58 protein-coding genes and 1 tRNA gene (2 of these 59 cut by a window edge) are annotated in these 56,607 nt (G+C 60.2%); 27 read left to right on the forward strand and 32 right to left on the reverse strand.

Annotated features, from left to right (window positions below; translation table 11 throughout):
* The 3 genes from QD357_RS13575 to QD357_RS13585 form a co-directional block, all read right to left on the reverse strand.
* Nucleotides 1-257, reverse strand: the start of a protein-coding gene (locus tag QD357_RS13575) for an SDR family oxidoreductase (RefSeq protein WP_107106873.1). 454 nt of this gene lie to the left of the window's left edge; 257 of the gene's 711 nt are visible here — the first part of the coding sequence; it begins with the start codon at nt 255-257; the stop codon falls past the left edge of the window.
* A gap of 9 nt (nt 258-266) precedes the next feature.
* The gene (locus tag QD357_RS13580) at nt 267-1,514 is read right to left on the reverse strand and encodes an NAD(P)/FAD-dependent oxidoreductase (protein ID WP_107106872.1); all 1,248 of its coding nucleotides are present in this window, start codon (nt 1,512-1,514) and stop codon (nt 267-269) included.
* A 139-nt stretch (nt 1,515-1,653) separates the two neighbouring features.
* The gene (locus tag QD357_RS13585) at nt 1,654-2,958 is read right to left on the reverse strand and encodes an alpha/beta hydrolase (RefSeq protein WP_414124466.1); all 1,305 of its coding nucleotides are present in this window, start codon (nt 2,956-2,958) and stop codon (nt 1,654-1,656) included.
* Between the two features lie 277 nt (nt 2,959-3,235).
* Here QD357_RS13585 and QD357_RS13590 point away from each other — a divergent pair, with 277 nt between their 5' ends.
* Nucleotides 3,236-3,433 carry a hypothetical protein gene (locus tag QD357_RS13590; RefSeq protein WP_181315993.1) on the forward strand — a complete coding sequence of 66 codons (198 nt, stop codon included), beginning with the start codon at nt 3,236-3,238 and terminating at the stop codon, nt 3,431-3,433.
* Nucleotides 3,434-3,623: 190 nt separating this feature from the next.
* Here the strand turns inward: QD357_RS13590 and QD357_RS13595 are convergent, their stop codons facing one another.
* A complete protein-coding gene (locus tag QD357_RS13595) occupies nt 3,624-4,505 on the reverse strand; it encodes an aldo/keto reductase (RefSeq protein ID WP_414124435.1) in 882 nt (293 codons plus the stop codon).
* Between the two features lie 28 nt (nt 4,506-4,533).
* Nucleotides 4,534-5,382, reverse strand: coding sequence for an oxidoreductase (locus tag QD357_RS13600; RefSeq protein ID WP_107106869.1), 849 nt, complete (start codon nt 5,380-5,382; stop codon nt 4,534-4,536).
* Between the two features lie 132 nt (nt 5,383-5,514).
* Here QD357_RS13600 and QD357_RS13605 point away from each other — a divergent pair, with 132 nt between their 5' ends.
* Complete coding sequence (locus QD357_RS13605) at nt 5,515-6,444, forward strand: LysR family transcriptional regulator (RefSeq protein WP_107106868.1); 930 nt, start codon at nt 5,515-5,517, stop codon at nt 6,442-6,444.
* A gap of 2 nt (nt 6,445-6,446) precedes the next feature.
* Here the strand turns inward: QD357_RS13605 and QD357_RS13610 are convergent, their stop codons facing one another.
* Together QD357_RS13610 and QD357_RS13615 are read right to left on the reverse strand one after the other, a co-directional pair.
* Nucleotides 6,447-7,100 (reverse strand): TetR family transcriptional regulator, encoded by a 654-nt coding sequence (locus QD357_RS13610; protein WP_107106867.1) that lies wholly within the window; start codon nt 7,098-7,100, stop codon nt 6,447-6,449.
* 12 nt (nt 7,101-7,112) lie between these two features.
* Complete coding sequence (locus QD357_RS13615) at nt 7,113-7,802, reverse strand: class I SAM-dependent methyltransferase (RefSeq protein ID WP_107107043.1); 690 nt, start codon at nt 7,800-7,802, stop codon at nt 7,113-7,115.
* A 221-nt stretch (nt 7,803-8,023) separates the two neighbouring features.
* Here QD357_RS13615 and QD357_RS13620 point away from each other — a divergent pair, with 221 nt between their 5' ends.
* From QD357_RS13620 to QD357_RS13655, 8 genes are all read left to right on the forward strand, one after another.
* Nucleotides 8,024-8,971, forward strand: coding sequence for an SDR family oxidoreductase (locus QD357_RS13620; RefSeq protein ID WP_107106866.1), 948 nt, complete (start codon nt 8,024-8,026; stop codon nt 8,969-8,971).
* A 145-nt stretch (nt 8,972-9,116) separates the two neighbouring features.
* Nucleotides 9,117-9,566 (forward strand): MarR family winged helix-turn-helix transcriptional regulator, encoded by a 450-nt coding sequence (locus QD357_RS13625; protein WP_107106865.1) that lies wholly within the window; start codon nt 9,117-9,119, stop codon nt 9,564-9,566.
* Nucleotides 9,563-11,119: an MDR family MFS transporter gene (locus QD357_RS13630; RefSeq protein WP_107106864.1), complete on the forward strand. Its 1,557-nt coding sequence runs from the start codon at nt 9,563-9,565 to the stop codon at nt 11,117-11,119. Before QD357_RS13625 ends, QD357_RS13630 begins: the two co-directional genes overlap by 4 nt.
* A 139-nt stretch (nt 11,120-11,258) precedes the next feature.
* Complete coding sequence (locus QD357_RS13635) at nt 11,259-11,939, forward strand: hypothetical protein (protein WP_107106863.1); 681 nt, start codon at nt 11,259-11,261, stop codon at nt 11,937-11,939.
* 452 nt (nt 11,940-12,391) lie between these two features.
* A complete protein-coding gene (locus QD357_RS13640) occupies nt 12,392-13,219 on the forward strand; it encodes a hypothetical protein (RefSeq protein ID WP_146143971.1) in 828 nt (275 codons plus the stop codon).
* A 170-nt stretch (nt 13,220-13,389) separates the two neighbouring features.
* Complete coding sequence (locus QD357_RS13645) at nt 13,390-13,659, forward strand: PsiF family protein (RefSeq protein WP_107106861.1); 270 nt, start codon at nt 13,390-13,392, stop codon at nt 13,657-13,659.
* Between the two features lie 249 nt (nt 13,660-13,908).
* Nucleotides 13,909-14,811: a GNAT family N-acetyltransferase gene (locus QD357_RS13650; RefSeq protein WP_107106860.1), complete on the forward strand. Its 903-nt coding sequence runs from the start codon at nt 13,909-13,911 to the stop codon at nt 14,809-14,811.
* A gap of 254 nt (nt 14,812-15,065) precedes the next feature.
* Entirely contained in the window at nt 15,066-16,607 is a 1,542-nt protein-coding gene (locus tag QD357_RS13655; protein WP_107106859.1) for an FAD-dependent monooxygenase, read from the forward strand.
* A gap of 38 nt (nt 16,608-16,645) precedes the next feature.
* Here QD357_RS13655 and QD357_RS13660 read toward each other — a convergent pair.
* The 3 genes from QD357_RS13660 to QD357_RS13670 all read right to left on the reverse strand — a co-directional run bounded on the left by QD357_RS13660 (nt 16,646) and on the right by QD357_RS13670 (nt 20,540).
* Nucleotides 16,646-16,722: transfer RNA gene (locus QD357_RS13660), tRNA-Arg, on the reverse strand.
* Nucleotides 16,723-16,847: 125 nt separating this feature from the next.
* Nucleotides 16,848-18,368 carry an ATP-binding protein gene (locus QD357_RS13665; RefSeq protein WP_414124436.1) on the reverse strand — a complete coding sequence of 507 codons (1,521 nt, stop codon included), beginning with the start codon at nt 18,366-18,368 and terminating at the stop codon, nt 16,848-16,850.
* Nucleotides 18,369-18,536: 168 nt separating this feature from the next.
* A complete protein-coding gene (locus tag QD357_RS13670) occupies nt 18,537-20,540 on the reverse strand; it encodes a methyl-accepting chemotaxis protein (RefSeq protein WP_414124437.1) in 2,004 nt (667 codons plus the stop codon).
* Nucleotides 20,541-20,960: 420 nt separating this feature from the next.
* Here QD357_RS13670 and rpmH point away from each other — a divergent pair, with 420 nt between their 5' ends.
* From rpmH to yidC, 3 genes are read left to right on the forward strand one after another with little or no spacing between them, the layout of a single operon-like run.
* Nucleotides 20,961-21,095: a 50S ribosomal protein L34 gene (gene rpmH / locus QD357_RS13675; RefSeq protein WP_041677194.1), complete on the forward strand. Its 135-nt coding sequence runs from the start codon at nt 20,961-20,963 to the stop codon at nt 21,093-21,095.
* Between the two features lie 21 nt (nt 21,096-21,116).
* Nucleotides 21,117-21,518 carry a ribonuclease P protein component gene (gene rnpA, locus QD357_RS13680; RefSeq protein WP_107106856.1) on the forward strand — a complete coding sequence of 134 codons (402 nt, stop codon included), beginning with the start codon at nt 21,117-21,119 and terminating at the stop codon, nt 21,516-21,518.
* On the forward strand, nt 21,518-23,326 hold the full coding sequence (gene yidC, locus QD357_RS13685; protein ID WP_107106855.1) for a membrane protein insertase YidC: 1,809 nt from the start codon (nt 21,518-21,520) through the stop codon (nt 23,324-23,326). Before rnpA ends, yidC begins: the two co-directional genes overlap by 1 nt.
* Before the next feature lie 56 nt (nt 23,327-23,382).
* Here the strand turns inward: yidC and QD357_RS13690 are convergent, their stop codons facing one another.
* A complete protein-coding gene (locus QD357_RS13690) occupies nt 23,383-24,285 on the reverse strand; it encodes a dihydrodipicolinate synthase family protein (protein WP_107106854.1) in 903 nt (300 codons plus the stop codon).
* A 99-nt stretch (nt 24,286-24,384) separates the two neighbouring features.
* Complete coding sequence (locus tag QD357_RS13695) at nt 24,385-24,993, reverse strand: LysE/ArgO family amino acid transporter (protein WP_107107042.1); 609 nt, start codon at nt 24,991-24,993, stop codon at nt 24,385-24,387.
* Between the two features lie 97 nt (nt 24,994-25,090).
* Between QD357_RS13695 and QD357_RS13700 the strand changes: the two genes are divergently transcribed.
* Nucleotides 25,091-25,996 (forward strand): LysR family transcriptional regulator ArgP, encoded by a 906-nt coding sequence (locus QD357_RS13700; RefSeq protein ID WP_107106853.1) that lies wholly within the window; start codon nt 25,091-25,093, stop codon nt 25,994-25,996.
* Between the two features lie 109 nt (nt 25,997-26,105).
* Nucleotides 26,106-26,765: a ribosome biogenesis GTP-binding protein YihA/YsxC gene (gene yihA / locus QD357_RS13705; RefSeq protein ID WP_107106852.1), complete on the forward strand. Its 660-nt coding sequence runs from the start codon at nt 26,106-26,108 to the stop codon at nt 26,763-26,765.
* A gap of 56 nt (nt 26,766-26,821) precedes the next feature.
* Here the strand turns inward: yihA and QD357_RS13710 are convergent, their stop codons facing one another.
* The 3 genes from QD357_RS13710 to QD357_RS13720 form a co-directional block, all read right to left on the reverse strand.
* Nucleotides 26,822-27,379 carry a fasciclin domain-containing protein gene (locus QD357_RS13710; RefSeq protein ID WP_107106851.1) on the reverse strand — a complete coding sequence of 186 codons (558 nt, stop codon included), beginning with the start codon at nt 27,377-27,379 and terminating at the stop codon, nt 26,822-26,824.
* Nucleotides 27,380-27,486: 107 nt separating this feature from the next.
* On the reverse strand, nt 27,487-28,197 hold the full coding sequence (locus QD357_RS13715) for an anti-sigma factor domain-containing protein (RefSeq protein ID WP_107106850.1): 711 nt from the start codon (nt 28,195-28,197) through the stop codon (nt 27,487-27,489).
* On the reverse strand, nt 28,194-28,733 hold the full coding sequence (locus QD357_RS13720) for a sigma-70 family RNA polymerase sigma factor (RefSeq protein ID WP_107106849.1): 540 nt from the start codon (nt 28,731-28,733) through the stop codon (nt 28,194-28,196). The genes QD357_RS13715 and QD357_RS13720 overlap by 4 nt, the downstream gene beginning before the upstream one ends.
* Nucleotides 28,734-28,938: 205 nt before the next feature.
* On the opposite strand from QD357_RS13720, the gene argB reads away from it, so the two are divergent.
* Nucleotides 28,939-29,826, forward strand: coding sequence for an acetylglutamate kinase (argB, locus tag QD357_RS13725; RefSeq protein WP_028751062.1), 888 nt, complete (start codon nt 28,939-28,941; stop codon nt 29,824-29,826).
* A gap of 100 nt (nt 29,827-29,926) precedes the next feature.
* Here argB and QD357_RS13730 read toward each other — a convergent pair whose 3' ends face one another.
* Nucleotides 29,927-30,697: an isocitrate lyase/PEP mutase family protein gene (locus QD357_RS13730; protein ID WP_107106848.1), complete on the reverse strand. Its 771-nt coding sequence runs from the start codon at nt 30,695-30,697 to the stop codon at nt 29,927-29,929.
* A 216-nt stretch (nt 30,698-30,913) separates the two neighbouring features.
* Here QD357_RS13730 and QD357_RS13735 point away from each other — a divergent pair, with 216 nt between their 5' ends.
* Entirely contained in the window at nt 30,914-31,618 is a 705-nt protein-coding gene (locus QD357_RS13735) for a pyrimidine 5'-nucleotidase (RefSeq protein ID WP_107106847.1), read from the forward strand.
* A gap of 113 nt (nt 31,619-31,731) precedes the next feature.
* The gene (locus QD357_RS13740) at nt 31,732-32,394 is read left to right on the forward strand and encodes a calcium-binding protein (protein WP_107106846.1); all 663 of its coding nucleotides are present in this window, start codon (nt 31,732-31,734) and stop codon (nt 32,392-32,394) included.
* 71 nt (nt 32,395-32,465) lie between these two features.
* Here QD357_RS13740 and QD357_RS13745 read toward each other — a convergent pair whose 3' ends face one another.
* Entirely contained in the window at nt 32,466-33,338 is an 873-nt protein-coding gene (locus QD357_RS13745; protein ID WP_107106845.1) for an LOG family protein, read from the reverse strand.
* Nucleotides 33,339-33,549: 211 nt separating this feature from the next.
* Between QD357_RS13745 and dapD the strand changes: the two genes are divergently transcribed.
* The 4 genes from dapD to QD357_RS13765 all read left to right on the forward strand — a co-directional run bounded on the left by dapD (nt 33,550) and on the right by QD357_RS13765 (nt 36,911).
* Nucleotides 33,550-34,407, forward strand: coding sequence for a 2,3,4,5-tetrahydropyridine-2,6-dicarboxylate N-succinyltransferase (gene dapD / locus QD357_RS13750; RefSeq protein WP_107106844.1), 858 nt, complete (start codon nt 33,550-33,552; stop codon nt 34,405-34,407).
* A 159-nt stretch (nt 34,408-34,566) separates the two neighbouring features.
* A complete protein-coding gene (dapE, locus tag QD357_RS13755) occupies nt 34,567-35,760 on the forward strand; it encodes a succinyl-diaminopimelate desuccinylase (protein WP_414124438.1) in 1,194 nt (397 codons plus the stop codon).
* Entirely contained in the window at nt 35,747-36,346 is a 600-nt protein-coding gene (locus QD357_RS13760; RefSeq protein WP_107106842.1) for a hypothetical protein, read from the forward strand. Before dapE ends, QD357_RS13760 begins: the two co-directional genes overlap by 14 nt.
* A gap of 142 nt (nt 36,347-36,488) precedes the next feature.
* A complete protein-coding gene (locus QD357_RS13765) occupies nt 36,489-36,911 on the forward strand; it encodes a GNAT family N-acetyltransferase (protein WP_107106841.1) in 423 nt (140 codons plus the stop codon).
* A gap of 658 nt (nt 36,912-37,569) precedes the next feature.
* Here the strand turns inward: QD357_RS13765 and truA are convergent.
* The 5 genes from truA to def all read right to left on the reverse strand — a co-directional run bounded on the left by truA (nt 37,570) and on the right by def (nt 40,669).
* Nucleotides 37,570-38,361, reverse strand: a complete 792-nt coding sequence (gene truA / locus QD357_RS13770; RefSeq protein WP_107106840.1) for a tRNA pseudouridine(38-40) synthase TruA — start codon at nt 38,359-38,361, stop codon at nt 37,570-37,572.
* The gene (gene fmt / locus QD357_RS13775) at nt 38,361-39,308 is read right to left on the reverse strand and encodes a methionyl-tRNA formyltransferase (protein WP_107106839.1); all 948 of its coding nucleotides are present in this window, start codon (nt 39,306-39,308) and stop codon (nt 38,361-38,363) included. The genes truA and fmt overlap by 1 nt, the downstream gene beginning before the upstream one ends.
* Before the next feature lie 78 nt (nt 39,309-39,386).
* Nucleotides 39,387-39,806 carry a type II toxin-antitoxin system VapC family toxin gene (locus QD357_RS13780; RefSeq protein ID WP_107106838.1) on the reverse strand — a complete coding sequence of 140 codons (420 nt, stop codon included), beginning with the start codon at nt 39,804-39,806 and terminating at the stop codon, nt 39,387-39,389.
* 21 nt (nt 39,807-39,827) lie between these two features.
* Nucleotides 39,828-40,088, reverse strand: coding sequence for a FitA-like ribbon-helix-helix domain-containing protein (locus QD357_RS13785; RefSeq protein WP_107106837.1), 261 nt, complete (start codon nt 40,086-40,088; stop codon nt 39,828-39,830).
* A gap of 65 nt (nt 40,089-40,153) precedes the next feature.
* The gene (gene def / locus QD357_RS13790) at nt 40,154-40,669 is read right to left on the reverse strand and encodes a peptide deformylase (protein WP_107106836.1); all 516 of its coding nucleotides are present in this window, start codon (nt 40,667-40,669) and stop codon (nt 40,154-40,156) included.
* Between the two features lie 184 nt (nt 40,670-40,853).
* Between def and QD357_RS13795 the strand changes: the two genes are divergently transcribed.
* The 3 genes from QD357_RS13795 (at nt 40,854) to QD357_RS13805 (ending at nt 45,685) form a co-directional block, all read left to right on the forward strand.
* Complete coding sequence (locus tag QD357_RS13795; protein WP_107106835.1) at nt 40,854-42,050, forward strand: DNA recombination protein RmuC; 1,197 nt, start codon at nt 40,854-40,856, stop codon at nt 42,048-42,050.
* 204 nt (nt 42,051-42,254) lie between these two features.
* On the forward strand, nt 42,255-43,154 hold the full coding sequence (locus QD357_RS13800; RefSeq protein WP_107106834.1) for a ribokinase: 900 nt from the start codon (nt 42,255-42,257) through the stop codon (nt 43,152-43,154).
* A 188-nt stretch (nt 43,155-43,342) separates the two neighbouring features.
* Entirely contained in the window at nt 43,343-45,685 is a 2,343-nt protein-coding gene (locus QD357_RS13805) for a methyl-accepting chemotaxis protein (RefSeq protein ID WP_107107041.1), read from the forward strand.
* 72 nt (nt 45,686-45,757) lie between these two features.
* On the opposite strand, the gene QD357_RS13810 is transcribed toward QD357_RS13805, so the two are convergent.
* A complete protein-coding gene (locus QD357_RS13810) occupies nt 45,758-46,702 on the reverse strand; it encodes a nucleoside hydrolase (RefSeq protein ID WP_414124439.1) in 945 nt (314 codons plus the stop codon).
* 231 nt (nt 46,703-46,933) lie between these two features.
* Here QD357_RS13810 and QD357_RS13815 point away from each other — a divergent pair, with 231 nt between their 5' ends.
* Nucleotides 46,934-47,365, forward strand: coding sequence for an Hsp20 family protein (locus QD357_RS13815; RefSeq protein ID WP_107106832.1), 432 nt, complete (start codon nt 46,934-46,936; stop codon nt 47,363-47,365).
* Between the two features lie 45 nt (nt 47,366-47,410).
* Nucleotides 47,411-47,668 carry a DUF1150 family protein gene (locus QD357_RS13820; protein WP_107106831.1) on the forward strand — a complete coding sequence of 86 codons (258 nt, stop codon included), beginning with the start codon at nt 47,411-47,413 and terminating at the stop codon, nt 47,666-47,668.
* Nucleotides 47,669-47,743: 75 nt separating this feature from the next.
* Here the strand turns inward: QD357_RS13820 and QD357_RS13825 are convergent, their stop codons facing one another.
* The 9 genes from QD357_RS13825 to miaB all read right to left on the reverse strand — a co-directional run.
* A complete protein-coding gene (locus tag QD357_RS13825; RefSeq protein ID WP_107106830.1) occupies nt 47,744-48,151 on the reverse strand; it encodes a DUF4279 domain-containing protein in 408 nt (135 codons plus the stop codon).
* A gap of 59 nt (nt 48,152-48,210) precedes the next feature.
* Nucleotides 48,211-48,912, reverse strand: coding sequence for a tRNA (guanine(46)-N(7))-methyltransferase TrmB (gene trmB / locus QD357_RS13830; RefSeq protein ID WP_107106829.1), 702 nt, complete (start codon nt 48,910-48,912; stop codon nt 48,211-48,213).
* Complete coding sequence (gene metK, locus QD357_RS13835; RefSeq protein ID WP_107106828.1) at nt 48,909-50,162, reverse strand: methionine adenosyltransferase; 1,254 nt, start codon at nt 50,160-50,162, stop codon at nt 48,909-48,911. The genes trmB and metK overlap by 4 nt, the downstream gene beginning before the upstream one ends.
* Before the next feature lie 189 nt (nt 50,163-50,351).
* The gene (locus tag QD357_RS13840) at nt 50,352-50,771 is read right to left on the reverse strand and encodes a helix-turn-helix domain-containing protein (protein WP_107106827.1); all 420 of its coding nucleotides are present in this window, start codon (nt 50,769-50,771) and stop codon (nt 50,352-50,354) included.
* A 152-nt stretch (nt 50,772-50,923) separates the two neighbouring features.
* Entirely contained in the window at nt 50,924-52,522 is a 1,599-nt protein-coding gene (gene lnt, locus QD357_RS13845) for an apolipoprotein N-acyltransferase (protein ID WP_107106826.1), read from the reverse strand.
* Between the two features lie 79 nt (nt 52,523-52,601).
* Complete coding sequence (locus tag QD357_RS13850) at nt 52,602-53,777, reverse strand: hemolysin family protein (protein ID WP_107106825.1); 1,176 nt, start codon at nt 53,775-53,777, stop codon at nt 52,602-52,604.
* 25 nt (nt 53,778-53,802) lie between these two features.
* On the reverse strand, nt 53,803-54,309 hold the full coding sequence (gene ybeY, locus QD357_RS13855) for an rRNA maturation RNase YbeY (RefSeq protein ID WP_107106824.1): 507 nt from the start codon (nt 54,307-54,309) through the stop codon (nt 53,803-53,805).
* Nucleotides 54,309-55,367 carry a PhoH family protein gene (locus tag QD357_RS13860; protein WP_107106823.1) on the reverse strand — a complete coding sequence of 353 codons (1,059 nt, stop codon included), beginning with the start codon at nt 55,365-55,367 and terminating at the stop codon, nt 54,309-54,311. The genes ybeY and QD357_RS13860 overlap by 1 nt, the downstream gene beginning before the upstream one ends.
* Before the next feature lie 29 nt (nt 55,368-55,396).
* On the reverse strand, nt 55,397-56,607 hold the 3' portion of the coding sequence (gene miaB, locus QD357_RS13865; RefSeq protein ID WP_107106822.1) for a tRNA (N6-isopentenyl adenosine(37)-C2)-methylthiotransferase MiaB. It continues 202 nt past the right edge of the window; the window shows 1,211 of its 1,413 coding nt (coding positions 203-1,413); its start codon lies off the right edge, out of view — the gene reads right to left on this strand; its stop codon occupies nt 55,397-55,399.

Genomic DNA, 56,607 nt, shown 5'->3' on the forward strand with positions numbered 1-56,607 from the left:
CCGGTATGATTGACCACGGCGTCGATGCGGCCGTAACTCTTCATCGTCAGGTCGAAGATCGCCTGGATATCCTCGGCTTTTTCCGCGACACCGCGCGAGGCAACACCGCCGAGTTCAGCGGCCAGCTTTTCGCAGCTTTCCGAAGGCGACATCAATGCCAGGCGATAGCCGCTGGCCGAGAGTTCGCGAGCGATCGCCTCGCCCATGCCGCGGCCGCCGCCGGTGATCAGTGCAACGGGCTTTTCGGTTTCGGACATGTATTCCTCCTAGTAGCGATTGATGCGGAACGGGGTCATATCGACCTCGGGCGTGACGCCGGTCATCATATCGGCCATCAACCTTGCTGTCGTCGCCGAAAAGGTCAGTCCCAGATGGCCATGGCCAGTGGCGTACCAGACGCCCGGAATGCGTGAAGAGGGCGAGATGATCGGGAGCGTGTCGGGCAGCGCCGGGCGGTGGCCCATCCAGTCCTTGGCGTCCTCCACCTGCAGGCCTGGCAGTGCCCGCTGAGCGTGACGGACGAGGATGCGCGGACGACGAAAATCCGGAGGCGCATCGAGACCCGCCAATTCGACATTGCCGCCGACGCGAATGCCGCCGGCCGTCGGGGTKACCATGAAGGCACGATGCGGCCAGATGATCGAATAGCGCATGGCAATGCCGGGCTTCATGATCTGCGTGTGATAGCCGCGCTCAGTCTCGAGCGGGATCGGCTCGCCGAGTGCAGAGGCGATGAAGCGCGTCGGGACGCCGGCGGCGAGCACGACATCATTGACCTCCAGCCGCCTTTCGTCTTCGAGAAGCACCGCCATGGCGCCATTTGCCTGACGCTCCACGGTTCGGATCGCGCCGGAGGTGAAGGTGGCGCCGAGAGCCTTTGCCGCATCCACCAGCTTGAGCACGAGCTGATAGGGGTCGCGGATCGACTTGTTGTCCGGCATCAGCACGGCCTTGGCAATTTTCGGCGAGAGCGCCGGCTCGTAATCGCGGATTTCCGCGCCGGAAAGAACCTTGTGCTCGAAACCATAGCGCCGCATCAGCTCGATGTGGCCGCGATCGCCGGTAAACTCCGACTCGGTCTCGTAGATGGCCAGGCAGCCCTCTTCCGTCATCAGATCCGGAGCGCCGATGGTGTCGAGCATCGTTCTGAAGTCACCGAGTGCGCGACGGGACAGGCCCATGCCGGCATCTTCGATCTCTTTCAACCGGGAGGGTCGACCGGCGGCGACGAAGCGCAGGAACCAGGGCAGCATTTTCGGCGCATAGGAAGGCCTGAGCCAAACCGGACCTTCCGGGTCCAGCAGCCAGCCGGGAATCTTGCGCCAGGTGGACGGGCCGGAACTGGCGGCAAAATCGAGCGCAATGCTCGCCATATTGCCGAAGGAAGCGCCCTTGCCCGGCTCATCCTTGTCCACAAACGTCACCTGCCGTCCACGCCGCTGCAATTCGAAGGCAATCGCCGCACCGACAATACCGGCGCCGACAACGATGACCGTCCGCTTATTTTCGTCCATTCCTGAAATCCATCCGCAGAGCGCGCGCCCGATTTGATGCGATTCTGTGATATATCAGATGAGGAGATGTGGCTATGCGGTTTTTGCGAGAGAGCGGAATGCCAAGCGCAAATCCTTCGTCGCGGTGGAGCGAGAATAGCTATTGACCGATCGCCGTGCCGACGCTGCTGCCGGTCGTCTCGACGCTGTCACCGACGGAGCCGACGGTATTGCTAGCGGATGCGCCAAGGCGGCGGACCTGCTCGCCGTAATTCTGGCGGGTGCGCGGATCGAAGATGGCGATCGGCGCACTGACGGCGACACTGGCAGCKCTGCCGACCGTCTGCGCGGCGCCGATGGCGACGGCACCGACCGCTTCGCCGATGCCGACATCGGAATCGGTGATGGTCTGCCCCTCGATCAGCCGGTCGCCGATCAGCTTGACCACCTCAGGGCTCTCGGCGAATTTGCCGTGGTTCAGCCGATCGCCGGTCTTGAGCTTGGTGAGATCGAGCACGGTGATGCCCTGTTTTTCKAGCGCGCTGCGGTAGGGCTCGGCGCCCGGGTCGATCTGGCCGAGGCGGTCGACATTGCCGGAGATGCGGCGCGACAGCGATAGCGCCCGGTCGTCGCGTGAGACGAACAGGGTGAAATGCGGCTTGTCCTTGCCGAGCGCTGCAAATTGCTGGCCGAAGACATCGACGTCAAGATCGGGAGACGCAAGAATGACGTTCTTGATCTTCGGCGCGACACGGCCATCGCGGATCGCCATCTGCCTCAAGGCCTCGACGGCGAGCCAGGTGCCCATGGAGTGAGCCATGACGGTGATATCGCCGACGGAAGGATTGGAGGAAGCGCGGCGCAGCAGCTCTTCCAGCGCATCGCGGGAATAGTTGGCGCTTTCCTTGTCGTAGGCATAGTCGAAAATGCTGGCGCGCGACGGCCAGGTGAAAACGACCGGCGCGACATCGGCATGGGAATCATGGACGATCTGCGCAAAGCGATAGACCGAATCCTCATAGCGATTGTTGAAGCCGTGCACGAAAATCAGCACGCGCTTGTTCTTCGGCAGATGCGTACGCAGCCACGCCTGATTGTCGGCTACACCCGTCATCGACTGGACGGAGGTGGTGACGAAATTCTTCATGGGATCGCCGGGCAGCCGGCTCGGCCACTGCACCTGACCAGCCTTGCGATTGGCCTCCGGCGGGATCGAGACGCTGACAGCATCTACCTTCAAACCGGGGCCGCGCTCTCCGGAAAACAGGATCGCCGGGTCCTTGTCCGGCAGGCGAGTGGTGGCGACCAGCAGATCGACCTTGGAGGTGCCCGGGACACTGTCGACGACCGGCTGCATGACGCCGATCGGACGGCCGCCGCAGGCGGTGAGCGACAGAGCAGCAGTAACGGCGATAGCCCGGAAGAAGGCCTTCCCGCATCGGCCAGCATCTTCCATGCGCTGCATCGCGCCAACCCTCTTCATCGCAATTCCAATGTCGCCGCCAACATACCCATGGAGGGTCACCGTGCAAGCGACGTTCGCTGTCTTCGCAACGTGATGTGGTGCTAATTCATGGGAGCGAGGCAAAGGCGCAACGGTGGGTTGGAAGAAACGACCACAATCAAGACCGACAGGAATCTTAGAGAACAGGGGGAAATAAAAAGAGCCCGACGCGGGAGGAGGATGCATCGGGCTCTTGATCCGGATTGGCAACTGGGAGGAGGAGGAGTGTTGCCAATCTATGAAGGAGCGCTGGGAGGAGGAGTGCGCTGCCTTCGAGGGATTAGATATAACCGCCGGGCAGGCATTAACAGACTGGCTTTCGCAATGCAGCAATGCACTGAGCGCAAGGCTTTTATCGCATTTACTTGAAATACCGCATATCACTGGCAATTGGAGCATTTCCATCGCCTATTTTACAGTCGCAAATGACGAATGAATGAGATTTACATAGTCGTGATCCGTCATTTTTGCCCGTGCGCCTAACGAGCCCGAGAAGCATCATCGCCGATGAAATAGCGCAGGAGACCGCTGCCATCCGCTACCGATTCGCAAATAAGGACAGGCCGCAGACGTAAAAGAGCGGCCGCTTCGCCAGCGACCGCCCTCATATTCACTCAAGACGACCATTAAGCAGCCGCAAACGCCTTCTTGCCCTCGGCATCCAGCGCCGAGAACTCGTCATCGGACAGCGTGATGTTCACTGCCGCCGTGTTCTCTTCGAGATGCTTGACTTTGCMGGTGCCGGGGATCGGCAGCATGACGGGGCTGCGTTTCAGGACCCAGGCAAGCGCGATCTGGCTCGGAGCGGCGCCATGTTTCTTGGCGATGATGTCGAGCAGCGAGCCCTCCTTGGCGAGGTCGCCGGCAGCAAGCGGATACCAAGGGATGAAGCCGATATTGTGCTTGGCGCAATAATCGAGAACGTCCTCGCTGGTACGGTCGACAAGGTTATAGCGGTTCTGGACCGTCGCCACCTTGAAATGCTTCGAGGCGGCTTCGATGTCGGCGACCGATACTTCGCTGAGGCCTGCGTGGCGGATCATCTTGGCATCGAGCAGCGATTTGACGGCACCGAACTGTTCGGCGGCAGGCACTTTGGGATCAATGCGGTGAAGCTGCCAGAGATCTATCTGCTCGACACCGAGATTGCGCAGGCTCTTATGCGCCTGCTGGATCAGATACTCCGGGCGGCCCAGAGGAATCCACTGGTCGGGACCGGTGCGGGTCAGACCTCCCTTGGTGGCGACGACAAGTTTGTCGCCATAGGGGTGCAGCGCCTCCTTGATCAGACGTTCGGAAACATCGGGGCCATAGGAATCGGCCGTGTCGATGAAATTGATACCAAGCTCCGGCAGGCGCTTGAGGGTGCGGACGGATTCGGCGTGATCCACAGGCTCGCCCCAGATGCCGGAACCGGTGATGCGCATGGCACCGAAACCGAGGCGATTGACGGTGAGGTCGCCGCCGATCTTGAATTGACCGGACTTGGCTGCGTTTAGATCTGACATGGTTTTCGTCCCTATAGTCTGGTTGACGTTATTCGAAATCCGTGGAAGCCGAGACCTGTTCCCAGGCGTCGAACTCGGTCTTGAGCAAGCCGAGCTTTTCGCGAACGAGACTGATGGCGTCGCGACCTAAGAGTAGATGGGTCGGTGGGTTTTCCGAGGCAATGAGCTGCAACATAACTTGTGCCGCCTTCTTCGGATCGCCGGGCTGTTTGCCGCTGCGTTCGAGGCGGCGCTGGCGCAACGGTTCGAAGACCTCGTCATAATCGGGGATCGAGCGCTCGGCCCGCACCATCGAGCGGCCGGCCCAATCGGTGCGGAAGCCGCCCGGCTCGATAGCGGTCACATGGATGCCGAAGCTCTTGACCTCTTTCCCGAGGCTTTCGGAAATCCCCTCCAGCGCGAATTTGCTGCCGTGATAGAAGGAAATGCCCGGCAGAGTGATGATACCGCCCATCGAGGTGATGTTGAGAATGTGGCCGGCTCGGCGCTTGCGCATATAGGGCAGCACCGCCTGGATCACGGCGACGGGGCCGAAGACATTGACCTCGAACTGGCGGCGCAGCTCTTCGATCGTCGATTCCTCGACCAATCCTTCATGCCCATAGCCGGCATTGTTGACGAGAACGTCGATCGCGCCGATCTCGTTCTCGACCTCGGCGATAACAGGCGCGATGGCGGCTGTGTCGGTGACGTCGAGCAGCTTGGCGAAGGCGAAGCCTGGCTTCAGCGCTTCGAATGCGGCGCGGCCGGCTTCCTTGCGCAGCGTGCCGACGACCTTATGACCGGCAGCAAGGGCGGCCTCGGCGAGTGCCCGGCCGAAGCCCGTGGAAACGCCGGTGATGAAAAGTACCTTGGTATCGGATTTTATCGCAGACATAGCGATGTCTCCTTGTTGGATGAAGGCAAGATAGGCCGAGGCGACATTTTCGATAATCTCATCAATCGAAGATGACCTTTTTAGAAAAACTGATTAATCTCGGACAAAATCAAAGTCGTTCGGAGAGCGCTGATGCGTCAGGACGTGTTGGACGGACTGGTGACCTTCGTCATCGTCGCGGAGGAAAAGAGCTTTTCGGCCGCGGCCGTGCGGCTCGGCGTGTCGCCCTCGGCCGTCAGCCAGTCGATCAGCAAACTGGAAGGCCGGATGCGGCTCGCGCTCTTCAACCGCACCACGCGCAGCGTCAGCTTGACCGAGGCCGGGCTACGCTATCTCGAACGTGTCGTACCCGCCGTGCATGATCTAACGGCGGCCGCCCAGGAGCTTGGCGAGTCGGTCGACAGGCCCGCCGGACTGCTACGCATCAACGTGGCGCGCGCCGGCTATATGATCGCGCTTCAACCGATCCTGCGCGATTTCCTCGACGCCTATCCGGAAATCGAGCTGGAGGTGCGCATCGAGGGCTCCTTGGTCGATATTGTCGGCCAGGGCTTCGATGCCGGCATCCGCTTTGGCGATCTGGTGCAGCGCGACATGGTGGCGGTGAAGATCGGGCCGCCGATATCAGCTCATATCATTGCCGCGCCCAGCTATCTCGGCCGGTACGGCATGCCGAAACATCCGCACGATCTGCTCAACCACAATTGCATCGGCTTTCGTCATTCCTCCAGCGGGCAGGTCGAGCGCTGGGAATTCGAGAAGAACGGCGAGAAGACCGAACTTGCCGTCAACGGCCGGCTGATCCTCAACGATTCCGCGGCGCTGACGCAGGCAGCATTGGACGGCATCGGCATTGCCTACATGATCAACGGCTATATCGACCGGTTTCTCGACGACGGGCGGCTAGTGCGCATCCTGTCCGACTGGAGCCCGGCGCTGGCCGGCCTGACGCTGTACTATGCTGACCGCCGTCGCGTGCCGGCAAAGCTTCGGGCGTTGATCGATTTCCTGCGCCATCGACGGCAGGTCGAACCACCGCAAACGGCAGGCGCCTTGACCTGAAATCAGCTCTTCGGATTGCGTTGCCGCAACAGCGTTCCGAGATCGGCGAGCGCGGTCCAGAGCTCTTCGAAGACGCGGTGGGTGAAATCCTGCAGCGACATTTCCTGCGGGCCTTCGTTCCAGCGCTTGCCACCGATACGCAGCGTGCTGACGACGATCGCCGATAGCAGGCGCAATTGGAAATGCTCCTCTTCGTCTCCGCCGGAGCGGGCGAAGAGTGCGTCCGTCAGTTTCTCTTCGAGCTTGGCATATTTCAACTGGTCGCGGGCGCAAAGCGCCGGCGTGTCGCGGATCAGGACGGCGATGGCGAGACGCTGCGGGTCCGAGGAGGCGGCGAGCAGCGCCGACCTTAGAGCACCCTCAATGACCTCGACGACCGACGCATCCTTCGGCTGCGCGGCAACGGCATCGGCGAGTTCGTCGGAAAAGCTGTCCTGCCAGGCGAAGACCACCTCTTCCTTGCTTGGAAAATAATCAAAGAAGCTGCGTTTGGAGACATCGGCGGCCTCGGTAATGTCCTCGATCGTCGTGCCGTCGAAGCCGCGTGCGAGAAAGAGCGACAGCGCCGCCGCCTCGATGCGCTCGCGCGTCTGGCGGCGCTTGCGTTCGCGCCGGCCTTCCTTCACCTCGCCGTCGATCTCTTTCGCATCCGCCATGAACTGCCCCTGCTATGCACCCGCTTCCGGCCGCCCCATATCGGCTTCGGCAGTGTAGGCTGCGATCCCGGCACCCTCTTCCCTGCTGTGATATCTGGAGCGATCGATCGAGATCTCCAGCGGTTTTCTGCGCGAGATTCGGTAGACGCCGGCCGGCGGAATGTTGCGCACCGTGCCGCCGATGCGCTCCGCTTTCAGGCCGAGACGATCGAGGATCGAACGCGACACCGGGCAGCGCGGGCCGTAAGTGAACTGGTAGAAAGAGCCGCCGGACCTCATCGTCGCAAAGGCGCCGCCGACGATCGCGGCGATCTTATCGGGAGACATGGAGAGCAAAGGCAGGCCGCTGACGACGGCGCCGAAGGGCGCATCGGCAAACAGGCCGCATTGGGTAAGCTGCGCCGCATCCATCTGCACCACGCGCGCCTCGGGAAAGCGGCCACGCAATCGAGCGGCAAACTCTTCGCCGAATTCGATCAGCGTCAAGTCGCTCTCCGGAACGCCGCGCCCCATCAGCGCGCGGGTGAAAACGCCGGTGCCGGGGCCAAGTTCGAGGATCGGGCCGTCGAGCGCCTCGATCTCCTGCGTCATCAGACGGGCCAATCGCTCACCGGACGGCGCAATCGCTGAGACACGCATGGGATTGCTGACCCAGGAGCGGAAGAACTGCACGAATTCGGCGCATGTCGTCTTTGTCGTCATCCCAGGAATCCAATCTTTAGCAGAAATATCGAATACGACGCGATCAAGGTCCGAGCAGCGTGGCAATTCGAAGGCACCACAGGCAATTGCGCGGCCAATGTTGCCGATACGCAAATCATAATTGCGATCTCTAGGCAATGCATTTTTTAAACAGTTGTATTTTTGCGTTTAGCGCAATAATTAATCGAATACAAATTTGCAAATCTTCCCAGGAGATCGTCATGCCGAATTGGACCGTGAAAGACATTCCCCCGCAGACCGGCCGCATCGCCGTCGTCACCGGCGCCACCAGCGGCATCGGCTATGAAACCGCCCAAGCCCTGGCGGGTGCCGGCGCCAAGGTCATCATAGCCTCGCGCAACGAACGCAAGGGCGCTGAGGTACTCGCTAAGATTCGCGCCAAGACGCCCGGCGCCGACGTCGCCTTCGAGCCGCTCGATCTCGCCAGCCTCGATTCCGTTGCCCGCACCGCCAAGCGCATCACCGCTTCCGTGCCGCGGATCGACCTTCTCATCAACAATGCCGGCGTCATGGCCATTCCGGACAGACATGAAACCGAGGATGGCTTCGAGATGCAGATGGGGGCGAATTATATCGGCCATTTTGCCTTGAACATGCGGCTGCTGCCGAAAGTCTTGGCCGCCGCGAACCCACGCGTCGTTACCGTCAGCAGCCTGGCGCATCGCAGCGGCAAGATCAATTTCGACGATCTGCAATCGAAGAAAAGCTACAGCTCCTGGGGCGCCTATTGCCAATCGAAGCTGGCGACCTTGATGTTCGGCCTTGAACTCGACCGGATCGCCCGCGCTGAAGGCTGGAACTTGATGAGCATGGCCGCCCATCCCGGCTACGCCGTTACCGGCCTGCAAAGCGCTGGTCCGCGCATGGGCCGCAACAGGCCGGGCTTTCTTGAACGGTTCAGCACATTGATAGCACCAGTCATGGCGCAGTCGGCAACGGCGGGCGCCTTGCCGACGCTTCTCGCCGCTACGTCTTCGGAAGCAGAAGGAGGCGTCATGTACGGTCCGAATGGCTTCTATGAATTGAAGGGACCGCCCGTCCGCGCCAAGATCGTGCCGTATGCACAGAACAAAGCCGTCTGGCGCCGGCTTTGGGAGGTGTCGGAGCAACTGACCGGCCTGAGAATGCCGCTGCCCGTTATGGCGTGACCGCGCCCTCCCCGCCCAGGCAGAGAGAGGGTTTGCACGCTAAAATCACGGCCCGAGGCCTTGCCGCAGGGATTCGCCGCTTGTGCAAGTCGGAAGCGTGGGCTATGCAGATAGATAGGAAGCCTATCTATCTTTATGGATCGCCATGCACGACACCGGAGATCTTCAGGAACTTGAAGAGGCCATGGCGCTTGCCGAAGCATTGCGCCCCGCCCTGCATCGCCTTTATCGACAGTTGCGACGTGAAAACGATGAGCCCGGCATCTCGCCGCTGCAGGCGCTTCTTCTCGTCGCCATTCTCCAGCAGCCGGGCATTGGGGTTGCGGAGCTGGCGCGGCTGGAGAACCTGCGTGGCCCGACCATATCGGGGCACATCAAGGCAATGGAACGTGAAGGCCTCGTCACCCGCTCCGCTCCCGACCCAGAAGACCGGCGACGCAGTGGTCTGATCGCCACCGACAAGGGGCGGGCTCTGATTCAAGGCATAAAGCAGAGGCGAACCGACTGGCTCGCCTTCGAACTCGCCAAATTATCGCCTGAGGCGCGCGCCGCCATCCGCGCCGCCATCGGCCCGCTCGGAGACATCGGACAATGACCTCACAAGTTCGACAGGCCGCTCCGCAGCCGGCGGCGACCGAAGACGACGCGCCCGACCGCCGCGAAATTCGCGCCGTCATCCTTGGCCTGATGATCGTGCTTGGCCTCGGCGCCATCGACCAGAGCATCGTCGCGACCGCCCTGCCGCGCATCGTCAGCGATCTCGGCGGGGTTACTCATTTGTCCTGGGTGGTCAGCGCCTATGTTCTGGCCTCGACCAGCACCATGCCACTCTATGGCAAGCTCAGCGACCAGTATGGCCGTAAGCCGATGATCTACACGGCAATCCTGATTTTCCTTCTCGGCTCCGTCTTGAGCGGCATGGCGCAAACGCTGCTGCAGCTCATCATCTTCCGCGCCATTCAGGGCCTGGGCGCTGGCGGACTGCTGCCTTTGGCGCAGATCATCATCGGCGATCTCGTGCCACCGGCCAGGCGCGGTCGCAATCAAGGCTCGATAGCCGCCGTCTTCGCCGTCTGCAGCGTTATCGGCCCGATCCTCGGCGGCGTCATCACCGATCTGCTCTCCTGGCATTGGATCTTCTACGTCAACCTGCCGATCGGCGCGGTGGCACTCGTCATGATCGGCCGCGCCTTGAAGCGGCGGCATCAGGTACGCAGCCGCCGTATCGATTATCTCGGCGCCGTGCTGCTGACCGGTTGCACCACCAGCTTCCTGCTGGCGCTCGCGCTTGGCGGCAACGAATGGGCCTGGAACTCGCCGCAAATTCTCGGTCTTGCCGCCGCGGCCCTTGTCCTCGGAATTTTCTTCGTCTTCCACATCAGGCGTGAGCCGGAACCGGTGCTGCCGCCCGATCTCTTCCGCAACCGACTGTTCATCATCGCCTGCCTCGTGCTCGCTCTGACCTTCATGGGCATGCTCGGCGCGACCTTGTTCTTCCCCTTGTTCTTCCAGATGGTGATGGGCGTTACCCCTTCGCATTCCGGTTTCCTGACGGGGCCGCTGATGATCGGCTTCGTCATCTCCTCCATGCTCAACGGCCGCGTGCTGCTGCAGCGTTCCGGCCGTTACAAGCCAGCCCAGCTTTGCGGCCTCGGCCTTGCGACGGCGGCCTTCGCCACGCTCGCCTGGGCTATTGCGACCAGCAAGGGGTTCGCCATCATCGAGCCGCCGATCTTCGCGCTCGGACTGGGGCTCGGGCTGGTGATGCCGACCATGACGGTCGCGGTGCAGAATGCCCTGCCCCTTGCGCATCGCGGCGTCGGCACGGCAACGCTTGCCTTCTTCCGTTCGCTCGGCGGCCTGATCGGCGTCACCGGCTCCGGTGCCATCCTGGCCTATCGCGTGCGGCAGGCGACAGGCTCGTCCGGCAGTCTCGACCTATCGTCGCTGACGGAAGGCGGCCTCAAACAGCTCGCCGCCGCGTCGCCGGAAGACCATGCCGCGGCAATAGCGCTTTACCGCCATGCCATCGCCATGACCTTCGCCACCGGAACCGTCATCGTCGCGTTGGCTCTGATCGCGCTGCTGTTCCTGCCGGAATTGCCGCTGAAGATGCATCACGGCGAAGGTGCGCAGCCGCCGCGCTGAAACATCGCACAAGCCCCGGGTAAGTCCATTTCCCTACAGTAGACGGCATCTCCGATGCGCCGCCCGAGCGGGCGCGCGTTGATCGACCGTCAAAGGCGGCTTCCGGCATGATGGCTGCCATATTGGGAAGGAATGACCTATGGTCTCCGCATTGACCACGACCCGATTGCTCTCATCGCAAATGGCGCTGCAGTTGCTGCAAACACCGGACGCTTCGCAGGATTCGAGCAGCGATCCCCTGCTGGACGATAGCAGCAGCAGTAGCAGCAGCAACGACGTCTCCAGCCTGCCCTCGCAATCACAGGCATCGCTCACGAGCATGCTGAACGGCCTGTCGGCAAATCAAACCGACAGCTCCGCGACATCACAATCCGATCCGGACATGACCAGCAGCTCGTTCATGAGTCTTCTGAAACAGAACCTGCAGGATGCAGTCAAAAGCGAGGGGAAGGGCGGCCAGGCTCAAGCCATGCTCGACGCGCTCGACAACGGTACGCTGACGGTCTCCGACCCCACCAAGGGCGTTTCGATCACGGCATGGGATGCCAGTGCCGACAGCGAGCAGGGTACGACCAGCAAGACCGGCGACACGATCCCCACCAGCGATTGGAATGACTTCCTGAAGGCTCATCTCGAACGCGGTTCCGATGGAACCTTTGTCAAGAATTCCGACGGCAGCTTCATCGACAAGGTCACCGGCAATGAGGCCTATTTCGGCCAGGTCGGATCGCAGTATTACTACATCACCTGGCCGTCGGCCTCTTCCGACACCAATGCAGAGAGTTCGGCTGTGTCGGCTTCAGAGAAGACGAGCGCCTAAGCTTCTCCAGGACAAGCTCGGAGCGGGCTTGTCCTCTTCCCGTTAGCGTGATCCAGCACGCCATCAGATGGCAGCGGCATCGGTAGAGAGCAGCACGATCTCTCTCGCCACGCCGGCGGAACCGCACCCTTGCCCGGCCATCTTCCTGATCTTCTTTAGCAAAATCGAATTGATTGTGTGAGCGCATGGGTGCACCCCTTTTTGGGGTAGGTTGATCCGATCGTAGGATGTCCCTCCACCATTGGACTAGATGACAAAAATGTGAACGGCAATCACAGTTTCGTGACGTTTCCAACGTCTCTATCAACTGGGGGATTCCGATCATGCTTACAGCCACCGTGACCAAACCAGCTTCCCTGGATACGCAAAGTATCGCGGTGGGACCGAATGCTTTTAGAAATGACTTCAATAAAAGATCATTCCAATTCAGCCACAACTTGGTCGGACATCAGTTGTTCTCGCTTCCGCGCCTTGCCGAACTTGCGAAATCACTGCTTACGGACACGAGCACGAGAAGCGTGCGCTGGCAGGCGGGTGGGGCGCCAGTGGACGCCGGCTGGGCCGTGCCGCTGAACGACAAGGTGGAGAGCGTCAACGAAGCGATCTCGAACCTGGCTGTGTCAGGATCGTGGGTGCTGCTCTACAGCGTTCAGCGCGATCCCGAATATCGCGCATTGCTTGATCAGCTCATGACCGAAATCCTCGCCGACACCGGTTGCTCGCGGGACGAAGTMACCTGGGAGGATGCCTACATATTCCTGGCCTCGCCCGACGCCGTAACGCCCTATCACATCGACCATGAAGCAACATTTCTGTTCCAGATCCACGGCAACAGAACCGCCAACATATGGGACGCAAACGATCGTTCCGTCCTGCCCGATAAAGAAATCGAAAAATATTACATCGGCGATCTCAACGCCGCCAAATACACCGTCGAAAAACAAAGCAAGGCGACGGTCTATGCCTTGAACCAGGGAACCGGCGTCCACCACCCGTCGAAAGCGCCGCATGCTTTCAAGAACGGCGATATCTATTCGATCGCTCTCGGCATTCATTTCTGCGTGCGCGATTGCGATCAGCAGGCGTCCGTCTACCAGATGAACTATCTGCTGCGGCGCTGCGGCCTGAAGCCGACGGCCCCTGGAAAATCCGCATGGCGCGACAAACTGAAGACCTCGATCATCGGAATGTTTGCCGACAAGAACCCGAAGACCAAGCACGACATGCTGCGCTCCGGCTTCAAGAAGATGACCGCGCCGTTACGGACCGTTCTGAAATAAAGGTGGAGGGCCGGGCTACTGCCCGGCCCCTTCGACATCGCGAAATAGTCCTGTTCGCAGCGGGCCATGGGTCAAAGGGGCGCATTGCTTTTGCTAATATATCGGTTCAGCCTTTCGTTGCTGACCACGCGTCATGCGTGTCATAGGAGTCGGCCAGCGGAGGATTGACCATGAGACTTGTCGCAATATTCGCAGCTACAGCGGTTGTCGCTCTCATCGGCACCAGTGCCATGGGGCAAACAACGACGGCACCGGCAACGACAACTACGCCGATGACCACCACGAAAACGCCGAGCACCACCGCCAAGCAAAAGGCGGCAACGCCCGCGCAATCGGAAATTTCGAAGGCATGCTCAGCACAGGCCGACGCAAAGGGGCTTCATGGCAAGGAACGCTCCAAGTTCCGCAGCCAATGCAAGAAAAATGGCGGCAAGGGGTAAATAGGTCGAACCCGGCCCTGCGGCTGTCTTGGCGGCAACCGCCTGAAATAAGCGCAACAAAGTTGCCGCCACTGACTTCATGCGCGCGTGGCTGAGCAGGCGCGATAGTATCATGGACGATATCTCCGCTCTCCCGTGGCATTGAGAGGTGCTCTCACGGGCTGGGGGTGTCTGAGACCATTCTGAAAACTGGTATAGTTGGCGTTGCGGATCGCGCGCTGTTTCGGAAGCCTTTGCCGGAGCTATTCAATGTCGCTTGTTTACAGACCTGCTCGAGCAGACGATTTGGCCGCGTCCGATGCTCTGGTGGTTGCCGCCATCAACGATCTTACCGTTCGCCATGGCTTCGGCCCGATGGCCACAGCAAGCCCTCCCAGCTTTCAACTCTTTTCGCTCAATGACGACCCGGATGGCCTGTGGGTCGCCGAGGACGGCGGAGAGCTTCTCGGCTTTGCCTGGAGTTGGGTTTGCGGGAATGTTTGGTTTCTCGCGCAGTTGTTCGTCGATCCCGCCCGACAAGGCCAGGGCATCGGAAATGAACTATTGGGACGAACCGTAGAGCATGCCCGGAAATCGGGAGCAGTTCACAAGGCACTTATTACCTTCACCTTCAATCGCGTCTCGCAGGGCCTGTACATGCGGCACGGCCTCTTTCCCAAGATGCCGATTTACCTTTTCAATGCCGCGCGCGAGCGGGTGATGCAGGAACTGCCGGCGCCGCCACTGCGCGCCATCGCGATCGACGGCAGCGCCGCAACCATGAAAAAGCTCGCCGAGATCGACTCCCGCGCCATAGGCGCCTCGCGCGAGAAGCATCATCGCTACCTGCTCGATGACCCGACGACAACGGGAGTGCTGCTCTGCGCCGGCAGCGATTGCGTCGGCTACAGCTATCTCGCATCAAGTGGGCACATCGGCCCCCTCGCCGTCACGCGGCCTGACTTTCTCCACGATGCCTTTACGACTGCGCTGAAACTGGCGGCAGATCGCTCTGCTGAGAACGTATCGGCGTTTCTGCCGGGCACATGCGACAGCGTCCTGAGCCTTGCGGTCAAGCAAGGTATGCGAATCACCTTTCCCATGCTGTTGATGGCATCGCCGGAGTATGGTGACTGGACGCAGTATCTGCCGCGAAATCCGGGGTTTATGTGATCGGTCGTCTGCCTGCGGTAACGAAGAACCCTTGCGGATCAATCGCCACACCGCTATTTACCCGACGTCGGAAAAGGCAGACTTGGTTTGGTAAGCCCAAGTCCTTTTGGTAACGAAAGCTCTGGTCTTTGGCCTCGCGCATGAGACCCCCACGACGAACATCGGGCGCTGCGCCAGCGCCCAACTGTTCGTCCGTGTGGTTCTCAAACCTGAGGAACGCTCCGGTCGAACATCATCGACACAGGAGCCCGTTCATGCCCAACCGCCCCTTAGCTCTTTATGACGTTGTGATTGCTGGAGCCGGTCCCGTCGGCCTGTTCCTCGCCTGCGAGCTGCGCCTTGCCGATCTCTCGGTGCTGGTGCTGGAGCAAGCCGAAGACCCGCGCTCACCCTTGAAGCAACTTCCGTTCGGAATGCGCGGCCTTTCCGCGCCCACTCTCGAAGCCCTTTACCGTCGCGGATTGCTGGACGACATCGTCGCGGCGCAGCGTGCAAACGATGCCTCGGGCAGCACCGTGGCCGCCGCGCACTGGCTGCAGCAGCCGCGCCACCCGGCCGGCCATTTCGCCGGTATCCAATTCTTCCACGACAAAATCGATAGCTCCAAGTGGCCCTATCGCCTGCCAAGTCCGGCCGGCGTCAACATGGCGGTCGACATGGAGACCCTCGAAGCCGTCCTGAGCGCTAGCGCAACCGCCACGGGGGCCGAGATCAGGCGCGGCCTCGGCGTCGAGACGTTCGACCAGTCGGATGACGAGGTGACCATCCGTGCCGGCGGCGAGGCTTTTCGCTGTCGCTGGCTCGTTGGTTGCGATGGCGGGCGCAGCGCAGTGCGCAAGGCCGGCGGCTTCGATTTCGTCGGCACTGATCCCGAATTCACCGGCTATTCGATCGAAGTCGAGATGGCCGATCCGGACATCCTCCGCGTGGGCCGCAGCTACACCTCGACGGGCATGTACACCTATGCGCGGCCCGGGACGATCGCGATGGTCGACTTCGACGGCGGCGCGTTCCACCGGAACCAGCCGATCACCCTCGACCATACACAAGCGGTGTTACGCAGCGTCTCTGGCACAGACGTTGCGTTGACGGCTCTCCGGCTGGCCACGACTTGGACGGATCGCGCGTACCAAGCGGTGTCTTATCGCAACGGGCGAGTGCTGCTTGCCGGGGACGCCGCACACGTACACTCCCCGCTGGGCGGCCAGGGCCTCAATCTCGGGCTCGGTGATGCAATGAATCTCGGCTGGAAGCTGGCCGCCACCCTTCGCGGCGATGCGCCGGTCGATCTGCTAGATACCTATACGAGCGAGCGGCATCCGGTCGGAGCGCAGATACTCGACTGGTCGCGCGCGCAGGTCGCGATCATGCGGCCAAGCCGGAGCTCACGCGCGCTCGAAGCCATCCTCCGCGATCTGATTGAGACGCGCGATGGCGCGACCTATTTCGCCGAACGTGCGTGGGGCGTTTCCCTCCGCTATGATCTTGGCAACAGCCAACCGCTCGTGGGCCGCAGCGTTCCCGACTTCGAATTGGTCGACGGTACGAAGATCGGCGATCTTCTCAGGACCGGAAGGGGCTTACTTTTAGACTTTGACGCTCGCGCACCGCTTCATGGGCTTGCGCGCCGCTGGAGCGGGCGGATCGCTTATGTCGCAAGTGACGTCAAGGATCGGCTGGGCTTGAGCGCTGTATTGGTACGCCCCGATGGCTTCGTCGCTTGGGTTGCCGACACCACCCCTATTCTTGAGGAAGCTATTCAGGTTGCCGCGCGTTGGTTCGGCGAACCAGGGTAGGCTCGTTGTGACCATCATTGTTTTGGAGTTATGAAAAATGGCGCACCCGAAGAGATTCGAACTCCTGACCCCCAGATTCGTAGTCTGGTGCTCTATCCAGCTGAGCTACGGGTGCGTGGCCGAAACGGAAGAAACCGTTGGCGTGGGCGGTTCTCTAAAGGGTCCTTTCGGGGAATGCAAGTGGATTTGTGAAAAAGATCGCGATTTTCGCAAACGATCTGACGAAGCGGCTGAAAACACTCAGTTTTCGTGGAAGGAGCGACTGCGGTAGTCGTCGAGCGAGACCGGGCGGTCGGGGATTTCGATGCGAAATTGGGTGCCGGCGGCCGGTTTTTCCACAAGCGCGATGGTGCCGCCATGGGCAAGCACCAGTTCGCGGGCGATCGCCAGGCCCAAGCCGGTGCCGCCGGAGCGCGCGGAGCCGCGGAAGGCGGTAAAAAGATTTTCCCGCGCCTTTTGCGGCATGCCCGGGCCGGTATCGTCGACAGTGATGCTGACGACACTGCCGATGCGGCGCGCCKACACGGTGATGCGGCGAATGCTGTCGGGCGCGGTCTCGGCGAAGGCGACCAAGGCCTGGTGGGCATTGCGGCAGAGATTGTGGATGATGCGGAACAGTTGCTCGCTGTCGGCGTCGACCTCCAGATCCGGGCTCATCTGCACGACGAATTCGATGCCGCTATCGGGATCGATCGCCAGGATATCGCGCACCTCGTCGATGAGTTCGAGCAGGTGCACGCGGCGGCGCCGCGGGGCCGATTCGGAGGTCTGGCCGAAGGACAGAACCTCGGTCGTATAGCCAACGGCGCGGTCGATGGTGCGCAGCAACTTCGGTGCAAAGCGCTTGACCATCGGATCGTCGACGTCGACCAGGCGGTCGGACATCAGTTGCGCGGCCGACAGGATGTTGCGCATGTCGTGGTTGATCTTGGACACGGCGAGACCGAGGGCAGCGAGGTTTTTCTGCTGCTTCAGCGTCTTCTGCAACTGCGACTGCATGGAAGCAAGGTGGCGGCCGGCCACGGCCAGTTCGTCGCGTCCCCCATCCGACACCAGCACGCGGCTGGGGTCTTCCGGATCCTGCGAAAAGGTCTGCATGCTGTCGGTCAGCCGGCGGATCGGGCGGATCATCATGCGATTGATAGCGAAGAAGATCAGGGTCGCGGTGAACAGCGAAATCAGGATCGAAACGAAAAGGACGCTGCCGGAATAGGCAAGCATGGCGTTGCGCAGCCTTGTATCCTTCAACACCACTTCGATGCCGGTGCTATCGTCGCCGCCGACCGGGCCGAAGACGCGGATGACGCGATTGCCGCCGAACAGCAGCGTGTCCAGCGCATCGCGGATCGCTGTCGGCAGCGAGACGTCGCTCAAATCATATTGCTCGTCGACGGAAGACGGCATCTCGGCGGTCGCCAACAGCCGCGAGGTCCCGTCCTTGCGCAGCACGATGGCGCGCGTGCCCGTCGCCATCAGCGTTTCCTTCTGCAGCGCGCGGGGCAGTTCGACCGGCTGCAGGCCATCGATGACGATGGCGGCGGCGGCGGCCGTGTTCAGCCGGTCTTCCAGCCAGCGCAAACGCATATTGGCGACGGAAGGGACGAAGATCAGCACTTCGGCAAGCAGGATGAAAACGACTGTGAGCATCAGCAGCTTGCCGGAAAGACCGCCGAAAATGCCTGTTGGGCGATAGAAACGCGAGTGAGTCCGAGCCTCGGCCTTGCCGCCTTCGCCGACGTTCCTGTCTTGCTCACTATCCATTTCGGCTGTCCCGCTTTGTTTCAAAGCGATCTGATGACGACATATCGAAGCAGATAATAGGAGATTGTGACAGTTTTTCCAATCGCCTCTGTAACAGTGCGGCCGTTAGCGCATGTCAAAGGCGGGAAAGGCGCACCAGCGCGCCTTTCCGTCTGAGCCCAGGTAGGATCAGAATTCTTCCCAGCCCTGCGCTGCGGGAGCTGCCGCGCCGCCACCCGTGAAGGCACTGGCGACCTTGCCCATCATGCGGCGTGCCGGCGATGCGACGGGGCGATGCGTTTCGGCGCGGGCCGATACGGGCGCCGAGGCGGCGCTGATGTCGACCTTGAAGCGAGCGACGAGCCGAACGAGACCATCGGCCTCGCCCGAGAGGCGATGGGTGGCGGCAGAGGTTTCCTCGACCATGGCGGCGTTGCGCTGCGTCACCTCGTCCATCTGGTTGACCGCCTTGTTCACCTCGGTGAGGCCAGTCGACTGTTCGCGGGCGGCCGTTGCGATCGAATGGATATGATCGTTGATCTTCAGCACCCGCCCCTCGATCGCCGCCAGCGCTTCGCCGGTTGCCTGCACCAGCTTGACGCCGACCTGCACCTCATCACCGGACTTGCTGATCAGCGCCTTGATGTCCTTGGCGGCCGTGGCGGAGCGCTGGGCCAGTTCGCGAACTTCCTGGGCGACGACGGCGAAGCCCTTGCCGGCCTCCCCGGCACGGGCGGCCTCGACGCCGGCATTCAACGCCAGCAGATTGGTCTGGAAGGCGATCTCGTCGATGACGCCGATGATCTGGCTGATCTCGCCGGATGCCTGTTCGATGCGGCCCATGGCATCGACGGCATTGCGAACCACCTTGCCGGAATGAGCGGCGTTCTCCTTGGCTTCCGTCACCATGACGCTCGCCTCCTGCGCCCGCTCGGTCGAGCTTTGCACGACGGCGGTGATCTGGTCGAGCGCAGCCGAGGTCTCTTCCAGGGCGGCGGCCTGCTGTTCCGTACGCTTCGCCAGATCGTMGCTGGCAGCGCGCAGTTCGTTGGTGTTGGTATTGATGGAGCCGGTCGTCTCGCGCACTTCGCGCATGGTGCTCTGGAGGGTCGCAAAGGTGCTGTTGACGTTCTGCTGCAGTTCGGCGAAGGCGCCGTGGAACTCGCCCCGCATGGTCTGGGTCAGATCGCCTTCCGCAAGGCTTGCAAGGACGCGACGGACCTCGCCGACACCAGTGTCGACGCTCGTCAGAAGCTCGTTGATATTGCCGGCAAAGCGATTGAGGTTGACGTCGCCGTAATCCTTTTCGATGCGGCGGCTGAAATCGCCGGCGGCAGCGGCGGAAACGACAAGCGACATGCTGGATTGCAGGTCGTCGCTCTTGGCACGCATGGCCGTTTCCTCGGCATTCATGCGGCGCACAGCATTGCCGTTCTGCTTGAAGACATCGACGGCGGCAGCCATGTCGCCGATTTCGTCGGCGCGGCCGGCAAAGGGAACTTCGATATCGAAATTGCCGTCAGCCACTTGCTTGATGGTCTCCGTCACCTTGCGGATCGGTCGGCTCAGATGCATGGTGCCGATATACATGCCAAGGCCGGCACCGGCGCCAATCGCCGCCACCATCATGCCGAGCACGGCCCACATGACCGTTTGGCGGAAATCCGTGACCTCGTCATCGACAACGTCGAGTGCTGCTTTGTCAGCCTGAACGACCGCATCGATCTCGGCCTGGAATGCCTTACGGTTGGCGCGATTGGCGTCGTTGTTGCCCTGCTTGTTGGCGGCCTCCGGACTGTCGTTCACACCGAGCCGAGCGGTCTCTGTTCGAAACGTACGGAATTCCCGGGCACGATCCTGCAGTTTGGAGAATTCGGTTTTCTGCTCTTCGGGAACCAGTGGCGACCAGGCAGCAATCACCTTGTCGATCTCGTCCAGGTCCTTCATCAATCCATCGGCGAAGTTCTTGGCATCCTTGGCGGTATCGGAGGCATAGATGCCGCGCGATTCCATCACGACCGCGGTGACATAGCGGTTCAGACGCTCGCCCATATAGGCACGGCTCGACGCAAGCTCGTAGGCCTGAAGCTGCCCGTCATATTGATCGACCGCGTAAAGAGCGGTTGCGCCGATCAACAGTGCGGCACCGGCCATTACGGCTACGAGCAGATTGATTTTACCACGAATCTTCAACGATATGCCCCCTCGAAGCGGAAGACCCCAAAAAGCCAGGGTTTTCCCGACATATCGCTAGATATCGACTAAAATTATTAAAGTTATCTTGCGGGCATTTCGAATATAAATTTTCAAAACACTTTCAATTAACTGACGAATTCGCGGCAATCGCCGCATCTAATATTATAAAAAGTGAAGCTTAGTAGTTAAAATACCTGCCTGCGGTTGTATCACCGGGACACGTAAGGTGCGCAAGAAGCCAGGTTCCAGGAATCTGCGCCGGTATAATTGACTTCCGGGGCCTTGATCCGTATAAGCCCGCGCACGTCCGGTCATGGAGCCTGCATTTGCCGGCCAAGCCCGTTCGCCATAATCAACAACGCTCCTTGCTTTTAAAGCAAAGCTCAAGAAGGGCCGCACTCCGCGGTGTTTAAATAAATGAAGCGTACCTATCAACCATCCAAGCTTGTCCGCAAGCGTCGTCACGGTTTCCGTGCGCGCATGGCTACCAAGGGCGGCCGCGCGGTTCTCTCCGCTCGCCGTAACCGCGGTCGCAAGCGTCTTTCGGCCTAAGGGCCGGAATGCCCGATAAAGATGGCGGGCGAATTGACGAATGAACGACCAACAAAGACTGTCGGGCGGCTGAAAAGCCGGCCGCAGTTTCTTGCAGTCCGCGAAGGCGAAAAACGCCGGGGAAGCCTCTTCCTCATCGAAGTGCTGGACCGCAAGCTCTCCGACGCCGAACCCCGCGTTGGATTTACCGTCACCAAAAAACATGGCAACGCGGTCGAACGAAACCGCATGCGGCGCAGGCTGAAAGAAGCTGTGCGACTTCATGCGGGATTTGCAATGCAGCCCGGACACGACTATGTGGTTGTCGCGCGGCGCGATGTGCTGACCGCATCTTTCGAGAAATTGACGGGCGAGCTCGTCAGCCGCATCGAAACCAGGCCGAAACACCGGCGGCCGGAAACGGACCGCTCCAGGAAAGTATGATGGAAAATAACCGCAATTACTTCATTGCAATTGCCCTGTCTGTGCTGATCGTTCTCGGCTGGCAGTTTTTCTACATGAACCCGCGCCTCGAAGCGCAGCGCCAGGCCGAACAGGCCGCCAAGCTGCAGCAGCAGACGCAGCAGGCTCAGACGACGCAGACGCAGGCCCCGGCCGCAGGCACCACCGTGAACGGCTCGGCTCCGGCGAACGGCCAGACCGCACCGACGACCCTCGACCGCAATCAATCGGTTGCCAAGACGTCGTCCTCGCGCGTCATCATCGACACGCCCGCGCTTGCCGGTTCCATCAATCTGGAAGGTGCCCGTTTCGACGATCTGCAGCTCAAGGCCTATCATGAGACGGTAGACAAGAGCAGCCCGATCATCACGCTGTTCAGCCCGGCCGACACCAAGGACGGCTATTTCACCGAACTCGGCTTTATCGGCAGCGATGTAGCCGGCACCGTTCCCGGCCCCTCGACKGTCTGGACGCTGGCCAGCGGCGACAAGCTGACCGAGAAGACGCCGGTAACGCTCTCCTATACCAACGACAAGGGCGTCACCTTTACCCGCACCATTTCGGTCGACGAACGCTACATGTTCACGATCACCGACAAGATCGCCAACGCCGGTCAGGCGCCGGTGACACTCTCGACCTATGGCCGCGTGACCCGCTACAACAAGCCGACCACGCCCACGGCCTATGTGTTGCATGAAGGCTTTATCGGCGTCATCGGCGATGATGGCCTGATCGAGACCAAATATACCGCTGCCGAAAAGGAAGCCGTCAATCCGGCGAAGGCGACCGGCGGCTGGCTCGGCATCACGGACAAGTACTGGGCCGCGACGATTGTGCCGCCGCAGTCGACCGCCTACGATGCCCACTTCTCGCACTTTACCGATGGCCAGCCACGCTATCAGGCCGACTATAAGCAGGATCCGGTCACCATCGCCCCCGGCCAGACGCAGGAGCTGAAGAGCCTGGTCTTCGCCGGTGCCAAGGAAGTTCCGGTCATCGACCGCTACGAGACGAGCTATTCGATCCCGCGTTTCGACCGCCTGATCGACTGGGGCTGGTTCTATTTCATCACCAAGCCGATGTTCAAGTTGATGGATTTCTTCTTCCACTTCTTCGGCAATTTCGGCGTCGCCATCCTCTGCACKACCATCGTCGTCAAGGCGTTGTTCTTCCCGCTCGCCAGCAAGCAATATGCCTCCATGGCGAACATGAAGCGCATGCAGCCGAAGATGGAAGAGCTGAAGGCCAAGTTCGGCGACGATCGCATGGGCCTGCAGCAGGCGACGATGCAGCTCTACAAGGAAGAGAAGATCAACCCGATCGCGGGCTGCTGGCCGGTGCTGCTGCAGATCCCGATCTTCTTCTCGCTCTACAAGGTGATCTACATCACCATCGAGATGCGCCATGCACCGTTCTTCGGCTGGATTCAGGACCTTTCTGCTCCCGATCCGACGTCGATCGTCAACCTGTTCGGCCTGCTGCCGTTTGCCGCACCGACCATCCTGCATCTGGGTGTCTGGCCGCTGATCATGGGCGTGACCATGTTCCTGCAGATGCGCATGAACCCGACGCCGCCGGACCCGACACAGGCGATGATCTTCACCTGGATGCCGCTGGTGTTCATGTTCATGCTCTCCAGCTTCCCGGCGGGCCTCGTGATCTACTGGGCGTGGAACAACACGCTGTCGGTCATCCAGCAGTCGATCATCATGAAGCGCCACGGCGTGAAGGTGGAACTCTTCGACAATCTGAAGGGCCTCTTCAAACGAAAACCGGCGCCATCGAAATGATGATACAAGCCCCGCTTCGGCGGGGCTTTTCTTTTATATGCGGATATGGTGCTGACCTACAGGCCCGAGACCGAACCCAACGTCTTCAATGCCTCCGTAACGCGCTGCCGCGCGGACGCGGGGAGCCCAAGAACGGGCCGAGGCGGCTCGAACCTGCCGAGATCGAGGGCTTCTGCGATCGCGAACATGACACGGAAGCTGCCGAATTCCTTGAACAGCGACCACAGCGGCTCGAATGCCTTGTTGATGGTTCGTGCCTTCTCCACATCACCACTTTGTGCCGCTCTCGTCAGAGCGAGCGCCTCGGCCGGCAAAAGCCCGGCAACGACGCTGTACCACGCGTCCGCTCCTGCCAGCAGAGCGTCGGCGGCGCCCCAATCGCCGCTATAACCTATCGCGAAGCCGGATTGGGTCTCCGATCTCAGGCTCTCAAGCTCTGACCGGAAATCTGCGTCCGATGGTAGCGGCATCTTTACGGCCTGGATGTTCGCAACCTTTGCCAGCCTGGCGATCAGCTTGTTGCTGAACGTGAATTTCGTGGTGCCGGGATTGTTGTAGATGCACAAGGGAAGCTGACCGGCGTCGGCCACAGCCGCGAAGTGTTCGTAGACCTCATCATCTGTCAGCGGCGTGTATGAAACTGGCGCAAGGAGAAGGGCGTCCGCTCCTGCCTGCACGGCATCGCGTGCTAAGGCTTGAGCCTCATCCGTACGCAGCGCACCGACCCCAACGATGACCGGTATCGTTCCTCCGACGGCCGACATCGCGGCATCGACGGCGCGGCGTCGCTGATCGCGAGACAGAAACATATATCCGCCCGTGCTCCCGAGCAAGCCGATCGAGTCAGCCTTCGCTGCGGCGATACGCATCAAAAGCCGAGCCAGTGCAGCGGTATCGACGACGCCGGGCTCATCGGTTGGCGTGATCGGAAAAGCCGAAAGACCGTGAAAAAGCGTCATACCCTGTTCCCTTCTGAACTCGCGAAAGTAGGAGCTTCATGCCCGCCGCGCCTTCCAATGCAGGTCGTATGGCATGGCGTTCCTCGATCCCGGCGAACTTCACATTCCGCCGAGAAGTTTGAAAGCGATCAGCCACATGACGCAAGCGACGATTGCCTCGAGAATGCGCCAGGACGCCGGCCGCGAAAAGATAGGCTTAAGTCGGGTCGCGCCGTATCCCAGTGAAAAGAAAAACAGGAACGACCCCGTCATGGCCCCTGCGGCAAACTCCGCCTGATGTCCTGGAAAGCGTGTCGCGATCGTTCCGAGAAGCACGACGGTGTCGAGGTAGACGTGAGGATTGAGCCAGGTCAGGGCGAGGCACATGGCCATGGTCTTGCCGAAGCTCGCCGAACTGCTGTTCGCCACCGAGAGAGCGCCGGTGGATCGTATCGCGGATAACAGGCTTTTCGCCCCATACCAGACGAGAAATGCCGTCCCGCCATAACGCATGGCGGGATCGAGCCATGGCAGCACTGCGATGACCTGCTTTAAGCTCGTAACACCAATCACGATGAGAACAGCGTCCGACAGAGCGCAAGCAAGGCAGACCGCAAAGACGTATTCGTGGCGCAGACCTTGGCGAAGAATGAACGCGTTTTGCGCGCCAATGGCGACAATGAGACTGAGCCCCATCGTCATTCCGGTAAAATATGTCGAAAAGTCCATGCCCAAATCGCCCGCCTGAAAACCTCTCGGCTCCATAGACCGGGGCGCTGATTTAGGGTACTTAAACCTACTAACTCTGATTAAGTACAGCTTATCCATGATCGACTACCCGGCTCTTCGCGTTCTCTTCGCCGTTGTTCAATCTGGCAGCTTCGAAAAAGCGGCGGCGGTATTGAACGTCACGCCATCGGCTGTTTCTCAGCGGATCAAGCAACTCGAAGAACGGGTCGGCACCGCACTTGTCATCAGAGGGACGCCCTGCATCGCCACGGAACAGGGCGACTGGCTTTGCCGGCACATGGAAAACGTCGGCATTCTGGAAAGCGAATTGCTCGAACATCTCCCCTCTCTCAGCGAGCGTGGAAAACTTCAGCAGCGGGTCACGCTTCAGGTCGCGACGAACGCCGATAGCCTTGGAACCTGGTTTCTGGAAGCAGCGGCGCAGTTCGCCAAAACCTCCGACTATCTTCTCAATGTCTCGGTAGACGATCAGGATTACACGGCGGAATGGCTTCAGCGCGGAAGGGTCATTGCTGCCGTCACCAGCATGGAACAACCGATTTCCGGATGCCGCCGATATTCCCTGGGCGCTATGCGCTACCATGCCACGGCAAGCCCCGACTTTATTCGGCGGTATTTTCCGGGCGGCGTGACGCCGGAGGCCATAGCCATCGCGCCTTCATTGATCTTCAGCCAGAAGGATCGCCTTCAGATCGATTGGCTCCAGCGTGTGTTCGGAGGAGTTGACCGCAACGTGCCAACACACTGGCTGCCCTCCACACAAGGTTTCGTGGAAGCCAGCCTGCGAGGGATGGGCTGGGGTATGAACCCGGTTCACCTCATCCAGGACCATATTCGGGCCGGCCGGCTGGTCGAACTGGTGCCGGAAACGCCGCTTGATGTCACCCTCTACTGGCAGATTAGCCGTCTCGCCGCAGACCGGCTTGCGCTGCTGACCCAAACCGTCATCGACGTTGCAAAAAGATCGCTGATTCCGTCGTGACGACCACCATGGGCCGCCAACACCAACGATGAGCTGGCGATCAAAACTTGACTTTCGCGGGTAAAACCTCGAAGCCAGTCAGCCAAGTGAACCGGAAGACCGCGAGCGCATGGCAGAACAGACGACAAAAGACGACAAGCCGCTTTTCGGGCGCCCCTGGATCTTCATCCGCGGCGTGCCGTCCATGAAGTTCCTGCCGCCGGAGGGGCCATTGGAAGTGGCGTTTGCCGGACGCTCGAATGTCGGCAAGTCGTCGCTGATCAATGCGCTGGTCGGCCATAAAGGTTTGGCGCGCACCTCGAACACGCCGGGCCGCACACAGGAACTCAACTATTTCGTCCCCGACGGCTTTTCCGGCGAAGGCACCGACCTGCCGCCGATGGCCTTGGTGGATATGCCTGGCTACGGCTATGCCGAAGCGCCGAAGGATCAGGTGGATGCCTGGACGAAGCTGGTTTTCGACTATCTGCGGGGCCGGGCGACGCTAAAGCGCGTCTATGTGCTGATCGACAGCCGTCACGGCATCAAGAAAAACGACGAAGAAGTTCTGTCGCTGCTCGACAAGGCCGCCGTTTCCTACCAGATCGTGTTGACCAAAACCGACAAGATCAAGCCCGCGGGCCTGCCGAAGCTGATGGCCGATACGGCTGAAAAGATCCGCAAACGCCCCGCCGCCTATCCCGGCATCCTCGCCACCTCCTCGGAAAAGAGCGAGGGCCTGCAGGAACTACGTCAGGCAATCGGACTCACCGTCGGCATTGCCGTCTGACAAAAAAAGCCGCCGCCCTCGACGCTCGAAGGCGGCGGCAGCTTTGCCGATGGTCGTTACATTTTCGGCAATAACACCTTGTCGACCACATGGATCACGCCGTTCGACTGCTTGACGTCGGCGATGGTGATGTGGGCGGTGCCGCCGGCTTCGTCGGTCAGCGTCAGCTTGCCGCCCATCTCGGTGGCCTTGATCGTGCAGCCGCCGACCGTCTTCAGGTCGTACTCGCCGCCATTGCCCATCGACATCTTCTTGATGGCGGCCGCCATGTCATCGCCAGCAACGACATGACAGGTCAGCACCTTCGTCAACATCGCCTTGTTTTCCGGCTTCAGCAGCGTCTCGACCGTGCCGGGCGGCAGCTTCTTGAAGGCTTCGTTGGTGGGCGCGAAGACGGTGAAGGGGCCTTTGCCTTCCAGTGTGTCGACAAGGCCGGCAGCCTTGACGGCGGCGACCAGCGTCGTGTGGTCCTTCGAGTTGACGGCATTTTCAATGATATTCTTATTGGCGAACATCGGCGCGCCGCCGACGGTCGGGTTCTTCGCATAGACGAGGCCGGTCGCGGCTGAAAGCGTTACGGCCACAGCGGCGATGCGGATTGCGGTCTTGATCATGGCTTGTCCTCTTCCTCTCTTGCCCCGATCAGGCGGGGTCAGAGCAAGATACGGAGGCGCCGAAAGAAGAGTTTCAGCCGCAGTTCTTTTTTCGGAAAAAGATGTCTTCAGGGCAGATGGATGGTGCCGGAAGCGATTACGTCACCCGTGGGCTTGCCCGTCGGCGAACCGCCGAAAGGTTCGACGCTGACGGCGATGATGGCGCCTTCCGTCAGTTTGCCGTGAATCTCCTGCGGCAGAACGATCTCACCCTCGCCGGTCTGCGGCAAGACGCCGAGCGCCTCGGCCGGCTCGCTGCCACGGATCAGCCAGAGTTCCAGCGATTTTTCCTGGGGTTGACCGGCGGCGACCGGTGTCACCTTCAGCCGCCCGCTTGTGACGTCATAATCAGCCAGCAAGTTGATAGCGCTGCTCTGTCCGGCAAGGGAAGCGGTGAGCTGCCTACCCGGTGTCGGTTTCGAGACGCTGTTGGTGACGGTGAAAACCAGGACGCCGGCTGCGATAAACAACGAACCGAAGGCGACTGACCGCCAAAGAAGCAGCGAATTCCAGAGATGAGCACCGAAAGCGGCATCTCCGAAAATGCGCCTCTCGATCTTGGGGAACACTGAGGCCGCCGGCGCGACCATATCGTAATCGTCGTTGAAGCCCGAAAGATTCTGCTCCCAGCGACTGACGATAGCGGCAAACTGCCGATCGCTGCGCATGCGTCGCTCTACCTTTTGTCGGTCCTCCAATGACAGCACGCCAAGCACATATTCTCCGGCCAGGACTTCATCGCGGGAGCGGCCTCCCTTGCTTTGATCGGGCGTACTCATCGGTCCATGCACTCTCTCAGTCTAATCAGGCTTCGGCGCAGCCAGGTACGCATTGTATTCAAAGGCACCGCATATTGCTCAGCTAGTTCCTGGTAGCTCAGGCCGTCCACATAGGCGCTGCGAACAGCCTTGGCTCGATCAGCTTCCAACTCTTCCATGCACCTGTCAATGCGCCTTCCCTCTCCCTTCACCATTGCCTGCTCTTCGGGGCCAGGTTCGGTATCGGCAAGATCATAGGCGGTATCAATTTCATCTGCGACAGGTTTTCGGGCACGGATAGCATCGATCGATTGATTGCGCGCAATCGTGGTCAGCCACGGCATTGCCGGCCCTTCCGAGGCGATAAAACGCTCGGCCCGCTGCCAGATTTTCACGTAGATTTCCTGCAAAACTTCCTCGGCATCCGTCCTGTTGCCGAGGATACGCAGGCAGACGGCATAGAGTTTCGGACTGGTCCTTTTGTAGAGCACGGCAAAAGCTTTCTGGTCGCGCATCGCGACCCGGCCGATGAGCGCCTCTATCTCCTCGCTCGCCATCCGATCCCCCCGATCGCGGCTTCTTCATATTAACTTAAGCGAAAACTATCCGGCGACAAGCTCACTCAAAGGGCAACAAGCTCATTCAAAGGATGAGACTGCGCGGGACGCGCGATATGACGCAGGAAAAACTAATCCTGTCATCATTATTCCCTCTGTCAAAAACTTGAGATAAAAGGCCGCGAACAATTGTACGGGGTGCCCCATGTCCGAATCCCAAAGCGAACTCCAAGCCAGCCTGCTGGCGCAGGCCCTGCCCTACATGCAGCGCTATGAAAACAAGACCATCGTGGTGAAATACGGTGGCCATGCCATGGGCAATGCCGAGCTTGGCAAAGCTTTTGCGGCCGATATCGCACTTCTGAAACAGTCGGGCGTCAACCCGATCGTCGTCCACGGCGGCGGCCCGCAGATCGGCTCCATGCTGACGAAGATGGGCATCGAATCGAAATTCGAAGGCGGCCTGCGCGTGACTGACGCCAAGACCGTCGAGATCGTCGAAATGGTGCTGGCCGGCTCGATCAACAAGGAAATCGTCGCGCTGATCAACCAGACCGGCGAATGGGCGATCGGCCTCTGCGGCAAGGACGGCAACATGGTCTTCGCCGAGAAGGCGCATAAGACCATCAAGGACCCGGATTCCAACATCGAGCGCGTGCTCGATCTCGGCTTCGTCGGCGAGGTGGTCGAAGTCGATCGCACGCTGCTCGACCTGCTTGCCAAGTCCGAGATGATCCCGGTCATCGCTCCGGTCGCCCCTGGCCGTGATGGCGCAACCTATAACATCAACGCCGACACCTTCGCCGGCGCCATTGCCGGCGCGCTCAGCGCCACCCGCCTGCTCTTCCTGACCGACGTTCCGGGCGTGCTCGACAAGCAGGGACAGTTGATCAAGGAACTCTCCGTCGCCCAGGCACATGCGCTGATCGCCGACGGCACGATTTCCGGCGGCATGATCCCGAAGGTCGAGACCTGCATCGACGCCATCAAGGCGGGTGTCCAGGGCGTCGTCATCCTCAACGGCAAGACCGCCCATTCCGTGCTGCTCGAAATCTTTACCGAACACGGGGCCGGCACGCTGATCGTCCCTTAAGAAAAACGCGCCCTCTCCAAGTCTGGAAAGGGCGCTGTTCTCGCTTTGTCGGCAATTGCGCGTTCAACCGAAAACGGTCAACCGCGTCGGGGCATGACGATCAAGTCTGCTGATAGAGCGCCTCGGCCTCGCTCTTCAGCATTCCCATCACTGTCCGGTAGGGAGCGGGGCCGTAGCTGATGCGGCTGACGCCGAGCCTGCCCATCGCAATGTTGTCGGGTGTTGTCGGACGCACCATGATGTTGACCGGCAGAGGAGAGCGATCACAGACGGCTTCGATCAGATCGGCGTCCACAAGCCCCGGCGTGAAAAAGCCGCTGGCGCCGGCCTCCGCAAAAGCATCGGCGCGCCGGTAGGCTTCATCCAGCAGAATCTGATGATGGGCGGTATCGCTTTCCTGTAGGAAAAGATCGGTGCGGGCATTGATGAATAGCGGCATTTCCCGCCGATCGGCCATCTCCCGGATGGCGCGGATACGGGCCACCTGCATCTCTATCGGATGAACGCCGCGGCCGCCGACCACCTGATCCTCGAAATTGATGCCGACTGCGCCATGATCCATAATCTTTTCGACATTGGCGGCGACAGCGTCCGGCTCTATGGCATAGCCGCCTTCGAAATCGACGGAGAGCGGCAGGGGGCTCGTCACTGAAATCAGGCGGGCGATGACCGCCAGCAACGATAGCGGTATCGCCTCGCCATCGCCGAACCCATTGGCGGCAGCGACCGACCAGCTCCCGGTGGCCAGCGCCTTGGCTCCTGCTTCGGTGACCACCTTGGCCGAGCCGGCATCCCAGATATTGAAGAGGATCAGCGGATCGCCCTTCCGATGCAGCCGGGCAAACTCCGCTGCCTTTTCTACCTGACTCATCTTGTCCCCTCCTCAAAAGCCCCACCGGGCGCATCGTGTCCTTCGTAACCGAAGAGGCACAAACTCCTCTCCCCTCCGGCAAATAGTGCAAAACCTTAGAAATCAATCGGTAAAACCATAGCCTGCATTGGAATAGCCGGCAATGTCTGCAGCATTTCTCATATACGCCGCATATTTTCCTTTTCCTCAAGCAATAGTGCGTGCCATAAGGCCGCCATGACCCAAACGAGAACGCTGCCTGAACCCGCCGATTTCTCGGATATCCGCGACTGGGTATTCGATCTCGACAACACGCTCTATCCTCATCATGTCGATCTCTTCGCGCAGATCGACAAGAACATGACGTCATATGTTTCGGCGCTCCTGCAAATGGAACGGGACGAGGCGCGAAAGCTGCAGAAGCAATATTATCGCGACCACGGCACGACGTTGCAGGGGCTGATGATCCATCATCGCATCGACCCCAATGATTTCCTGGAGAAGGCGCATGCGATCGATTACTCGGCTCTGATGCCCCAGCCGGAACTCGCCGCCGCCATCAAGGCGCTGCCGGGGCGCAAATTCATCTTCACCAATGGCAGCGTCAAGCATGCGCAGGCGACCGCCGGCGCGCTCGGCATCCTCGACAACTTCGATGATATTTTCGACATCGTCGCCGCCGATTACGTGCCGAAACCGGCCGGCAGCACCTATGACAAGTTCATGAGCCTCAACCGGGTGGATACCACGCGGGCCGCGATGTTCGAGGACCTGCCGCGCAATCTTACCGTGCCGAAAGCGCTCGGCATGAAGACAGTGCTGCTCGTACCGCAGAATCTTGAGGGCACCGTGGTCGAATGGTGGGAGAAGACGAGCGGCGAGGACGATCATATCGACTATGTGACCGACGATCTCACCGCTTTTCTCAAAACACTCGTTTAACGGTTTTTTAGGATCGGGTTACGAAAGTTTCATCCGCCTTACCGATGTTTAATTGGCCGTTTTTTGCCCTCAGCCGTATCGTTTGACCATTCTTCAGCACGAAAGGAAAAACGATGAACGGGAAAAAAATTCTTCTGGCAGGACTTTCCGCAACGCTTCTGGTCGGCGCCGCCGTCCAGGCAAGTTTTGCCGCTCCGCAGGGCAATGACGACATGCGCGGCCACGGCGGTCGCTGGCATCACCCGGGCTTTTCACCGGAAGTCGCCTATGTGCGCATGCTGAAGCAATTCGACACCAATGGCGACATGAAGATTTCCAAGGACGAGCTCAAGGCCGGTGTCGACAAGATCTTCGATGAGATCGACACGAACAAGGACGGCGAGATCACCCCCGGTGAACTGCGCGCCTATCGCCAGGAACGCGTCAAGCAGTGGAAGGCCGAGCACGCCAAGGACGGCGACGATCAAGCTCAAGCTCAAGCTGATCAAGGCAAGGGTGACCAGGGCAAGGGCGATCAGACCCAAGGCGATCAAGCCCAAAACGGCGACAATCAGGATGGCGGCAAACATCACGGTCACCACCCGCGCGGCCACTTCATGCACGAAGCCGCTATGATGCGCACCACCCTGTTGTTCCAGCGTATCGATACGGATGAAAACGGTCAGATCAGCAAGCAGGAGGCCGAAGACGCCGGCAACAAGCTCTTCGACCGCATGGACCGCAACCATGACGGCGTGATCTCGCTGGACGACATGCCGAACCGTCCGCTGCTCTGACTATTCGATTGGGTATAATTTCTTAGGACAAAGAGGCCCGCCTCGCAGATGCGACGGCGGGCCTTTCAATTTTAATGTCCGTTGTCGTGCTCGTAGAAATCCGCGACGATCTTCCAGGCGTCATCGGCGGTGTCGACGAAGCTGATCAGCTTGACGTCGTCGGGCGCGATGGTGCCGAATTCGGCGAGCGCATCGAAGTTGATGATATCACGCCAGAATTTTTCGCCGAAAAGGATCAGCGGCAGGCGTTCCATGCGGCCGGTCTGTATGAGGGTCAAGCATTCGAACAGCTCGTCCAGCGTGCCAAAACCACCCGGAAACACCGCAATCGCCTTGGCGCGCACCATGAAATGCATCTTGCGGATCGCGAAATAATGGAAATTGAAGCTGAGTTCCGGCGTCACGTAGACGTTCGGCGCCTGTTCGTGCGGCAGCACGATGTTGAGGCCGATGGAGGGCGCCCCCTCTTCCGAAGCACCGCGATTGCCGGCCTCCATGACGCCGGGGCCGCCGCCGGTGACCACCACATATTCATGGAAATCGAAACCGGCGGAATAGCGCGCGCAAAGCCTCGCGAATTTACGGGCTTCCTCGTAATAAACCGATGCCGCTTCGAGATTGGCCCGCTGCACCTCGTTGCGGGCCGCCCAGGCGCTAGTGCCGGGCGCGGGAATACGCGCGCCGCCGAACATGACCACCGTCGATTTGATGCCGCGTTCGGTGAGAGACATCTCGGTCTTCAAAAGTTCGAGCTGCAGCCGGATCGGCCGCAGTTCCTCGCGGCAGAGGAAATCCTCGTCGGCATAGGCGAGCCGGTAGGACGGCGACATGGATTGCGGCGTCTTCGGTACGGATTCGGCGCGTTTCTTGTCGGTCGAGCTCGACTTCAAAGGGTCCCATACCCCATCCTTGCGCCTCAGCCTGCCGTTCTTCGCCTTGCTCATATACTCATGCCTTTCAAATCGATCATGACGGGCCACTCACCCGCGGAGAGGAATGGCCAAGCTCTTGCATATGCCCTACAACGCCTCGAATCCAAGCTCAATCGGCGCGGAAAAGACATTCCATTCTCAATGTCCATGCTATAGGACCAATCGACCGCTTCCGGACCATTTCCGGAAATTACGATAGGCACTGACGTTTTAAGGAATTCCCATGAGCGCTAACGATCTCGCCTCCCTCGAGAAGTCCATCGAGGCTGCCTTCGACAATCGCGACAATGTGAACACGTCGACGCGCGGCGAAGTTCGCGACGCCGTCGAGACGGCGCTGAATCTTCTCGACAGCGGCAAAGTCCGCGTGGCTGAGCGTGGTTCGGACGGCAATTGGACGGTCAACCAGTGGCTCAAGAAAGCCGTGCTGCTGTCCTTCCGCCTGAACGATATGCAGATCGTCGAAGGCGGTTCGGGCGGCTCGACCTGGTGGGACAAGGTGCCCTCGAAGTTCGAAGGCTGGGGCGAGAACCGCTTCCGTGAAGCTGGCTTCCGCGCCGTGCCGAACGCCGTCGTCCGCCGCTCGGCCTACATCGCCCCGAACGCCATCCTGATGCCCTCCTTCGTCAATCTCGGCGCCTATGTCGGCGAAGGCACCATGGTCGACACCTGGGCGACCGTCGGCTCCTGCGCACAGATCGGCAAGCATGTGCATCTTTCGGGCGGCGTCGGCATCGGCGGCGTGCTGGAGCCGATGCAGGCCGGCCCGACGATCATCGAAGACAATTGCTTCATCGGCGCGCGCTCGGAAGTCGTCGAAGGCTGCATCGTTCGCGAAGGCTCGGTGCTCGGCATGGGCGTCTTCATCGGCAAGTCCACGAAGATCGTCGATCGCGCTACCGGCGAGATCACCTATGGCGAAGTACCGCCMTACTCGGTCGTCGTTGCCGGTTCGCTGCCGAGCGGCAACACCATGGCGAACGGCCAGCCGGCTCCCAGCCTCTACTGCGCCGTGATCGTCAAGCGCGTCGATGAAAAGACCCGCTCGAAGACCGGCATCAACGAGTTGCTGCGCGACTGATTTACAATTTTTTTGGAAGCGCGGTTGTCATATCGCGCTTCCCTCATGCTTGTCGGGTGAGCATGCCTGTGCGATTGCTGGAATCGCGGCAAAGATTTTCGGCCTATCGCCGATCCTTTGCCATCGCTTTGCCATTTCTCGCCGGATAAGTTGCCTCCAATGACCGTTACCGATCCCGTCACAAACCTGCAAACTCTCATTCGCTGTGCCTCCGTCACGCCTGCCGAAGGTGGTGCGCTGACCGCTCTGACCGATATGCTGCTGCCACTCGGCTTCCAGGTCGAACGCATGACGGCGAGCGAGCCGGGAACGCCCGATATCGAAAACCTTTATGCCCGCCTCGGCACCGATGGTCCGCATCTGATGTTTGCCGGGCACACGGATGTMGTGCCGGTCGGCGATGCCGCTTCCTGGAGCCATCCGCCCTTTGCCGCCGAAATCGCCGATGGCGAGCTTTTCGGCCGCGGTGCTGTCGATATGAAKGGCGGCATTGCCTGCTTCGTGGCCGCTGTGGCGCGTCATATCGAGAAGCATGGCAAGCCTGCCGGCTCGGTCTCCTTCCTGATCACCGGCGACGAGGAAGGCCCGTCCATCAACGGCACGATCAAGCTGCTGCAATGGGCGGCCGAGCGCGGCGAGACATGGGATGCGTCGCTCGTCGGCGAGCCGACCAATCCCGACCAGCTCGGCGATATGATCAAGATTGGCCGTCGCGGCTCGATCTCCGGCTTCATCACCGTCCACGGCGTCCAGGGCCATGCCGCCTATCCGCACCTCGCCGACAACCCCGTGCGCAGCATCATCAAGCTGACGGAAGCACTGCTCCACCCGCCTTTCGACGCCGGCACGGATAATTTCCAGCCGTCGAACCTCGAAGTGACGACGATCGACGTCGGCAATGCCGCCACCAATGTCATCCCCGCCAAGGCGAAGGCCGCCTTCAACATCCGCTTCAACGACACCTGGACGGCCGACACGCTGAAGGCCGAAATCCTTGCCCGCCTGGACGCTGCGGCCGTAGATGAGACGCTTCGGCCCGGACGTTCGCCGACGAAATACGACATCACCTGGTCGGAGCGTCCGAGCCAAGTCTTCCTGACGCGCAACAATGCGCTGATCGCCTCGCTTTCTTCCGCCGTCGAAAACATCACCGGTCTAAGGCCGGCGCTTTCGACCACCGGCGGTACCTCGGATGCCCGCTACATCAAGGATTATTGCCCTGTCGTGGAGTTCGGTCTTGTCGGCCAGACCATGCACATGGTCGATGAGCGGGTGGCGCTATCGGATCTCGAAACCCTGACCGAGATCTACGAGACCTTCCTTCAACGCTGGTTTGCGAATGCCGACCTTTAGGGAAGTCCAATACTATCTGGCAGGCCTGTGGCTGCTGATCCGCATGGACGCGCGCGGCTTCCAATATCTCGATATATCAGATCGCGGCATGTTGCGGTCGTTCTGGGCGATCCTCTGGAGCCTGCCGGCCATCGGCATTTCGTGGCTCTGGTGGCAACAGGCCTATCTCACCGCCATGCCGCCGGAAACCTCGACCGGCATGGCCTTCTTCTTTCGCCTGACGCTGGTCGAGGCAGCAAGCTGGCTGGCGCCGTTGATACTCGCCGGCGTATTGCTGATGATCTTTCGTTTCGGCGACAAATTCGAGGCCATCGTCGTAGTGGTCAACTGGCTCGGCTTGCCGACATCCTATCTGAATTCCCTGCTGATTGCGCTGCTCGCCTTCGTGCCCGGCTCCAGCGGCCTGGCGGCCATCCTATGGCTGGCATTGATGATGGCGATCATCTTCTCACTGGCGCGTATTCTCCGGATGATCTGCGGCACGCATCCGCTTTTCGTCGGCGCGCTGACGCTGATACTGCTGATCCCGACCATGCTGCTGACGGATTTCCTGCAGCGCTTCCTTGGCGTCTATCCGCCGGGTTGAGCGATTAGGCACCTCTGACAAAGTGCTCCGTCATGTGCCTTGCGGTTCAGAAGAAGATTTCCTATCGGAATTTAGCTTCCGCAGATAGCAGAAGCGATTGTAGTATTTGGGCGAGAGTCTTTTCCAAAGGGAATTATGAAGCATGCCAAAGGCTACCATCGCAATTCTCGACAATCCGTCGGAGGAAGATCACCAGGCGATAGTCAATCCGTTGCTCGCCTTCAACAATGCCCAAACCGGCGATGACGGATATGAGCAGATCGCAATTATGCTCAAAAACGAAGCAGGCAGCGCCGTAGGTGGCCTGTGGGCTAAACTCTACTACGACTGGCTTTTCGTAGAGTTGCTTTTCGTTCCCGAGAACCTCCGTGGCGAAGATTTCGGAACGAAGCTTCTCGCGCAGGCAGAACAGATCGCGCGACAAAAGACCTGCGTCGGCATCTGGCTGGACACGTTCAGCTTCCAAGCTCCGGGCTTTTACGAAAAGAACGGTTATGAGCGGTTCGGGACTTTGGAAGACTATCCGAAAGGGCGGGCGCGCATCTTTTTTCGTAAGGTCTTCTGAACCGGCGAACCGAGACAGACGGCTGGATGCGCTGGGCGAAGGACGCCATTTACGTCTCGTCGCGGTAAAATATTGATGTGTTATATCGCGACATTTTCAATTATGATGAATGTGCGAAATATAAACCATATGTTAACCGCAATCCTAATGTATTTCTACAGTAGATGGTCATTAACGCATTCCAGTTTATTGTAGCTCGTCTGCATGATGCAGCGATAAATTAGAGAGCTATGATATGCTTGATCTGCCAAAAATGATGCAATTACTATTGTTTGCAGCTTTGATTATTTTATTTTTCCGCTGGGTGGTTGAGGACATGAACAGGTGACGCTCTGTTGCACCTGAGGATCTCAGTGCCGCGATAACCTGCTCCCCCCACAGTCTGCTACTCAAGTCGAGTCCCTCCCATATTGGCATGGCGTTTGACCAGACCGCGATGTGCGGCCACATTTGGTGTGGACGCAATTCGTGGCAATGGCGCGCTTGTGTTCAATTTCGGTGGCGCAGCTCAGACACTGAGTGTGTCGATTGACGGAGGCGGCCGCCGCCCGATGGGCAGGTTGCCGCTCTCGGGGCTGAGGAGAGGGTGGAATCGACGCAGAAATGTTGTCGAAGGATCGTGTCGTCGCTGACAGGCATCCCGAGCCGTCCAACGAGGCTAGGAATCGTCCTGTTCATCATCGGCGTCAACAGGTCCAACGCCGTCGCGATAATCCACCTGCATGAAATAGAGCCCATCCGGTGGAGCAACGGGGCCGCATGCCTTGCGGTCTCGCGCGTCCAGCGCAGCGCGCACGTCGTCCACAGTCCACTTTCCCTCACCTGCAAGCTTCAGCGTGCCGGCGAAGGAACGGATTTGATTGTGCAGGAAACTCTGCGCCGTCGCGCGGATTTCGATGAGCTCGCCATTGCGGGTCACATCCAGCCGGTCGAGCGTGCGCACCGGGCTATTGGCCTGGCAATGCACCGAACGGAAGGTGGTGAAATCGTGCCGGCCGACGAGCGTCTGCGCCGCCGCGTGCATGACCTCATGATCCATATCCTTCGGCACCCACCAGGCACGTCCGGCTTCCAATGCCAAGGGCGCGCGGCGGGTGATGATGCGATAAAGATAGTGGCGGCGGATGGCCGAAAAGCGTGCGTCGAAATGCGCATCGACCTCGGCGATATCGAGAATGGCGACTCGCTCTTTGGCAAGCCTCAGATGCGCATTGAGCGCATTGCGGAGCGTATAGGTCTTCCATTCCTTGGAGAGGTCGGCATGCATGACCTGACCCATGGCGTGGACGCCGGAATCGGTGCGTCCCGCGCCGCGGATCGAAACCTTCTCGCCCGTTAGAGACAGAATGGCGCCTTCAATCGCGCCCTGTACGGATGGGCCATTGTCCTGGCGCTGCCAACCGACATAGGGGATGCCGTCATATTCGACGGTCATGCGGTAGCGCGGCATCAGGCTAATCCCGCCGCCAACATCGTGCCCGGCGCAATCGGCGTGCCGCGCAGGAAATCGTCCGCCGTCAACGGCTTGCCGCCGGCCTTCTGCAGCTTCGTCAGCCTGATGGCACCGGTACCGCAGGCAATCACGAGATCACTGCTCAGCACCTCGCCGGCCACGCCTTTGCCATCAGCAAGTTCGGAGCCAAGAACCTTGATGCGCTCCGCCCGACCGGCAATTTCAGCCTCGAACCAGGCACCGGGAAAGGGCGAGAGGCCGCGAATGTGATTGTGAACATCCGTAGCCGGCTTACTGAAATCGATGCGGGTCTCGCCCTTGTCGATCTTGGCGGCGTAGACGACGCCCTCGGCGGACTGTCCGGTCAACGGCAACTCATCATGCTCAAGCTTGCTCATCGCCTCGACGATCGCCTTGGCGCCGACCAGCATCAGCTTGTCATGCAACTCGCCCGCCGTCATCGTATCGCCGATCTCGACTTCTCGCGTGAGTGCAACCGGGCCGGTATCGAGGCCCTTGTCCATCTTCATCACCATCATGCCTGTCTTCTTGTCACCGGCCATGATCGCCCGCTGAATGGGCGCGGCACCCCGCCAACGCGGCAACAGCGAGGCATGGCCATTATAGCAGCCGAACCGGGTGCCCGTGAGGATCTCCTCTGGCAGCAGCAAGCCATAGGCGACAACAACGGCGACCTGAGCATCGAACTCGCGAAAACGCTGACGCTCTTCCGGGTCCTTGAAATTGACTGGCGTGAACACCGGCAGGCCCAGCAACTCCGCCGCCTGATGCACCGGCGATTTCTGCAGGTCGAGCCCTCGCCGGCCACCCGGCCGTGGCGGCTGCGTATAAACAGCGCGAATCCTATGCCCCGCATCGACCAGCGACCGCAATGTCGGCACGGAAAATTCGGGCGTTCCCATAAAGATGATGCTGAGCGACATGCGATCCGTCCGGCTAAGAGATATCTAGTTTGGCCTGATCCTGTCCAAAAACCGCTTCGCACTTTTTGGGATCATGCATCAGCCGCCTTCAAATGGGTTTACGAGCTTCAGATCAAGCCCCTCGAAGTCTTTTGTGTTCCGCGTTGCCAATGTCGCGCCATTGGCCAGGCAGATGGCGGCGATCATGGCGTCCTTGGTTTCCATTCTTCGACCTATCTTGTGGCGTCGAGCAGAAATTATTCCATATTGATGGGCCGCATTGCTTGAAAAGCCCAGAACACGGCCGGAAAACTCTGCTTCTATCGCTTCCAGCTCCGCGATCAACGCCGCCTTGCGCTTTCCATCAGCAAGGAGCTCCAGCCCGAAGCGAATCTCTCCGATGGTGATGGCGGTTAAGAAAACCGATTCGACGGCAAAACCATCAAGCCAAGACAATATGCGATCGCTGTACAGTCGCCCTTGCAGCTCGGATACGACATTTGTGTCCAGAACAATCATCTGGGATTATCCCGGCACAAACTATTCGAAACGCGGCGGTTCGCGATCCGGCGCGTGCCGAAAGGCATTGATTACCTCGATTTCTTCCTCGCTCAGCTTCTCTGCACCAAGAACCGCTCGCAATCGCTGACCTACTGAACTGTTCAAATCCTGCTGACGGCCAAGCGACTGGCGCAGCAGAGCGATCGCCTCCTCGGAGAGGCTTCGGCCATGCAGGCTGGCATTCGCTTGCAACTGCTTCTTCAACGCGTCGTCCAGGCCACGCAGTAAAAGATCGCCCATCCGCGCCTCCATTTGATATCAATGATATCATAGGCGCTTCAAGCCTGTCTTTCAACAGCCGCTGCTCAAAGAGCCTTCGACTTCGCAGCCTTGGTGAACTTCTTGATCACCATGTCGCGCTTTAGGCGCGAGATGTAGTCGATGAACAGGACGCCGTTCAGATGGTCGATCTCGTGCTGCAGGCAGGTAGCGAGCAGGCCGTCGGCCTCCACGACTTGTTCCTTGCCGTCGCGGTCGAGATGCTTGACGGTGACGCGGGCCGGACGCTCGACTTCGGCGTAGTAATCCGGAATGGAGAGACAGCCTTCCTCATAAACCGAACGCTCGTCGGAAGAGCTGACGATTTCGGGATTGATGAAGACCAGCGGCTGCTTGTCCTCGCCTTCGCGCGACACGTCGATCACCAACATCCGGCGGGCAACGCCGATCTGGATGGCAGCGAGGCCGATGCCTGGAGCATCATACATGGTTGCCAGCATATCGTCGGCAAGGCGTTGAACTTCGGTATCGACGCGCTCGATGGGCTTAGAGGCCTGGCGGAGCAACGGATCGGGCAAAATGATGAGTGGCTTGATCGTCATGAAGTTTCCCATAACGCATCTTGCTGTGCGATGGAATTATTTAGATGGCTGTTGACGGGTGTTTTTTCAACGCTTGCGACTTCAGGTCGACTATAGCTCCCTAAAATTTTGTTCACGTTTTGATCTGGATATTCCCTGCGGTTTTGTTATGGTGCCGGCACGAGTTCCACGAGTATCCGATATCATGTCCTTTATCCTCTTCGGCCAAGAGATCCCCGCAGTGCCGGTTCTGACCGGCCTCGTCATCCTGCTGCTGATCGCCGTCATCGTTCTTGTCATCAACAACAGAGGGCGACAGTCGGAGGAGGATATGCTGCGGGCCGAGGATGCCGAGCACAACATGGCGGCGCTGCTCCGGGCACAGGCGGAAATGCAGGGACGGCTTGCCACCATGGCCGAGGTCTTCGGTTCGCGGCAGGCGGAGTTCAACCATGCCATCAATCAACGGCTCGACGGCATGTCGCAGCGGGTGACGGCGACGATCGGCGAACAGACGCGCTCGACACATGAGAACCTGCGCCGCCTGCAGGAGCGGCTTGCCGTTATCGACGCCGCCCAGAGCAATATTCAGTCCCTGGCAAAGGATGTCGTCGGCCTGCAGGCAATCCTCTCCAACAAGCAGACGCGGGGCGCCTTCGGCCAGGCCCGCATGGAGACGATCATCGCGGACGGATTGCCGATGGGCGCCTATGCCTTCCAGCCAACGCTTTCCAACGGATCGCGGCCGGACTGCACCGTGCGCATGCCGAACGGCTCGCCGCCGCTGGTCATCGACGCCAAATTTCCGCTGGAAGCCTGGAACGCCATCCGCAACGCCGCGGCGGCAAATCCCGACCAGGGCAGGCTTGCCGCGCAGCAATTCCGCCGGGACCTCGAAGTGCATATTCGCGATATCGCGGAGAAATATCTCATTCAGGGGGAGACGCAGGATACGGCCTTCCTCTTCGTTCCCTCCGAATCAATCTTTGCCGAAATCCACGAGAATTTCGAAGCGATCGTGCAGAAGGCGCAGCGCTCGCGCATCGTCATCGTCTCGCCGTCCCTGCTGATGCTGTCGATCCAGGTCATCCAGGCAGTATTGAAGGACCAGCGCATGCGCGAGCAGGCGCATGTGATCCAGGGCGAAGTGGCCCAGCTCATGAACGATCTCTCCCGCCTCGACGAGCGGGTGCGCAAGCTGCAGGGGCATTTCGCCATGGCGCAGAAAGACGTCGACATGATCGTCACCTCCGCCGACAAGCTGGCACGCCGCGGCGAGAGGATAGAAGCGCTGGAATTCGAGGCCGCTGGCGAGCCGGCGAAGGCGCCCACCGAGGACCGGCCGAAACCAATCGACAACCGCACCGGCCAACTCAAGCTCAGGGTGGTTGACGAGGACTGATCGCTTCGGGCAGTGTCGCGCCAAATCAATGCATGATCCCCAAACGTATGAAACGGTTTTGGATGGGATCACGCGAGATCAACAAGAGCGGTTCAGCTTTTCACGGAATCTGAGAGCCGCTCTATCTTTTTTGTTTTTTGCAATTCCGGACGGAAAACCGCTGCGCACTTTTCCTGGAATTGCTCTAGCAGGGCGGGACATCTCATGATTACCATTTTCGGTTCCATCAATATGGACCTCATCGCCACTACCGACCGTCTGCCTAAGCCGGGCGAGACGGTGGCCGGTAACGGTTTTTCCACCGCCGCCGGCGGTAAGGGCGCCAATCAGGCATTGGCAGCGCGGCGCGCCGGCTCGACGGTGCGTTTGACCGGCGCTGTCGGCAATGATGGTTTCGCCGCGCCGGCACTTGCCCTGCTCGACGCCGCCGGCGCCGATCTCTCTACCGTCAGCCACGTTTCCGAGCCGACCGGCACCGCGCTGATCCTAGTCGGCGGCGACGGCGAAAACATGATCGCGGTCGTGCCCGGCGCCAACGGCACGATGACGGCCGAGCATGCGACCAAAGCCGTCAATGCGCTAAGCCCGGGCGATACGCTCATGCTGCAGTTCGAAATCCCCGTCGCAGCCGTCGAGGCGGCACTCGCTGCGGCAAAGGCCAAGGGCGTCCGCACCGTTCTCAATCTCGCCCCCCTCATTCCCGATGCCGCGCGGCTCGGGCGCCTTGCCGACATCGTCATCGCCAACGAGACGGAATTCGAGCGACTGGCGGGCCAGGAAAATATGTCGGCCAGCGACCGCGAGGCGGCGCTTGCCCGCCTGCACGCCGAAACAGGGCAGACGCTGATCGTCACGCTGGGCCCCGACGGAGTCATCGCCATCCGCAATGGTGAATTGTCGCGCGCCAAGGGCCTCGTCATCGAACCGGTCGATACCGTCGGCGCCGGCGACACCTTCTGCGGTTACCTGGCCGCCAGCCTCGACCAAGGTCTCGATTTTCACGCGGCGCTGCGCCGTGCGGCCGTTGCCGGTTCGCTGGCTTGCCTGAAGCCAGGCGCGCAGCCGGCCATCCCAATTGCGAGCAATGTCGCTGCGCATCTTTAAGACCTGCCATTCCTAGCCGCAAAATTTAATTAAATTTTTGCGCTTCACGATCATTCTCCTCACGCCTGCCGCGCATGGCTGTCTCGCAGCGGCAGGCGCTTTCACGGCGGGCCCCATGATGGGGTCATCCTGTGCTGACCTTGCATCCGGATAATGTGCATCCGACGCATCGTTCTCTCGAGGAAATGATGTCCATCTTTCGTATGAAATCGCTTGCGGCCAAGCTCATCTTGGTCACTGGGGTAGCGATTGCGCTGGTTCTGTTCGTCTCAAACTTCCTGCTGATTTCGCAGAACCGCGATCGCGTGCAAATGCTGACCATGGATCAGGCCAATAGCGAGGCCAAATCCATCTCCAATGAAATTGCCGCCAATGTCGGCGAGCTTGCCAGCGCCGCCCGTTCCATGGCGGCCATTATCGGGCGCGGCCACGAGGGCCATACGTTCGATCGCAAGGGCATCATCAATATCCTCAAGGCCAATGTCGAGCAGAACGCCTTCGCCTTCGGTAGCTGGTTCTGCGAAAAACTTGGCACGTTCGACGGCAAGACGACTGAACTTGCCAACAACAAGGACGAAGGCGTCAACGACAAGGGCGTGTTCACACCCTATTGGTCGAAGACCAAGGATGGCGGCATCCAGTTCTCCACCTTCGACAACGACTACACCGCCGCCTGGTGGAAGCTCGCCGCCGATAGCGGCAAGGGCGCGATCACGCCGCCATACCTGGCCGAAGGCACCGAAGTTCCGACAACCATGAGCTCGATCGCCTATCCCGTCATGTCCGGCGGCAAGGTGATCGGCGTCTCCGGCGTCGACATCTCGCTCGCTTCGCTCTCCATCAAGCTGCAGAACCTGCATCCCTTCGGCTCCGGCCGCGTCCTCCTGGTGTCCCAAGACAATAAGTGGCTGGTGGCGCCGAACAAGGACCTGCTGATGAAGGACTATAGCGGCGAGGGCGCCGACGCCATCAAGGCGGCATTGACCTCATCGAAGGCGGGTCTCGTGAAGAACCTTGCCGATGGCGACACGGAAGGCTTCGACCGCGTGGTCTATCCCTTCGCAGTGCCCGGCCTCAATGCCACCTGGGTCGTGCTCATTGACGTGCCTCACAGTGCGATTGCCGGACCGGTGCGCGAGCAAACCTATATGATGATCATCGGCGGCATCCTCGTGCTCGCTGCCGTCATGCTGGCGCTTTACGCCGCCGTACGCACCTTCGTGCAGAAGCCACTTGGCGGATTGGTCGCCACCGTCAATAGCCTCAGTGCCGGCAACTATGCCGAACCCGTGGAGGGGCAGGACCGCGCCGACGAGATCGGCTCGGTCGCCAAGGCGCTCGAAGGCTTCCGCTTCGCCCTTGCCGATACCAAGCGGCTGGAGGCTGAAGCCAACGACCAGCGTCGTGCCGCCGAAGGCGAACGTTACCGTTCAGAAGCGGAGCGGGGCGAAACCGTGGCGCTGCAGAGGCGCGTCGTCACCATTCTCGGCCAGAGCCTGGCCGAACTCTCCAAGGGCAATCTCAGCCACCGCATCGCGGAGGAATTCCCCGGCGAGTACGCTCAGTTGAAACAGGACTTCAATGCCGCGCTCGCCAGCCTGGAAGAGACGGTGCATACCGTGAACCTCAGCGTCGGCAATATCGGCGGCGGCACGGGCGAGATCAGCAACAGCGCCTCGGACCTTGCCCGCCGTACCGAGCAGCAGGCGGCAAGCCTGGAAGAAACCGCCGCTGCGCTCAACGAGCTCACGGCTCAGGTCAATTCCAGCGCCGAAAATGCCCGCACGGCTGCCAGCAGCGTCAACGCGGCATCCGATGATGCCGGACGCTCCGGCGAGATCGTGCAGAAGGCGATCGCTTCCATGCATGGCATCGAGCAGTCCTCGCAGGAAGTTTCACGCATCATCGGCGTGATCGACGAGATCGCTTTCCAGACCAACCTTCTCGCTCTGAATGCCGGTGTCGAAGCGGCCCGCGCCGGAGAAGCCGGCAAGGGCTTTGCCGTCGTGGCGCAGGAAGTGCGTGAACTGGCGCAACGGTCGGCCAATGCCGCCAAAGAGATCAAGACCCTGATCAACACCTCGGCCGGCCAGGTCAAGGAAGGCGTCGATCTCGTCGGCCGCACGGGCAGTGCGCTGCACAAGATCGCCGAGCAGGTGATGGAGATCAACGGCCTCATCCGCCAGATCTCGGCTTCCGCCAGCGAACAGGCGATCGGGCTGAAGGAAATCAACTCGGCCATGAACCAGATGGATCAGGTGACGCAGCAGAATGCCGCAATGGTGGAAGAAACCACMGCCGCCAGCGTGACGCTGAACGACGAGGCTCAAACGTTGAAATCGCTGGTCGCCCGCTTCCGCACGTCACGCAGTGGTCAGGATAATGCTACCGCACTGCGGGCTACCGCCCAGCAGATGCGCGCGCCTAGCCCTGCCCGCCGCGCCGCCCCTTCTGCTGCTCCGGCTCGCAAAGTGCAGCCGCAGACCCAGGGCGCGAATGCGCTGGCGCAGAGTGAATGGGAAGAATTCTGAGCCGACTAATGATAAACAGGAAAGGCCGCCGGAGCGATCCGGCGGCCTTTTCATTTTCATGCTGCAGCCAAATCAGATGCGTGTAAAACGCTCAGTCAGCAGCGCGAAGAAACCGTCTGAATCAACATGGCGCATGACCTTGGCGTTGTGCTTGCGGTCGGTGACATGCCACCAGTCGACAACGGTCATGCCGACGGTCAGTTCCGACGTCACCTCGATCTCGACATTGCAATCGCGGCCTTTGAAAAGCTCCGGCTTCAGAAGATAGGCGATGACGGTCGGGTCGTGCAGCGGACCGCCATCAGAGCCGTATTTTTCGATATCGAAACGTTCGAAGAATTCCAGCATCTCGACCATGGCCTTGGCCGGGGCGGAGCCTACGGCGGCGATCCGCGCCACGCGATCCTTGCGGGTCAGAAGCTGGTGCGTCACGTCGAGCGGCATCATCACGATCGGTACACCCGAACGGAAGACAACATCGGCGGCCTCGGGATCGACATAGATGTTGAATTCGGCAGCCGGCGTGATGTTACCGCCCTCAAAGAAGCCGCCGCCCATCATTACCAGCTCACGGACGCGGGCGATGATGTCTGGCGCCTTCTGGAAGGCGAGCGCGATATTGGTGAGCGGACCGAGCGTGCAGAGCGTGACCGCGCCCGCCGGCCCGTTTCTCAGGGTCTCCACGATGAAATCGACGGCATGGCCGGGCTGAAGCTCCATGGTCGGTTCCGGCAGGTTGGGGCCGTCGAGGCCGGTTTTGCCGTGAACATGTTCAGCGGTGACCAGCTTGCGCTTGAGCGGCGCATCGGCACCGGCAAAAACCTTCACATCGCGGCGGTCGCAGAGCTCACAGACGATACGGGCATTGCGGCTCGTCAGACGCAGCGGCACATTGCCGGCGACCGTGGTGATGCCGAGCACGTCGATCTCCTCGCGGCTTCCGAAGGCGAGGAAAATCGCGGCAGCATCGTCCTGGCCGGGATCGGTATCGATGATAATTTTTCTGGGCTCGGTCATATCTGTCGCTTTCCTCCGGTGCAGTTCGGCAAACCTTGATGCGAGGCCCTTTGTGCTTTGTCAAGCAGCCGCACGCCGGCGCTATCATCGGCATTCCTGCACCATAATCAATCTCGCAAATGCGAAGGCGACGCCTCCTTGCACTCCCCTGCCCCTGCTCCCATATTAGACATAACCGGGTGCTGAAAGATCAGGTCCGGAAAGGTCGCTTGCTACCAAGGACTTGAGACAATGAGCCGGACGACTCCCTTTGCCAGCCCTCTGCTTCTGGGCTTTGACACCATGGAAAAGACGCTGGAGCGGATTTCCAAGGCCAGCGATGGTTATCCTCCTTACAATATCGAACGCATGCGGGCTGACCGCCTCTCGGGCGAGCCTGAGCGCCTGCGCATCACGCTTGCGGTTGCCGGCTTCTCGGAAGATGAGCTCGATATCACCACGGAAGAAAACCAGCTTTTGATCCGCGGACGGCAGGTGGAGCAAGAGGAGCGTGATTATCTCTATCGCGGCATTGCGGCGCGTCAGTTCCAGCGCGTCTTCGTTTTGGCTGACGGCATGCAGGTGCTTGGCGCCGTCTTGAAGAATGGCCTCCTTTCCGTTGATCTCATTCGGCCGGAACCGGACCGGATGGTAAAGAAAATTAACATTTCGGTCTCACAGTAAGACAACGGCTGATTGCCGTTGGTCTCTCATGCTGGAGGTGCGAACATGCTTTTGAGAGAAGCCACTGCCTGCCTGACTCAATCCGAACTGGCCGATATCGGTGCCGGTGAAGTTGCTTATGTCAGAAAGATACATTCGGACGAAGTTTCCCGTTGCTTCCCCGAGGCGCCGGACATCGATCCAAGCGTCGATCTGTGGGCGCTCTTCGGTGCCGACGGCACCCCGATCCTGTTGACGGATAACCGCTCCAGCACCTTTTACAAGGCGGCTGAAGACGAGTTGAAGACTGTCAGCCTGCATTAAGGCCCTTAAACGCAGCGATTAAGCGGACGACAGCGGTTAGGCTGTCGTTTTCGGCATAAGCGCCTCACGGCGCTCCTAAGCTCCGTAGACATCGAAAGCCAGCGCGATCCCCAGCCTTGATGCTTGCCCCAGAAGCTCGGGTGGAAATGTATCCCCGCCATTGCGATCGATAAACCAGCCGATGAAAAGCTCCAATTCACCGCCGCTCTCCTTGAGGGCTGCCAAGCCGTCCGCGCGACTTTCCAGCTTGGTGAGGATACCGGAAAGCGCTTCCGCCAACGGGGTGCTCTGGCCGGCGGCGAGTTCGAAGGTACAGTAATTGGCTTCCGATACCATGTTCAGAAGCTGTCCGTCGCTGCCGCGCATAGGCTCGCCGGCTTGATAGGCTGCTACCGGCCTCAATCCGACGGCCGCGGCGATGGACGCCGGATCAAATTCCGGATGCCAGATACGCAGGGAGATTCGAAACTGATAGTCGCTCATTCCGGCAGCCTATGGCAGTGGAATTCAATTGCAACGCCGGATGATCCAGCGATATCGGGTCAAACGCGGCGGAACGTCAGATAGGCCGAAGATCGGCCCTCACGCCGAGCCTTGGCTTCATAGCGTGTGCTCGGCCAGCCCTCATAGGGCGTCAGCCAGTCGCTGGCATTTTCTGCCATCCATTCAAAGCCGCCATGGGCATGGCAGTGCTGCAGCGTCCAATTGACATAGGTGTCGATATCGGAGGCAAAGCAGAAGAAGGCGCCGGGTTTCAGGACACGATGGAAGCGATCGAGATTGACCTGAGAAACGAAGCGGCGCTTCCAATGTTTTTTCTTCGGCCAGGGATCGGGATAGAGCAGATCGATCTGGTCGAGGCAGGTATCTGGCAGCCAGTCCAGCAGTTGGGTTGCGTCGTCATTATAGACGCGGATATTGCGCGCGCCGGTCTCGTCGACGCGGGCAAGCAGCTTCTGCATGGAATTGACGAAGGGCTCGACGCCGATGAAGCCAGTTGACTGATATTCCAGCGCCCGGTGGATCAGGTGCTCGCCGCCGCCGAAGCCGATTTCCAGGCGCAGACGTTCGGTCGGCACCTGGAACAGATCATTCAGCGGCTGCGGTGCCGGTGCGGAGAGATCGACGAGATATTGCGGCAGCAGTGCTTCCAGCCTTTCGGCCTGCTGGCCGCGCAAGGCTTTTCCCTTGCGCCGGCCGAAGAATGCTTCCGTCGCCCGCGACCGGCGCTCGGTATCGGTCATGCAGCTTCCCGGGTCTTCACGGCTTCCTTCAGCGCCTTGACGAGGTCGGTGCGCTCCCAGGAGAACGAACCGTCGCGGCCTGCCTTGCGGCCGAAATGACCGTAAGCCGAGGTCTTGGCGTAGATCGGCTTGTTGAGGTCAAGGTGACGACGGATGCCGGTCGGCGACAGGTCCATGTTCTTGCGGATAGCCGCTTCAACCTGATCCTCGGTGACGCCCTTGCCCGTGCCGTGTAGGTCGACATAGATCGACAGCGGCTGGGCAACGCCGATGGCGTAAGAAAGCTGGATCGTGCAGCGATCGGACAGACCCGCCGCAACGACGTTCTTGGCGAGATAGCGAGCTGCGTAGGCTGCGGAACGGTCGACCTTGGTCGTGTCCTTGCCGGAGAATGCGCCGCCGCCGTGCGGGGCTGCGCCGCCGTAGGTGTCGACGATGATCTTGCGGCCGGTGAGGCCAGCGTCGCCGTCCGGGCCGCCGATGACGAACTTGCCGGTGGGGTTGATGTACCACTTGCAATCGGAGGCGATCTTCAGGTCGCCGAGCGCTTCGATGATGTAGGGCTCAACAACGGAGCGAACCTTCTTCGAGTCCCAGCTATCGTCGAGATGCTGGGTGGAAAGAACGATCGAGGTCACTTCGGACGGCTTGCCGTCAACATAGCGGACCGTGACCTGGCTCTTGGCGTCCGGGCCGAGCTTTGCGACTTCGCCTTCGCCCTTCTTGCGGGCAGAAGCGAGCAACTGCAGGATCTTGTGCGAATAGTAGATCGGCGCCGGCATGAGGTCGGGCGTTTCCTTGCAGGCGTAGCCGAACATGATGCCCTGGTCGCCGGCACCCTCGTCACCCTGCTGGTCGGCCGCGCTGTCAACGCCCTGGGCGATGTCGGCGGACTGCGAGTGCAGGAGAACGTCAATGCGCGCCTTCTTCCAATGGAAGCCGTCCTGCTCGTAGCCGATATCCTTGATGGCGCGGCGGGCAGCGGCCTTGAACTTCGAGGGATTGATGACGTCGTTGCCGTCCTTGTCCTTCTTCATCAGGCTCGGCGGCAGACGAACTTCGCCAGCGATGACGACGCGGTTGGTGGTGGCAAGGGTCTCGCAGGCAATGCGCACGCCCCAGGGGTTGACGCCAGTCTTTGCCGCTTCGCGGTAAACCAGATCGACGATTTCGTCGGAGATGCGGTCACAGACTTTATCCGGGTGACCTTCGGCAACAGACTCGCTGGTGAACAGATAATTCGCGCGCATATGGGATTCCCCTCAAAGAACAAATCTCCGCTTTTGATATTCGTGTCGGGCACGAAAAACAAGCCACAGAAGGACATAAATATATCTTTATATCCCGGCGAAAGTGATAAAATTTTGCCATAAACATGGAAAAGGCGGCCAAAATGACCGCCTTACGACTTTGCCGCTCTACAGTGGTGCTTCGAAAGCTTATTCGGCGTCTGCCTCGGCGGCGAGCGCCTTGACGAGTTCGACCACCTTGCGACGGACCTTGCCGTCGGAGATCTTCACGAAGGCGCGGTTGAGCTGCAGCCCTTCGGAGGAAGAGAGGAAATCGACCACGTAATTGGAGCTGGAGGCCTCGGCCATGCCGCCGGCGCTTGCCGCGTGCTCACCCGGCGCGTCCTCGAAGAAAAAGGAAACCGGAACGTTAAGAATGCTGGAAATATTCTGGAGACGGCTGGCGCCAACGCGGTTGGTGCCCTTCTCGTACTTCTGAATCTGCTGAAAGGTGATACCGAGACTCTCGCCCAGCTTTTCCTGGCTCATGCCCAGCATAGTGCGGCGAAGGCGGATGCGGCTCCCGACATGAATGTCGATGGGGTTCGGCTTTTTTTTGTTCTCAATCATCATATTGCCCTAACATAGGTTGAATCCAGGTCCTGCCAACCGGTGCCCTTAACCACCCCTATAACGCTACGTTGCAGCCGACGCCCCACCCGGCTTCTAGTTTACGTTCAAAAGGCAGACAACAACCACTATGCAATTTTAGGGTTTTTTGGTCAATTCGCCCTTGGAATAAAACCCATGCGTGAAATCACAGCGATCATACCGACTCCCCCGATCGCCAACCAGAAGTACATATTTCGCATTCTATCATCGATTGCTGAGACGGTTGCGCTACTCAAAGTGGCATCGACAAATCCTTGCTCATTAAAGTCGATTCCGGAAATCAAACGTCCGTGAGCGTCGACATAGGCCGAAACCCCTGTATTGGCGCTGCGAATCAGCGGCAAACCCTGTTCGACGGCCCTCACCCGCGCCTGCAGGAAATGCTGATAGGGGCCTGGCGTATCGCCGAACCAGGCATCGTTCGTAACGTTCAGAATCGCGTCGGCCTGCCGGATTTCCGGCGTCATTTCGTTTGGAAAAATGATCTCGTAGCAGATCAGCGGGTAGAGTTTGACGCCGCTTGGCAGCGTCAGCAAATGCCGGCTGGCKGCGGCCGAAAAGCCGCCCGGCAGCTCGATGACGTTCTGAATGCCGAGATAGCCGAGAATGTTTTCGAAGGGCACATACTCGCCGAAAGGCACGAGATGGGTCTTGTCGGAAGCGCCGATGATCTGACCGCGACCGTCGATCACGTAGATGGAGTTGTAGTAGCGCGGCTCGAGACCGGGACCCATGTCCTCGACGCGAACGGCGCCGGTGATCAGGATCTGGTCGTCATCGAGCTGATCGGCAATGCGGGTCAGCGCGTCCTGATTATCCGTCAGGATGAAGGGCACAGAGGTCTCCGGCCAGACGATGATGTCGGGCCGCTTGCCGCCATTAACGGGCGGCTGGACCGAGAGCGAGAGATGCTTGTCGAAGATGGCGGCGCGATCGGCATCCGTGTTCATCTTGGCTTCCTGATCGATCGCAGGCTGGACGATGCGCACCACCGGGGCCGCCTTGCCGCCGGCCGGCGGTGCCGGCAGACTGAGCGCATAATAGCCGTAACCGAAATGCGCGGCGGCGATGAGCACGGCAAGCCCGATCCCCGGCACCCGCCCCTGGCGCGTTCCGAGCAGTGCCGGAGCGGCAAAGACAAAAACAGCAAGCGTGGTGACGCCGAGCACGCCGAGCACATGCGCCGACTGCATCATCAGCGGTGTGGGCATGGCGCCATAGCCGATGGCATTCCAGGGAAAGCCGGTGAAAAGGAAGCTGCGCAGCCATTCGAGCAGCCCGAAAGCGAAGGCAAGCGCGGCAATGCGCCCCATGCCGTCGGACCAGAGCAGCCGGGCCAGAGCCGCCGCCACGCCGTAGAAAATCGCCAGAAACGCCGGCAGGCCGAGGATTGCCAGCGGTAGTGCCCAGGCGAATTCATCGGCGTCGATCAGCAGCGCGTGGCCGAGCCACCAGAGACCGGCGACGAAATAGCCGAAGCCGAACAGCCAGCCGATGGCAAAGGCCGGCCAGAGACGACCGAGGAAGCCGCTATCGGGGCCGGCGGCAGCGCCATCCAGCAGCCAGACAAGCAGCGTGAAAGAAACGAACATCGCCGCGAAGAAGCCGAAGGGCGGCAAAGCGAGAACGCCGATGGCCCCGGCAAGGATGGCAAGAAGTGCGCGCTTGAAACCCCAGACGAGGATTACCCTGCCCGAAAGTCGTTCCATGCGCGCGCTCCGTCCAAACTGCGAATCAATTGGCGGCAGTCTTTCAAAAAAGCAGCGATTTGTCCTGCTGAAGCACCATTTATTGGCTGGCAGTCTTTTGCTCGGCCTGAGATTCGTCCGGAAGCGTATCCGGCGACGGCAGATCGCGCTCAAGCACGCCGCCTTCGCCCTCCGCCTTAGCCGGACGGCGGCGCAGGGCATGACGCTTGCGGGTGATGCGCAGCCGCTTGATGCGACGCGGATCGGCATCGAGAATGTGGAATTCGAAGCCCGGTAGCGCCTGGACCACCTCGCCGCGAACCGGAATACGGCCGAGTGCGGAGAAGATCAGGCCTCCGAGCGTATCCACCTCGTCCACCTGCTCGCTGATGTCGAAATCCGGGCCGATCGCTTCGGCGATCTCCTCCAGTTCGACGCGGGCATCGGCGACGAAGACGTCCTCGGAGATGCGCTTGAACATGACTTCCTCGTCGTCGTGTTCGTCGTCGATGTCGCCCACGACCATTTCGACGATGTCTTCATGCGAGGCGAGGCCGTCGGTGCCGCCATATTCGTCGATGACGAGCGCCATCTGCGTGCGGTTGACCTGCATGCGGCGGAGAAGATCAGACGCCAGCATGGAGGGCGGCACGAACAGGATCTTGCGGATGATGCCGGCTTCAGCCAGCGTCTTCTGAAGATCGACGCGCGAAAGGTCGAAATTCGGCTTGGCGGAGCGCGTTGGCTTCTCGGCCGGGCCTGTAGCCGATGCAGACGCCGCAGCGGCTGCCGCTTTGCCGTTGCCGCCGCGGCGCTTGTTGCGCGCCTGCTTGGCGACATAGGACAGGAGATCGCGGATATGCACCATGCCGCGCGGATCATCGAGCGTTTCGGCATAGACCGGCATGCGCGAGCGGCCGCTCTCCTCGAACAGGATCATCAGCTCGCCGATGGTGATGTTCTGGTCGACCGCCTCGATATCGGCGCGCGGCACCATGACGTCCTCGACCCGCACCTCGCGGAAACGGAGGATGTTGTGCAGCATCGCCCGCTCGTCCGGCGAGAAAGCGTCGTCATCGGTGGCATTGGTCATCAGGGCATCGGCGAGATCCTCGCGCAGACGCGCCGATCCTTGAGCTGGGCGCAGAATGCGCGCAGCGCGGGCCCAGAAGGATGAGTGTGATCGTTTGCCGCTACTACTGCCTACCTCATCGGAGGAGGCGGTTTCAGCTCCGTCTTTGGCCTCGGAGGCCGGTCTTGTCGTAAAGTCGCTCATTGTTCCTGATCAGACAGGGTTCAAGTCAAATGGGGTCCTGCCCCGCATAGGGATCAGATAGGCCAAGACCCGCCAAAATGCGAGTCTCCAGCCCCTCCATTCTTTCGGCTTCGCTATTATTCATATGGTCGTAGCCGAAGAGATGCAAGAAACCATGCACCATCAAATGGGTCAGATGGTCGTTAAAACTCTTTTCCAGCTCGACAGCTTCCCGCTCCACCGTCTCTTTGGCGACGATGATATCGCCGAGCATCGGGCCGGGTTTACCGCCGGGCGCCAGCGGAAAAGCGGGGAAGGACAGGACGTTGGTCGCCTTGTCCTGCTCACGCCATTCCGCATTGATCTCGCGGATCGAGGCATCGTCGGTGAAAACCAGCGACAATTCCGTCGCCATTTTCGGGAAGGGCTGCTTCTCGTTTTTCTCGAGATAGGCCGCAGCCGCGCCCAACACGCGCTCGGCCAGAGCCTGCAACTCATCCTCGGAAGGCCAATCGCCCTCCTCGACGCTAATCTGTATATCGAGATCGGCCATCAGATCTGCGGATCGACCTCACCGCCCTCGACGGGCGAGGCGTAGGTCGAGTCGTAAGCCCTGACGATGCGCGCCACCAGCGGATGGCGGACGACGTCCGTATCCTTGAAGCGGATGATGGATATCCCTTCCACGCCGTGGAGGAGCTGCAAGGCTTCCACCAGGCCTGACTTGACACCGCGCGGCAGGTCGATCTGGCTGGGGTCGCCCGTGATGATCATGCGCGAATTCTCGCCGAGACGCGTCAGGAACATCTTCATCTGCATCGAGGTGGTGTTCTGCGCTTCGTCGAGGATGACGGCGGCGTTGGCAAGCGTGCGACCGCGCATAAAGGCGAGCGGCGCGATTTCGATGACGCCGGCGGTGATGGCGCGTTCAACCTTGTCGCCCGGCATCATATCGTAGAGCGCGTCATAGAGCGGGCGGAGATAGGGGTCGACCTTCTCCTTCATATCGCCGGGCAGGAAGCCCAGACGCTCGCCGGCTTCGACGGCCGGGCGCGACAGGATGATCTTTTCGACTGCGCCGCGCTCCAGAAGCTGAGCGGCATGGGCGACGGCGAGATAGGTCTTGCCCGTACCGGCCGGGCCGACGCCGAAAACCATTTCGGAACGGTCCATCGCCCTGATATAGGCGTCCTGAGTGGGCGTACGCGCGATGATCGTCTTCTTGCGCGTCGAAATCTGCGCCATCGTCAGCTTGGCTTTTTTCTCCATCGTCGGCAGCGTCAGTTGGTCGTCGGCGGCAACCGCCATGCGGATTGCTCCTTCCACGTCGGAGCGCTCCACATTCCCACCTTTCTGCAGCTTGTCATAAAGATAATCGAGTGTGCGGCGTGCCTGGTTGGTGGCCAGCACATCGCCCGTGATGATGACGGAGTTGCCGCGGGCGCGCGCGTCGATACCAAGGCGCTCCTCCAGCAGCTTCAAATTCTGATCGAACTGTCCGAAAAGCTCGCTGGCGAACCGATTGTTCTCGAACGTCAGGATGAAGTGATTGGCGTCGCTCGCGGTGCGTGGCTGGCGCGATGAAGAAGAAACCAATTCCTGTCCGTTCAAGCGGTCCGGCTCCTTTGCCTGTCCGGAACCTAAAGCAACTCAGCAAAAAGGCTGTTCGTGCTGGTTCCGGTGATTCGTACATTGATAATGTCACCGATTTGCGATGCTTTTGCATCAACATTCACAGATTGCAGCCAAGGAGATCGGCCGATCAACTGACCCGGCATGCGGCCCGGCTTTTCCAGCAGAATATCGACCACCTTGCCGACGCAGGCATCAGCAAAATCATGCTGCTGCTTCAAAAGCAGCGCCTGCAATCGTTCCAGCCGTTCCGCCTTGATCTCTTCCGGCACTTGGCCCTTCAATTCCGCACCCGGCGTTCCAGGGCGCGTCGAATATTTAAACGAGAAGGCTTGCGCATAGTTCACCTCCTCCACAAGACGAAGTGTATCCGCAAAATCCTGCTCTGTCTCCCCCGGGAAACCGACAATGAAATCACCCGAAAGGGCGATATCCGACCGCGCTGCACGGATTTTTTCGATCAAAGCGAGATATTCCGCCGCCGTATGCCGCCGATTCATCGCTTTGAGGATGCGGTCGGAACCGGACTGAACCGGCAGATGCAGATAGGGCATCAGCGTACGCAGATCGCGATGGGCCGCTATCAGCCGGTCGTCCATGTCGCGCGGGTGGCTGGTGGTATAGCGCAGCCGGGCAAGGCCCGGAATTTCCGCCAGCCGGTAAAGCAGGTCGCCGAGGCTCCAGGCTTCGCCCGAAGGTCCGGTTCCGTGCCAGGCATTGACGTTTTGGCCGAGCAGCGTGATTTCACGCACACCGCCATCCACAAGTTTTTCAGCCTCTTCGACGATCTGGGCGACCGGACGGGAGACTTCGGAGCCGCGCGTATAAGGCACGACGCAGAAAGTGCAGAACTTATCGCAGCCTTCCTGCACGGTCAGGAAGGCCGTGACACCGCGGGCACGGATCTTCGTCTTCTCGGCAATCGGCAGATGCTCGAACTTGTCCTCGATCGCATATTCCGTATCGACGACGCGCTGGCCTTCCTTGGCGCGCCGTAGCGCCTCCGGCAGGCGATGATAGGTCTGCGGGCCGATGACGACGTCGACGGCTGGCGCGCGGCGGAGAATTTCCTCACCCTCGGCCTGGGCAACGCAACCGGTGACGCCGATCATCATGTCGCGGCCGTCGGCTGCTTTGCGCTTCTTCATCTCACGCAGACGTCCGAGCGCGGAATAGACCTTCTCGGCAGCCTTCTCGCGGATATGACAGGTGTTCAGTA

Source organism: Rhizobium sp. BR 317 (genome assembly GCF_047445835.1).
Classification (GTDB): Bacteria; Pseudomonadota; Alphaproteobacteria; order Rhizobiales; family Rhizobiaceae; genus Rhizobium; species Rhizobium paranaense.

Coding starts and splice junctions, on each gene's coding strand:
- QD357_RS13590 (WP_181315993.1), top strand. CDS start 3,236: ATGAAGGAGCGCTGGGAGGAGGAGTGCGCTGCCTTCGAGGGATTAGAT.
- QD357_RS13600 (WP_107106869.1), bottom strand. CDS start 5,382: ATGTCTGCGATAAAATCCGATACCAAGGTACTTTTCATCACCGGCGTT.
- QD357_RS13605 (WP_107106868.1), top strand. CDS start 5,515: ATGCGTCAGGACGTGTTGGACGGACTGGTGACCTTCGTCATCGTCGCG.
- QD357_RS13610 (WP_107106867.1), bottom strand. CDS start 7,100: ATGGCGGATGCGAAAGAGATCGACGGCGAGGTGAAGGAAGGCCGGCGC.
- QD357_RS13615 (WP_107107043.1), bottom strand. CDS start 7,802: ATGACGACAAAGACGACATGCGCCGAATTCGTGCAGTTCTTCCGCTCC.
- QD357_RS13620 (WP_107106866.1), top strand. CDS start 8,024: ATGCCGAATTGGACCGTGAAAGACATTCCCCCGCAGACCGGCCGCATC.
- QD357_RS13625 (WP_107106865.1), top strand. CDS start 9,117: ATGCACGACACCGGAGATCTTCAGGAACTTGAAGAGGCCATGGCGCTT.
- QD357_RS13630 (WP_107106864.1), top strand. CDS start 9,563: ATGACCTCACAAGTTCGACAGGCCGCTCCGCAGCCGGCGGCGACCGAA.
- QD357_RS13635 (WP_107106863.1), top strand. CDS start 11,259: ATGGTCTCCGCATTGACCACGACCCGATTGCTCTCATCGCAAATGGCG.
- QD357_RS13645 (WP_107106861.1), top strand. CDS start 13,390: ATGAGACTTGTCGCAATATTCGCAGCTACAGCGGTTGTCGCTCTCATC.
- QD357_RS13650 (WP_107106860.1), top strand. CDS start 13,909: ATGTCGCTTGTTTACAGACCTGCTCGAGCAGACGATTTGGCCGCGTCC.
- QD357_RS13655 (WP_107106859.1), top strand. CDS start 15,066: ATGCCCAACCGCCCCTTAGCTCTTTATGACGTTGTGATTGCTGGAGCC.
- rpmH (WP_041677194.1), top strand. CDS start 20,961: ATGAAGCGTACCTATCAACCATCCAAGCTTGTCCGCAAGCGTCGTCAC.
- rnpA (WP_107106856.1), top strand. CDS start 21,117: ATGGCGGGCGAATTGACGAATGAACGACCAACAAAGACTGTCGGGCGG.
- QD357_RS13690 (WP_107106854.1), bottom strand. CDS start 24,285: ATGACGCTTTTTCACGGTCTTTCGGCTTTTCCGATCACGCCAACCGAT.
- QD357_RS13695 (WP_107107042.1), bottom strand. CDS start 24,993: ATGGACTTTTCGACATATTTTACCGGAATGACGATGGGGCTCAGTCTC.
- QD357_RS13700 (WP_107106853.1), top strand. CDS start 25,091: ATGATCGACTACCCGGCTCTTCGCGTTCTCTTCGCCGTTGTTCAATCT.
- yihA (WP_107106852.1), top strand. CDS start 26,106: ATGGCAGAACAGACGACAAAAGACGACAAGCCGCTTTTCGGGCGCCCC.
- QD357_RS13710 (WP_107106851.1), bottom strand. CDS start 27,379: ATGATCAAGACCGCAATCCGCATCGCCGCTGTGGCCGTAACGCTTTCA.
- QD357_RS13715 (WP_107106850.1), bottom strand. CDS start 28,197: ATGAGTACGCCCGATCAAAGCAAGGGAGGCCGCTCCCGCGATGAAGTC.
- QD357_RS13720 (WP_107106849.1), bottom strand. CDS start 28,733: ATGGCGAGCGAGGAGATAGAGGCGCTCATCGGCCGGGTCGCGATGCGC.
- argB (WP_028751062.1), top strand. CDS start 28,939: ATGTCCGAATCCCAAAGCGAACTCCAAGCCAGCCTGCTGGCGCAGGCC.
- QD357_RS13730 (WP_107106848.1), bottom strand. CDS start 30,697: ATGAGTCAGGTAGAAAAGGCAGCGGAGTTTGCCCGGCTGCATCGGAAG.
- QD357_RS13735 (WP_107106847.1), top strand. CDS start 30,914: ATGACCCAAACGAGAACGCTGCCTGAACCCGCCGATTTCTCGGATATC.
- QD357_RS13740 (WP_107106846.1), top strand. CDS start 31,732: ATGAACGGGAAAAAAATTCTTCTGGCAGGACTTTCCGCAACGCTTCTG.
- QD357_RS13745 (WP_107106845.1), bottom strand. CDS start 33,338: ATGAGCAAGGCGAAGAACGGCAGGCTGAGGCGCAAGGATGGGGTATGG.
- QD357_RS13760 (WP_107106842.1), top strand. CDS start 35,747: ATGCCGACCTTTAGGGAAGTCCAATACTATCTGGCAGGCCTGTGGCTG.
- QD357_RS13765 (WP_107106841.1), top strand. CDS start 36,489: ATGCCAAAGGCTACCATCGCAATTCTCGACAATCCGTCGGAGGAAGAT.
- truA (WP_107106840.1), bottom strand. CDS start 38,361: ATGCCGCGCTACCGCATGACCGTCGAATATGACGGCATCCCCTATGTC.
- fmt (WP_107106839.1), bottom strand. CDS start 39,308: ATGTCGCTCAGCATCATCTTTATGGGAACGCCCGAATTTTCCGTGCCG.
- QD357_RS13780 (WP_107106838.1), bottom strand. CDS start 39,806: ATGATTGTTCTGGACACAAATGTCGTATCCGAGCTGCAAGGGCGACTG.
- QD357_RS13785 (WP_107106837.1), bottom strand. CDS start 40,088: ATGGGCGATCTTTTACTGCGTGGCCTGGACGACGCGTTGAAGAAGCAG.
- def (WP_107106836.1), bottom strand. CDS start 40,669: ATGACGATCAAGCCACTCATCATTTTGCCCGATCCGTTGCTCCGCCAG.
- QD357_RS13795 (WP_107106835.1), top strand. CDS start 40,854: ATGTCCTTTATCCTCTTCGGCCAAGAGATCCCCGCAGTGCCGGTTCTG.
- QD357_RS13800 (WP_107106834.1), top strand. CDS start 42,255: ATGATTACCATTTTCGGTTCCATCAATATGGACCTCATCGCCACTACC.
- QD357_RS13810 (WP_414124439.1), bottom strand. CDS start 46,702: ATGACCGAGCCCAGAAAAATTATCATCGATACCGATCCCGGCCAGGAC.
- QD357_RS13815 (WP_107106832.1), top strand. CDS start 46,934: ATGAGCCGGACGACTCCCTTTGCCAGCCCTCTGCTTCTGGGCTTTGAC.
- QD357_RS13820 (WP_107106831.1), top strand. CDS start 47,411: ATGCTTTTGAGAGAAGCCACTGCCTGCCTGACTCAATCCGAACTGGCC.
- QD357_RS13825 (WP_107106830.1), bottom strand. CDS start 48,151: ATGAGCGACTATCAGTTTCGAATCTCCCTGCGTATCTGGCATCCGGAA.
- trmB (WP_107106829.1), bottom strand. CDS start 48,912: ATGACCGATACCGAGCGCCGGTCGCGGGCGACGGAAGCATTCTTCGGC.
- metK (WP_107106828.1), bottom strand. CDS start 50,162: ATGCGCGCGAATTATCTGTTCACCAGCGAGTCTGTTGCCGAAGGTCAC.
- QD357_RS13840 (WP_107106827.1), bottom strand. CDS start 50,771: ATGATTGAGAACAAAAAAAAGCCGAACCCCATCGACATTCATGTCGGG.
- QD357_RS13850 (WP_107106825.1), bottom strand. CDS start 53,777: ATGAGCGACTTTACGACAAGACCGGCCTCCGAGGCCAAAGACGGAGCT.
- ybeY (WP_107106824.1), bottom strand. CDS start 54,309: ATGGCCGATCTCGATATACAGATTAGCGTCGAGGAGGGCGATTGGCCT.